The 56,720-nt window shown below is 66.1% G+C and carries 52 protein-coding genes and 1 tRNA gene (2 of these 53 cut by a window edge); 22 read left to right on the forward strand and 31 right to left on the reverse strand.

Features of this window, described 5'->3' with window-relative positions:
• Nucleotides 1-1,186: the 5' portion of an MFS transporter gene (locus U5914_RS04720; RefSeq protein ID WP_336134547.1), read on the reverse strand. The gene continues 32 nt to the left of window position 1, outside the view; 1,186 of the gene's 1,218 nt are visible here — the first part of the coding sequence; its start codon is at nt 1,184-1,186; its stop codon lies off the left edge, out of view.
• A 161-nt stretch (nt 1,187-1,347) separates the two neighbouring features.
• Here U5914_RS04720 and U5914_RS04725 point away from each other — a divergent pair, with 161 nt between their 5' ends.
• Both U5914_RS04725 and U5914_RS04730 read left to right on the forward strand, forming a co-directional pair.
• On the forward strand, nt 1,348-2,916 hold the full coding sequence (locus tag U5914_RS04725) for a class I adenylate-forming enzyme family protein (RefSeq protein WP_336134549.1): 1,569 nt from the start codon (nt 1,348-1,350) through the stop codon (nt 2,914-2,916).
• 84 nt (nt 2,917-3,000) lie between these two features.
• Nucleotides 3,001-3,294, forward strand: coding sequence for a translation initiation factor eIF-1A (locus U5914_RS04730; protein ID WP_332323589.1), 294 nt, complete (start codon nt 3,001-3,003; stop codon nt 3,292-3,294).
• Between the two features lie 72 nt (nt 3,295-3,366).
• On the opposite strand, the gene U5914_RS04735 is transcribed toward U5914_RS04730, so the two are convergent.
• The 18 genes from U5914_RS04735 to U5914_RS04820 form a co-directional block, all read right to left on the reverse strand.
• Nucleotides 3,367-4,599: a cation:proton antiporter gene (locus tag U5914_RS04735; protein ID WP_336134552.1), complete on the reverse strand. Its 1,233-nt coding sequence runs from the start codon at nt 4,597-4,599 to the stop codon at nt 3,367-3,369.
• Nucleotides 4,600-4,602: 3 nt separating this feature from the next.
• Nucleotides 4,603-5,151: a cation:proton antiporter regulatory subunit gene (locus tag U5914_RS04740; protein WP_336134554.1), complete on the reverse strand. Its 549-nt coding sequence runs from the start codon at nt 5,149-5,151 to the stop codon at nt 4,603-4,605.
• Nucleotides 5,152-5,194: 43 nt separating this feature from the next.
• Complete coding sequence (gene glyS, locus U5914_RS04745; protein ID WP_336134555.1) at nt 5,195-6,931, reverse strand: glycine--tRNA ligase; 1,737 nt, start codon at nt 6,929-6,931, stop codon at nt 5,195-5,197.
• Nucleotides 6,928-7,779, reverse strand: coding sequence for a CBS domain-containing protein (locus U5914_RS04750; protein WP_336134556.1), 852 nt, complete (start codon nt 7,777-7,779; stop codon nt 6,928-6,930). The genes glyS and U5914_RS04750 overlap by 4 nt, the downstream gene beginning before the upstream one ends.
• A 315-nt stretch (nt 7,780-8,094) precedes the next feature.
• The gene (locus tag U5914_RS04755) at nt 8,095-8,463 is read right to left on the reverse strand and encodes a DCC1-like thiol-disulfide oxidoreductase family protein (protein WP_336134557.1); all 369 of its coding nucleotides are present in this window, start codon (nt 8,461-8,463) and stop codon (nt 8,095-8,097) included.
• Between the two features lie 51 nt (nt 8,464-8,514).
• A complete protein-coding gene (locus tag U5914_RS04760) occupies nt 8,515-8,982 on the reverse strand; it encodes a cupin domain-containing protein (RefSeq protein WP_336134558.1) in 468 nt (155 codons plus the stop codon).
• 328 nt (nt 8,983-9,310) lie between these two features.
• A complete protein-coding gene (gene thsB / locus U5914_RS04765) occupies nt 9,311-10,993 on the reverse strand; it encodes a thermosome subunit beta (RefSeq protein ID WP_418766741.1) in 1,683 nt (560 codons plus the stop codon).
• A gap of 276 nt (nt 10,994-11,269) precedes the next feature.
• Complete coding sequence (locus U5914_RS04770) at nt 11,270-11,656, reverse strand: DUF7383 domain-containing protein (RefSeq protein WP_336134559.1); 387 nt, start codon at nt 11,654-11,656, stop codon at nt 11,270-11,272.
• Between the two features lie 245 nt (nt 11,657-11,901).
• Nucleotides 11,902-11,983 (reverse strand) — tRNA-Ser (locus U5914_RS04775).
• 56 nt (nt 11,984-12,039) lie between these two features.
• Nucleotides 12,040-12,267 (reverse strand): DUF7981 family protein, encoded by a 228-nt coding sequence (locus U5914_RS04780; RefSeq protein ID WP_336134560.1) that lies wholly within the window; start codon nt 12,265-12,267, stop codon nt 12,040-12,042.
• Nucleotides 12,264-12,644 (reverse strand): Rid family detoxifying hydrolase, encoded by a 381-nt coding sequence (locus tag U5914_RS04785; RefSeq protein ID WP_336134561.1) that lies wholly within the window; start codon nt 12,642-12,644, stop codon nt 12,264-12,266. The genes U5914_RS04780 and U5914_RS04785 overlap by 4 nt, the downstream gene beginning before the upstream one ends.
• Nucleotides 12,645-12,682: 38 nt before the next feature.
• Nucleotides 12,683-15,055, reverse strand: coding sequence for a DEAD/DEAH box helicase (locus U5914_RS04790; protein ID WP_336134562.1), 2,373 nt, complete (start codon nt 15,053-15,055; stop codon nt 12,683-12,685).
• A gap of 689 nt (nt 15,056-15,744) precedes the next feature.
• The gene (locus U5914_RS04795; protein WP_336134564.1) at nt 15,745-17,610 is read right to left on the reverse strand and encodes a tRNA ligase subunit PheS family protein; all 1,866 of its coding nucleotides are present in this window, start codon (nt 17,608-17,610) and stop codon (nt 15,745-15,747) included.
• On the reverse strand, nt 17,610-19,130 hold the full coding sequence (gene pheS, locus U5914_RS04800; RefSeq protein WP_336134566.1) for a phenylalanine--tRNA ligase subunit alpha: 1,521 nt from the start codon (nt 19,128-19,130) through the stop codon (nt 17,610-17,612). Before pheS ends, U5914_RS04795 begins: the two co-directional genes overlap by 1 nt.
• 239 nt (nt 19,131-19,369) lie before the next feature.
• Entirely contained in the window at nt 19,370-19,564 is a 195-nt protein-coding gene (locus U5914_RS04805) for a DUF7511 domain-containing protein (RefSeq protein ID WP_336134568.1), read from the reverse strand.
• A 107-nt stretch (nt 19,565-19,671) separates the two neighbouring features.
• On the reverse strand, nt 19,672-20,952 hold the full coding sequence (locus U5914_RS04810; protein ID WP_336134570.1) for an adenosylhomocysteinase: 1,281 nt from the start codon (nt 20,950-20,952) through the stop codon (nt 19,672-19,674).
• Between the two features lie 126 nt (nt 20,953-21,078).
• Nucleotides 21,079-21,888, reverse strand: coding sequence for a hypothetical protein (locus U5914_RS04815; protein ID WP_336134572.1), 810 nt, complete (start codon nt 21,886-21,888; stop codon nt 21,079-21,081).
• A gap of 134 nt (nt 21,889-22,022) precedes the next feature.
• Nucleotides 22,023-23,321, reverse strand: coding sequence for an amidohydrolase (locus U5914_RS04820; protein WP_336134573.1), 1,299 nt, complete (start codon nt 23,319-23,321; stop codon nt 22,023-22,025).
• Nucleotides 23,322-23,429: 108 nt separating this feature from the next.
• Between U5914_RS04820 and U5914_RS04825 the strand changes: the two genes are divergently transcribed.
• Nucleotides 23,430-23,813 carry a hypothetical protein gene (locus tag U5914_RS04825; RefSeq protein WP_336134574.1) on the forward strand — a complete coding sequence of 128 codons (384 nt, stop codon included), beginning with the start codon at nt 23,430-23,432 and terminating at the stop codon, nt 23,811-23,813.
• A gap of 60 nt (nt 23,814-23,873) precedes the next feature.
• A complete protein-coding gene (gene hisG, locus U5914_RS04830) occupies nt 23,874-24,731 on the forward strand; it encodes an ATP phosphoribosyltransferase (protein WP_336134575.1) in 858 nt (285 codons plus the stop codon).
• 181 nt (nt 24,732-24,912) lie between these two features.
• On the opposite strand, the gene U5914_RS04835 is transcribed toward hisG, so the two are convergent.
• Together U5914_RS04835 and U5914_RS04840 are read right to left on the reverse strand one after the other, a co-directional pair.
• On the reverse strand, nt 24,913-25,263 hold the full coding sequence (locus U5914_RS04835) for a DUF7473 family protein (RefSeq protein WP_336134577.1): 351 nt from the start codon (nt 25,261-25,263) through the stop codon (nt 24,913-24,915).
• Nucleotides 25,264-25,299: 36 nt separating this feature from the next.
• A complete protein-coding gene (locus U5914_RS04840; RefSeq protein WP_336134579.1) occupies nt 25,300-25,863 on the reverse strand; it encodes a TATA-box-binding protein in 564 nt (187 codons plus the stop codon).
• 124 nt (nt 25,864-25,987) lie between these two features.
• Here U5914_RS04840 and U5914_RS04845 point away from each other — a divergent pair, with 124 nt between their 5' ends.
• Nucleotides 25,988-26,932, forward strand: coding sequence for a methyltransferase domain-containing protein (locus tag U5914_RS04845; protein WP_418766743.1), 945 nt, complete (start codon nt 25,988-25,990; stop codon nt 26,930-26,932).
• Nucleotides 26,933-26,936: 4 nt separating this feature from the next.
• Here the strand turns inward: U5914_RS04845 and U5914_RS04850 are convergent, their stop codons facing one another.
• Together U5914_RS04850 and U5914_RS04855 are read right to left on the reverse strand one after the other, a co-directional pair.
• On the reverse strand, nt 26,937-27,434 hold the full coding sequence (locus tag U5914_RS04850) for a protein-tyrosine phosphatase family protein (RefSeq protein ID WP_336134583.1): 498 nt from the start codon (nt 27,432-27,434) through the stop codon (nt 26,937-26,939).
• A gap of 2 nt (nt 27,435-27,436) precedes the next feature.
• The gene (locus U5914_RS04855; protein WP_336134585.1) at nt 27,437-28,435 is read right to left on the reverse strand and encodes an AAA family ATPase; all 999 of its coding nucleotides are present in this window, start codon (nt 28,433-28,435) and stop codon (nt 27,437-27,439) included.
• Between the two features lie 93 nt (nt 28,436-28,528).
• On the opposite strand from U5914_RS04855, the gene U5914_RS04860 reads away from it, so the two are divergent.
• Entirely contained in the window at nt 28,529-29,905 is a 1,377-nt protein-coding gene (locus U5914_RS04860; RefSeq protein WP_336134586.1) for a phosphoglucomutase/phosphomannomutase family protein, read from the forward strand.
• 22 nt (nt 29,906-29,927) lie between these two features.
• On the opposite strand, the gene U5914_RS04865 is transcribed toward U5914_RS04860, so the two are convergent.
• Nucleotides 29,928-30,275, reverse strand: coding sequence for a GNAT family N-acetyltransferase (locus U5914_RS04865; RefSeq protein WP_336134587.1), 348 nt, complete (start codon nt 30,273-30,275; stop codon nt 29,928-29,930).
• Nucleotides 30,272-30,472, reverse strand: coding sequence for a ubiquitin-like small modifier protein SAMP2 (gene samp2, locus U5914_RS04870; RefSeq protein ID WP_336134589.1), 201 nt, complete (start codon nt 30,470-30,472; stop codon nt 30,272-30,274). Before samp2 ends, U5914_RS04865 begins: the two co-directional genes overlap by 4 nt.
• 114 nt (nt 30,473-30,586) lie before the next feature.
• On the opposite strand from samp2, the gene U5914_RS04875 reads away from it, so the two are divergent.
• The 6 genes from U5914_RS04875 to U5914_RS04900 all read left to right on the forward strand — a co-directional run bounded on the left by U5914_RS04875 (nt 30,587) and on the right by U5914_RS04900 (nt 39,041).
• Nucleotides 30,587-31,564 carry a replication factor C small subunit gene (locus U5914_RS04875; RefSeq protein WP_336134591.1) on the forward strand — a complete coding sequence of 326 codons (978 nt, stop codon included), beginning with the start codon at nt 30,587-30,589 and terminating at the stop codon, nt 31,562-31,564.
• A gap of 1,033 nt (nt 31,565-32,597) precedes the next feature.
• The gene (gene alaS, locus U5914_RS04880; RefSeq protein ID WP_336134592.1) at nt 32,598-35,393 is read left to right on the forward strand and encodes an alanine--tRNA ligase; all 2,796 of its coding nucleotides are present in this window, start codon (nt 32,598-32,600) and stop codon (nt 35,391-35,393) included.
• 111 nt (nt 35,394-35,504) lie between these two features.
• Nucleotides 35,505-35,858 carry a hypothetical protein gene (locus tag U5914_RS04885; protein ID WP_336134594.1) on the forward strand — a complete coding sequence of 118 codons (354 nt, stop codon included), beginning with the start codon at nt 35,505-35,507 and terminating at the stop codon, nt 35,856-35,858.
• A 197-nt stretch (nt 35,859-36,055) separates the two neighbouring features.
• Nucleotides 36,056-37,354, forward strand: a complete 1,299-nt coding sequence (locus tag U5914_RS04890; RefSeq protein WP_336134595.1) for a DUF445 domain-containing protein — start codon at nt 36,056-36,058, stop codon at nt 37,352-37,354.
• Nucleotides 37,351-38,763 (forward strand): Abi-alpha family protein, encoded by a 1,413-nt coding sequence (locus U5914_RS04895; RefSeq protein WP_336134596.1) that lies wholly within the window; start codon nt 37,351-37,353, stop codon nt 38,761-38,763. The genes U5914_RS04890 and U5914_RS04895 overlap by 4 nt, the downstream gene beginning before the upstream one ends.
• A gap of 110 nt (nt 38,764-38,873) precedes the next feature.
• Nucleotides 38,874-39,041, forward strand: a complete 168-nt coding sequence (locus U5914_RS04900; RefSeq protein ID WP_336134598.1) for a hypothetical protein — start codon at nt 38,874-38,876, stop codon at nt 39,039-39,041.
• Nucleotides 39,042-39,586: 545 nt separating this feature from the next.
• On the opposite strand, the gene U5914_RS04905 is transcribed toward U5914_RS04900, so the two are convergent.
• Entirely contained in the window at nt 39,587-39,874 is a 288-nt protein-coding gene (locus tag U5914_RS04905; protein WP_336134600.1) for a DUF5789 family protein, read from the reverse strand.
• A 134-nt stretch (nt 39,875-40,008) separates the two neighbouring features.
• On the opposite strand from U5914_RS04905, the gene U5914_RS04910 reads away from it, so the two are divergent.
• The 3 genes from U5914_RS04910 (at nt 40,009) to U5914_RS04920 (ending at nt 41,539) form a co-directional block, all read left to right on the forward strand.
• Nucleotides 40,009-40,779 carry a PHP domain-containing protein gene (locus U5914_RS04910; RefSeq protein ID WP_336134602.1) on the forward strand — a complete coding sequence of 257 codons (771 nt, stop codon included), beginning with the start codon at nt 40,009-40,011 and terminating at the stop codon, nt 40,777-40,779.
• Between the two features lie 67 nt (nt 40,780-40,846).
• Nucleotides 40,847-41,011: a DUF6757 family protein gene (locus tag U5914_RS04915; protein WP_336134604.1), complete on the forward strand. Its 165-nt coding sequence runs from the start codon at nt 40,847-40,849 to the stop codon at nt 41,009-41,011.
• Nucleotides 41,012-41,092: 81 nt separating this feature from the next.
• Nucleotides 41,093-41,539, forward strand: coding sequence for a TIGR00725 family protein (locus tag U5914_RS04920; RefSeq protein WP_336134605.1), 447 nt, complete (start codon nt 41,093-41,095; stop codon nt 41,537-41,539).
• A 67-nt stretch (nt 41,540-41,606) separates the two neighbouring features.
• On the opposite strand, the gene U5914_RS04925 is transcribed toward U5914_RS04920, so the two are convergent.
• Complete coding sequence (locus U5914_RS04925; protein ID WP_336134606.1) at nt 41,607-42,350, reverse strand: DNA polymerase sliding clamp; 744 nt, start codon at nt 42,348-42,350, stop codon at nt 41,607-41,609.
• Nucleotides 42,351-42,519: 169 nt separating this feature from the next.
• Here U5914_RS04925 and U5914_RS04930 point away from each other — a divergent pair, with 169 nt between their 5' ends.
• Nucleotides 42,520-43,866, forward strand: coding sequence for an FAD-dependent oxidoreductase (locus tag U5914_RS04930; RefSeq protein WP_336134608.1), 1,347 nt, complete (start codon nt 42,520-42,522; stop codon nt 43,864-43,866).
• A 140-nt stretch (nt 43,867-44,006) separates the two neighbouring features.
• Nucleotides 44,007-45,164 carry an MBL fold metallo-hydrolase gene (locus tag U5914_RS04935; protein ID WP_336134609.1) on the forward strand — a complete coding sequence of 386 codons (1,158 nt, stop codon included), beginning with the start codon at nt 44,007-44,009 and terminating at the stop codon, nt 45,162-45,164.
• A gap of 66 nt (nt 45,165-45,230) precedes the next feature.
• On the opposite strand, the gene U5914_RS04940 is transcribed toward U5914_RS04935, so the two are convergent.
• The 4 genes from U5914_RS04940 to lipA all read right to left on the reverse strand — a co-directional run bounded on the left by U5914_RS04940 (nt 45,231) and on the right by lipA (nt 50,346).
• Complete coding sequence (locus U5914_RS04940) at nt 45,231-46,850, reverse strand: dihydrolipoamide acetyltransferase family protein (protein ID WP_336134610.1); 1,620 nt, start codon at nt 46,848-46,850, stop codon at nt 45,231-45,233.
• Nucleotide 46,851: 1 nt separating this feature from the next.
• Nucleotides 46,852-47,835, reverse strand: coding sequence for an alpha-ketoacid dehydrogenase subunit beta (locus U5914_RS04945; RefSeq protein WP_336134612.1), 984 nt, complete (start codon nt 47,833-47,835; stop codon nt 46,852-46,854).
• Nucleotides 47,832-48,959, reverse strand: coding sequence for a pyruvate dehydrogenase (acetyl-transferring) E1 component subunit alpha (pdhA, locus tag U5914_RS04950; RefSeq protein WP_336134613.1), 1,128 nt, complete (start codon nt 48,957-48,959; stop codon nt 47,832-47,834). Before pdhA ends, U5914_RS04945 begins: the two co-directional genes overlap by 4 nt.
• Nucleotides 48,960-49,410: 451 nt before the next feature.
• Nucleotides 49,411-50,346, reverse strand: a complete 936-nt coding sequence (gene lipA, locus U5914_RS04955; RefSeq protein WP_336134614.1) for a lipoyl synthase — start codon at nt 50,344-50,346, stop codon at nt 49,411-49,413.
• 105 nt (nt 50,347-50,451) lie between these two features.
• Between lipA and thiD the strand changes: the two genes are divergently transcribed.
• The 5 genes from thiD to U5914_RS04980 all read left to right on the forward strand — a co-directional run.
• A complete protein-coding gene (gene thiD / locus U5914_RS04960; RefSeq protein WP_336134616.1) occupies nt 50,452-51,822 on the forward strand; it encodes a bifunctional hydroxymethylpyrimidine kinase/phosphomethylpyrimidine kinase in 1,371 nt (456 codons plus the stop codon).
• Nucleotides 51,823-51,958: 136 nt separating this feature from the next.
• Nucleotides 51,959-52,987: a TAXI family TRAP transporter solute-binding subunit gene (locus tag U5914_RS04965; protein ID WP_336134617.1), complete on the forward strand. Its 1,029-nt coding sequence runs from the start codon at nt 51,959-51,961 to the stop codon at nt 52,985-52,987.
• 4 nt (nt 52,988-52,991) lie between these two features.
• On the forward strand, nt 52,992-53,471 hold the full coding sequence (locus tag U5914_RS04970; protein WP_418766744.1) for a DUF1850 domain-containing protein: 480 nt from the start codon (nt 52,992-52,994) through the stop codon (nt 53,469-53,471).
• Between the two features lie 3 nt (nt 53,472-53,474).
• Nucleotides 53,475-56,279, forward strand: coding sequence for a TRAP transporter permease (locus U5914_RS04975; RefSeq protein WP_336134621.1), 2,805 nt, complete (start codon nt 53,475-53,477; stop codon nt 56,277-56,279).
• Between the two features lie 116 nt (nt 56,280-56,395).
• Nucleotides 56,396-56,720, forward strand: the 5' end (the start) of a protein-coding gene (locus U5914_RS04980) for a DUF7388 family protein (RefSeq protein WP_336134622.1). Its footprint extends 455 nt past the window's final position; 325 of the gene's 780 nt are visible here — the first part of the coding sequence; its start codon is at nt 56,396-56,398; its stop codon lies off the right edge, out of view.

A 56,720-nucleotide genomic window follows, 5' to 3' on the forward strand; every position in this document is an offset into this window, starting at 1 on the left:
CGGCGGCGGCGACGAGTGTCGCGGTCGCACACAGCAGCAGGCCGGGGGTAAACGAGCCCGTGACGTCCCGCAGGGTGCCGATGACGACGGGGCCGAGGAAGCCACCGATCTCGCCGACGGCGAAGACGATGCCGACGGCGGTGCCGGTCAACTCGGGGCCGATGCCCTCCAGTTCGACCGGGATGGCCCGGATAAGCGGTGAGAGCCCACCCATACCGAAGCCGATGAGCATGACGGGGGCGACGAGCAGGAGGACGACGTTCGGCTCGGCGAGAAGACCGAGGACGCCGGCACCGGCGAGGCCGCCGCAGACGGCCAGCGCTTCGCGGGTGCGGTCGAGGCGTTCGGCGACGGCGGGGACGAGAAGAACGCCGGTCACCTGCCCGACGACGAGCAGGCTGGTGACGGTGCCGGCCAGTCCGGCGTCGAGACCCCGCGTTTCGAGAACCGTGACGAGCCAGCCCTGAACCCCGTGGAGGACGAGCAGGTACATCGTCCCGAGGACGACCAGCAGGCGGAGGTCACGGTGGCCGAGCACGGCGCGCATGTCGGCGGCAAGCGAGGGAAGCGAGAAATCGCCGTCGTCGTCGGTCTCGTGGCGGCCGGCGGGGACGTACCACGCGGCGGCCGTCCAGACGGCGGCGACGCCGATGGTGCCGAGGCCGCTGGCGACGAACAGCGGTCGCCAGCCGCCGAGAGCGGGCCCGAGTACCGACCGGCCGAAGGCGAAGACCGTGGCGCTGCCGGTATACGAGCCGACCAGATAGACGGAGGCGGCCCGGCCGACGCGGTCGGCGGGGTAGAGTTCGGAGGCGAGTTTGGGCAGGCCGAAGGTGATGCCCGTCGCGCCGACGCCCAACAGGAGCGTGCAGGCGAGCATCGTCGGGAAGTCGGCGGTGAAGGCGCGGCCGATCTGTCCGAGACCGGCCAACGCGATGCCGGCGCCGATGCCGACCCGCGCGCCGAGGCGGTCGATGACGAGGCCGCTGGCGAGACCGATGGGGATGTAGGTAAGCGGCACGGCACCGGCGAGAACGCCGGCCTGCGTGCCGGTCAGGCCGAGTTCCTCGATGATGGGGTTGAGATACGCCGGCAGCGAGAACCAGACGAAAAGCAGGGAGCCGTACCCGAGGCCGCCCAGCGTCAGCAGCGCCGCGTTCTCGACGGATGTCGGGCGGCCGTCCATCGAGCGGGGGTTCGGCGACGGGCCAATAGAACCCATCGAATCCGGTCGCTGACGGGCGGGATGAGTTGTAGTCCATTACCAATTGAAAGAAAGTGTGGGTATAAACTTAACGCTGTGTGGCGAAGATAACCTTTACGCCCAACGAACGCTACGGTCCGTTGATGACGAATCTCGTCACGGACATCGAGGAGACGGTCGCGGCGTCGCCCGAGGCGACGGCCATCGGCTTCCAAGGACAGGAGTTCACCTACGAGGAGTTCTGGGCCCAGACCGGCCAGTTCGCACAGGCGCTGGCCGATGCGGGCGTCGAACCCGGCGACCGGGTCGGCATCTACCTGCCCAACCTCCCGCAGTACGTCGTCGCGTTCCACGGCATCCTCCGGGCCGGCGGCATCGTCGTCCCGATGAACCCGCAGTACAAGTCCCGCGAGATCGAGCACCTGCTCGGCGACAGCGGCGCGGTCGCCGTCGTCGCGCTGGCGGACCTCGTCCCGCAGGTCCAGGAGATTCAGGACGACACCGACGTCCACACGGTTGTCAGCGTCGGCGGTGCGGCCGACGGTGCCACCGAATACGACGAGTTCCTCGCCGACGACATGTTGGAGACGGTCGACCGCGAGGACGACGACGTCGCCTGCCAGCCCTACACCTCGGGGACGACGGGCACGCCGAAAGGGGTGCTTTTGACCCACCGTAACCTCTCCTTCGAGGCGCGTGCTTCGCCGAAGATTCACGACGGTATCCACGCCGACGACAAGACGCTCGGCGTGCTCCCACTCTTCCACATCTACGGCATGACCGTCACAATGTTGGCGACCCTCTACGAGGGCGGTAGCTTCTGGCCGATGCCCGAGTGGGACGCCGGCGAGGCCCTCGACCTCATCGAATCCGAGGAACTCACCATCGTCCACGGCGTGCCGGCGATGTTCAACGACATGGTCAACCACCCCGACGCCGACGACTACGACCTCGCGTCGGTCCGCTTTGCCAACGCCGGTGGCTCCAGCCTCCCGATGGAGGTCATGCGGCAGTTCGAAGCGACGTTCGAGCCCGAACTGTTCGAGGGCTACGGTCTCACCGAGACGGCGCCGGTCACTCACGCCAACCGGCCCGACGACCGTCGTCCCGGCTCCATCGGCAAGCCGCTGCCGGGCGTCGAGGCGAAGGTCGTCGATCACGACTTCGAGGAGGTCGACCCGGTCCCCGAGGGTCCCGTCGACGACGAGACCGAACTCGACGACGTAGTCGGCGAGATCGTCATCTCCGGCCCCAACGTGATGAAGCAGTACTACAACCGGCCCGAGGCAAACGAGGAGGCCTTCTCCTATGATGATGACGGCAAGCGCTGGTTCCACACCGAGGACCTCGGCTACTACGACGAGGACGGCTTCTTCTTCATCGTCGACCGCGAAAAGCACATGATCGTCACCGGCGGCTACAACGTCTACCCCCGCGAGGTCGAGGAGTTGCTCTTCGAGCACCCCGACGTCGCCGACGCCGCCGTCGTCGGCGTCCCCGACGAGCGCCGTGGCGAGACGGTCACCGCCTTCGTCGTCCGCGACGCGGGCGCCGACGTAACCGAAGAGGAGATTCAGGACTACTGTCTGAACAACCTCGCCGAGTACAAGCACCCCCGCGAGGTCCACTTCGTCGACGAACTGCCGCGGACGACCACCGGCAAGGTCCAGAAGTTCGAACTCGAGGATTTCGAGGACGTCACCGAGGAGTAGCGCCGATTCCTCGAAATCGGGGGACTGCTACTCGGTGACACGGAAAATCCGACGGTTTATCCGTCCACGGGCTCTATTTATATTGTGACAGAAGAGACACAGCGGAAGAACCTCCGGATGCCGGGGGATGACGAGATGTTCGCCGTCGTAACCGAGATGCTCGGAGGCCAGCGCGTTCGCCTCCGCTGCATCGACGGAGAGGAACGTATGGGCCGGATTCCGGGCCGGATGCGGTTCCGTACGTGGATCAACAAGGACGACCTCGTCCTCATCGAGCCGTGGTCGTGGCAGGACGAGAAGGCGGACATCGAATGGCGCTACGACGAGCAGGACGCGGCCCAGCTGCGCGACGAAGGCCACATCGAAGCGCTCGCCTGATTCTTTAACGATTTCCGACGCTCGCGCCGAGCGGCGCGTCAGTAACCGGATTTCGGACCTATATTCGATGGGTCAGTCAGCCGTGGCCGTCGACGGCGTCCCGACGACGAACCGCTCCAGATAGCCGGCATACTGCATGAGCATCGTCCCGAGGATGCTCATGACGAGGACGTAGCCGACCGCGACCGCGGGGACGACCTCGGTGAGGATGGGCCCGCGGCCGACCGCGCTGGAGGCGATGGCGGCGATGATAAGCGAGAACTCGCCTCTGGTGACCATCCCACAGCCGACGCGGACGTTCCGTCGGTCGTCGAGACCGTAGATACGCCCGCTGAAGAAGCCGGTGAACAGTTTCGTCGGCGTCGTCACGACGACGAGTACGGCGATGATGCCTGCAACCGCCGGGAACACGGCGGGGTCGGTGTTGAGGCCGATCCAGAAGAAGAAGACCGCGGCGAAGACGTCCCGCAGCGGGATGAGCCGACTCTCGAGGTCGTGGAGGTGGTCGGTGCTCGAAAAGCCCATTCCGATGAAGAAGGCGGCGACGGCCTCGCTGACGCCGATAGCGAGCGCGAAGCCGGCGACGAAGACCGTCACGGCGACCGCCCGGAGGACGAACAGTTCCTGTGAGTCCACGCTGAGGAAGCGCTGAAACTGCTCGGTGCCCAGATACACCGCCCCGACGAGGACGAGCAGGAAGACCATCGCCGTTCCCACGTCGACGGCGATGTCGACGAACTCCCCGCCGCCCAGCAGGATTGCGGAAACGACCGCGAGGTAGAAGGCGATAAAGAGGTCCTCGAAGACCAGCGTGCCGAGCATCGGTTCGGCCTCGGCGTTGGCGATCCAGCCGAGGTCGATGAGCGATTTCGTGATGACCGCCGACGAGGAGATGTAGACGATGCCGCCGAGGACGAACGCCTCCAGCAGGCTCCACCCCAACGCGAGGCCGACGACGACCCCGACCGGGAGGTTCACCAGCAAATCCAGCGTCCCGGCTTTGCCGATCTTCTCTTTGGCCTCCAGCAGGCGGTCGAGGCTGAACTCCAGACCGAGAAAGAAGAGCAGGAAGACGATGCCCAACTCCGCCAGCAGCGTGATGTGTTCCTCGGCGGCCAGCGCGTAATCGGTAATGGTGATGCCGGCAATCGGGCCGATATCGAGCGTGCCGAGAACGTGCGGGCTCATGAGGATGCCCGTGATGACATAAAAGGGGATGACCGACTGGCCCAGTCGGTGGGCGAGCGTGCCCGCAAGCGCGAGGACGGCGAACATCAGGCCGGCTTCGAGGAGGACTGCCGCCATGTGTCAGGCGTCGGTGTCGTCGGTCTCGGGACCGTCCTCGACCCCGGATTCGGCGGTCGATTCGGGTTCATCGACGGCCGCGGCGAGCGCCTCGACGTCTCGGCAGGCCTCCCGACTCCCGAGGATGATGAGCGTATCGCCGGCCTGAATGACGGTGTCCGGTCCGGGGTTGGATTCGGTCTCGTCGTCGCGTTGAATCGAGACGACGGAAGCGCCGGTCTCGTTGCGGAAATCCAGCTCTTCGAGCGTTTTCCCGACGATATCCGACCCCTCGGCCACCTTCACCCACTCCAGTAGCGAGTCGTCGCCCAGCATCGTCTCGGTCGTATCCGACTTGACCGGCTGGAAGTGTGCCCCTTCCAGAATCGAGCCGACCTGTCTGGCCAGCCGGTCCGAGAGGTCGAACAGTTTCTCCGAGTCCTCCTCGCCCTTTCGGAGGAACACCTCCCGTTTACCCGTGTTGTGGATGACGATGACCAGTCGCTGGTCGTCGTCGATCTCGATTTCGAACTTCTTGCCGACGCCCGGCAAGTCCGACTCGTAGACTGTCATGCTTCGGCGTTCGTACGCCGGAGAATAAAACCCAAGCTCCCGACTACAGGTCCGACAGCGACTCGCCGGCGACGAGCCGACGCAACGCGGCGGGCAACTCGTCGAGCGCCACGCGCTCTTGGTCGGTCGAATCCCGCTCGCGGACGGTCACGGTGTCGTCTTCCTGCGTCTCGTAGTCGACCGTCACGCAGTAGGGTGTGCCGACCTCGTCCTGTCGGCGGTAGCGACGGCCGATGTTGCCCGTGTCATCGTAGGCGACTTCGAAGCCCTCGGCGCGGAGCTGTCGGGCGACCGCTTCGGCCCGGTCGTCGAGGCCGTCCTTGGTCATCAGCGGGAAGACGGCGACCGTCGTCGGCGCCATGTCGGCGGGCAACTCGAGGAACGAGCGTTCCTCGTCGTCGACGACGTCGCTGCCGTGCGAATGGATGAGGACGCTGTAGACGAGTCGGCCGACACCGAAGGAGGGTTCGACGACGTGCGGCGTGATGTGCTCGCCGGATTCGGTCTGTTCCTCGACGGTGAAGCCGGTCTTTTCGACGGGGACGGTGTAGGACTCGCCGTCGACATCGACGGTGACCTCCTCGCCCTCGAACGCCGAGCGGTCACGGCCCGCAAGCGCCTCCAACGCGTCGGCGATGTCGCCGGCCTTGCCGCCGAACTCGGGGCCCAGATAGCTCATGTCGGGGTCGACGGTCGCCCGTTCGACCGTCTTCTTTTCGTCGTACTGCCGGAAGAGGGTGAAGTCCTCCTCGGAGTACTCGCCGTGCTTCTTGAGGTCGTAATCCGAGCGGTAGGCGAAGCCGGTGACCTCGATCCAGTTGCCGCCGAGTTCGGTTTCGGCGTCCCAGCAGTCCGCCGCGTAGTGGGCGAGTTCGCCGGGCAGGTGCTGGCGGTAGCGGAATCGCTCCATGTCGATGCCGATGCGCTCGTAGAACTCCATCGAGCGGCCGAGATAGTAGGCGACCCAGTCGCTGGCGATGACGCCCTTGTCGACGGCCTCCCGAATCGTGTAGGTCTCCATCTCGCCGTCGTCGGCCTGCTGGGCTTCCGCGGAGTAGAGGGGCACCTCGACGTCCGCGACGCGCTCCAGCGGCGGTTCGTCGTGTTCGGGGTCGATGAAGTGCTCCAGTTCGGCCTGCGTGAACTCCCGGACCCGAACGAGCGCGCGGCGCGGCGATATCTCGTTGCGGTAGGCCCGGCCGATTTGGGCGACGCCGAACGGCAACTGGTTGCGCGCGTACTCCTTGAGTCGCGGGAACTCCACGAAGATGCCCTGTGCCGTCTCGGGCCGCAGGTAGCCCGGAGACGACGAACCGGGGCCGATGTTCGTGCCGAACATGAGGTTGAACTCCTCGACGGGTTCGTCGGCCAGCGGGGCGCCGCAGGAGGGACACTCGATTTCATGGTCGGCGATGAGTTGGCCGACCTCCTCGGGGTCGTAGGCCTCGGCGTCCTCGATGCCCTCGATTTCGTCCTCGACGAGGTGGTCCGCACGATGGGTCGCGCCACACTCGGCGCACTCGATTATCATGTCGTCGAAGCCGTCGAGGTGGCCCGACGCCTCGAAGACGGCCTCGGGCATCACCGTCGGCGCCTCCAGTTCCATGTGGCCCTCCTCGCGGACGAAGATGTCCCGCCAGGTGTCCTCAAGGTTCCGCTTCAGCGCGGCGCCCTCCGGGCCGTAGGTGTAGAAGCCGGCCGTACCGCCGTAGGCCTCGTTCGACTGGAAGAAGAAGCCGCGGCGTTTGGCCAGCTCTGCGAGCTCGTCCAGCTCCGTCATACCAGCGCCTCCAGCAGGTCGACGTCCCGGACGATGCCCGTCAGTTCGCCGCCGGAGACGAGCGGAATCTGCTCGATGTCGTGGGAGAGCATCTCTTGGGCGGCCTCGCGGGCGGTCTTGTTCTTCGAGACGGTCACGAGGTCGGCGGTCATGAACTCCGCGACCGGCTCGGAGGGGATCTCGACGTTCAGCGTCGGCACCGCGCGGCTCCCGACGGCCTTGATGCCCTCCCACATCCACTCGTCGTCCTGATTGGCGACGGCGTCGCCCGGGTCCGATTCGCCCTGCACGACGCGGGCGACTTCGATGATGTCGACCTCCGTCAGCATGCCCGCGTGCTCGGCGTCGTCGTCCAGCACGATGGCGTAGGGGACGTTCGCATGGCCGAGTTCGCGCTCCGCCACGGGGAGCGGCGTGCCCTGATAGACCGTGTTGACCTCCCGGGTCGCGAGGGTGCCGACCTCGGTGTCGCCGTCCTCCTCGCCCTCGGCGATGGCCCGGACGATGTCGGTCACGGTGATGATGCCGAGCAACTCGTCGCCGTCGACGACGGGGACGCGCCGCTCGCCCGATTCGAGGACGAGTTCGGCCACGTCGGTAACCGAGGCCGTCGACTCGACCGACGGTACCTCCCGAATCAGCATCGCCAACTGGTCTTCGTCCGGTTGTTCGATGAGCGATTCACGCGTCACGAGGCCGCGGAACACCTCGCCGTCGTCGGTTTCCTTGACGATGGGAACCGACGAAAAGCCCCGGTCCTGCAGGTACTCGAGGACGTCCTCCCGGGTACCCGGGATTTCGACCGTAACAACCTCGTCCCGCGGCGTCATCGCGTCTGCAACGTTCATACCCGCGAGGTATCCGCGCCTGCGTACTAAGTCCACCGAACGAACTTTTTGCACGGGCAGGCGGCAGAGCCGCCTGCCCGGCAAAAACTTCGATGAAAAAGACACTTCGGGCCTCCCGATGGTCGGCCCTCGGTCCCGTGCGTGGCGGCCGTAGGCCGCCACGACCATTCGGTTGCGGGCGGAGCCCGCAACCCGCGCCTCCCTGCGGTCGGCGCGGGGAACCGCTCGGCGCGCTTCACGCGCCTCGCGGATGCTCCTTACGGACTTCTGGCTAAGAGCACGAAGCAGGCGGGGAGGACGAATTACTGCTGTGTCTCAGCCCTCGACTTCCTCTTTCGAGAGGAACTGCCCGAGCGTGCCGCGTCGCTCGGCGATGGCTTCGTAGGCCTCCTCGCGGAGGTCCTCGTAGTCCTCGAACTGCCGGAGGAACGAGACGATGTCCCGCGACCCCGGCGGCACGTCCGCGACGGCGAATGCCTCCTCGATGGCCGCTCCACAGGAGTAGACGGTATCGCCGGTCAGGAAGTGGGCGCACTCCTCGTAGTCTTCGGGGAGTCGGTCGCGCTGTTCGTTCGAGAGGTCCGAGAAGCCGACCGTCTCGATGTCGGAGCGCTGTGCGAAGTAGTTGACCCACCACTTGCAGAACCCGCACTCGTCGTCGTACACGAGCGTTCCTTCGGTCATGGACGGAGCTACGACCCCCGGCCGTTTAGAAGCCCCGTTTGCGGTCGGCTCTCAGGTGTACCGGGCGGTTTCGGCCCCGCAGTCCTCGCAGACGGTCACTAGCCCGTCGCCGTCCTCGGCCCGCTCGATGACGTGGTCGGTTCGCTCGCCGCAATCATCACACTCACACAGCAGCGTCAACTCGCCGGCCTCGGCGGGCGCGCCGATGGCGAGGGCCTTGACGTGTTCGTCGCTGCGGTTCCACCCGCGCTGGAAGTCGCCGGCGTCGAAGTGGATGACCTCGTCCGCGCCGACCTCGATTTCGCCGTCCTCGGTCTCGAAGGTCACCGTCCCCTCCAGAACGTAGAAGACCTCCTCTTGGTTGCCGTGGGCGTGATAGCCGAACGCGAAGCTATCGCCGGGCGCGAGTTCGTAGTAGTTCATCGCCACGTTCTCCGCGCCGAGTGCCTTCCCGACCGGTCGCTTGACCGTCGCCGGCCCCATCCAATCGTCGAGTTCCTCGATGTCGACTTTCTCCATACGCGGCTATGTGACACCACCCCGCAAAAAGGAATGGGCCTCGGCAGTCGTCGAATCGAGGAGAAACGCAGGAGCGTCTACGGCCTGCTTATAAATAATACCGTGAGTGGAAAGCGGGAGTCAATCGAGAGCGGTGCAGCGAGCGGCAGTCAGCGGGTAGCATCCGCGCGCCGAAGGCGCGCGGTTCCCGGCGACGAGACGGCGAAGCCGTCGAGTCGCCGTAGCGCGTGCGGACCGGAGCGGCCGAAGGCCGCGGAGGGAGCACGCGCGCATATTTTCCCCATGTTTTTGCCGGGCCGGCCGCAGGCCGGCCCGTGCAAAAAGTGGCTTACATCATACCGCCCATGCCGCCGCCCATGCCGCCCATGCCGCCCATGCCGCCGGGCGCGCCGCCGGGGCCACCTTCGTCGTCGCCCTTGTCGGTCGAGAGGTCGCCGGCGGAGATGATGTCGTCGATTTTCAGGACGAGGTTGGCGGCTTCGGTAGCCGACGAAAGGGCCTGGGACTTGGCGTGGGCCGACTCGACGACGCCGGCGTCGTAGGTGTCGACGATGTCGCCGGTGAAGACGTTGAGACCGGCGGTCTCGTCGCCCTCGTCGTGGGCCGCACGCAGGTCGACGAGCGTGTCGATGGAGTCGAGGCCGGCGTTCTCCGCGAGGACGCGGGGCACGAGTTCCAGCGCGTCGGCGAAGGCCTCGACGGCCAGCTGTTCGCGGCCGGAGACGGAGTCGGCGTAGTCGCGGACGCGGCGGGCGACCTCGACCTCGACGGCGCCGCCGCCGGCCAGCACGCGGCCGTCGGAGACGGTCTGGGAGACGACGTCGAGGGCGTCACCGATGCCGCGTTCGAGCTCGTCGACGACGTGGTCGGTCGAGCCGCGGAGCAGCAGCGTCACGCCGTGGCTCTCGCCGAGGCCTTCGACGTAGAACAGTTCGTCCTCGTCGTCGAAGGTGACGTCGGCGGTACCGAGGTGGTCGGCGTCGAGGGTCTCGAGCTCGGAGACGATGGTCGCGCCGGTGACCTCCTTCAGGAAGCCGAGGTCGGTCTTCTTGACGCGGGAGGCGGCGAGGATGCCCTCCTGTGCGAGGAAGTGCTCGGCGAGGTCGTCGATGCCCTTCTGGCAGAAGACGACGTCGGCGCCGGTCTCGGCGATGGCGTCGACCTTCTCGCGGAGCTCCTCCTCTTCCTTGTCGAGGAACTGCTGGAGCTGGTCGGGGCTGTCGAGCTGGATGGAGGCGTCGGCCTCGGTCTCCTCAACCTCGATGGGCTCGTCGATGAGGAGCACGTCGGCGTCGTCGACGGAGGTCGGCATGTCGGCGTGGGCCGGCTCCTTGTCGATGACGGCGCCGTTGAGGAGTTCGGATTCGCTGGCCGAGCGACCGGTCTGCGTCTCGATGTTGACGTATTCGAGGTCGACGATGGTCTCGCCGTCGTCGGCCTCGACGGTGACGGCCTGCACGGCGTCGACGACCAGTTGGGCGAGGACGTCCTTGTTGAGCTCGGCGCCCTTGCCGGTCATCGACGTCTCGGCGACGTTGCGGAGGAGGTCCGTATCGGAGGGGTCGACGTCGCGGGCGACGTTGTCGATCTCCGCGCGGGCCTGCTCGCTGGCCTGATGGAAGCCCTTGATGATGGCCGTCGGATGGATGTCCTGTTCGAGGAGGTCCTCGGCGTTCTTCAGGAGTTCCCCGGCGATGGAGACGGCGGTCGTGGTGCCGTCGCCGGCCTCGTCTTCCTGCGTCTCGGCGACCTCGACGATCATCTCGGCGGTCGGGTTGTCGATGTCCATCTCCTGCAGGATGGTGACGCCGTCGTTCGTGACGGTGACGTCGCCCATCGAGGAGACGAGCATCTTGTCCATACCCTTAGGGCCGAGCGTCGAGCGTACGGCCTCAGCGACCGCCTGCGCCGCAGAGATGTTGTGACTCTGGGCGTCCTTGTCCTTCATCCGCTGGGAGTCCTCGCCGAGAACGATCATCGGCTGGCCACCCATTCGCTGCTGTTGACTCATAATCGTCCGAATGATTGTCCGTGGTTCTATATAAATGCTTCTGAACGACGATGCGACGATGACTCACTCAGCTAACGTCGGCTGACGAGAAAAACAGGAGATGGCGGCGCTGTGGTAGTCGTTATCTCGGTGGTTTTCCCGTTCGGTGAGGCTCGCCGAGGACCTTCCTCGAACCGGGGTTTATTAAGGAACGGTACTCGTGACGCCGAGAGCCTCGACGCCGCGGCGCTCGGTGGCGGCTCCGCCGGCTCTCGGCTACTCGTCCGACCCCGATGCCTACTCGACTGGTTCCTTCCAGTTGACGACGACGTTGCCGATAGCGAAGTTGTCGTGGACGCTCCCGTCCCGAACCACGCGAATCGTATTTTCGCCGACCGTCAACTCCGCGCCCGTCACCGTATCCATCCAGTACTGCCAGCCGCTTGCCGGCGGGATATCGAAGCCCGTCACCGGCTCGTCGTTGATGTATATCTCGTGGCCGAACCCGCCCACCTCGTAGGCCTGCAGTTCGAGGTAGGGCTCGGTCGGTTCGGCCGGCACCTCGAAGGTGTGTTCGGCCGTCTCGTCGCCAGCGTACGCCGCCCACGGGACGTCGAGTGCCGCCTCGTTGGGGCCGAGCTGTTCGCTGAAACCGACGAGTGCGTAGTTGGCGCGGTGGCTCATACGTTCGTCTGCGTCCGGACAACGTAAATAGCATAGCACGGCAGCGACGCGACGACCGAAACGAAACCGCAGGAAAGCGCCAGGACAGGGATCGAACCGGAGGAAGACGTTCCTGCTCGCTCATAACTTCGCTCGCAGGCTGCGACTTCCAGGGTTCAAACCCCATCTCCGTTCGCGACTCACGAAGTAGTTCCCGACGCCTCACTACCGTTCGGCGTCGCTCACGATATTGTTCGTCACAAAAGCGCCAGGACAGGGATTTGAACCCTGAATCCCGTAAGGGAACACGCTTTCCAGGCGTGCGCCTTACCGTTCGGCCATCCTGGCTCACTCCAACCTACCGTAGTCTGCCGTTTAAAGGCTTCGCGTTCCTCGTCCGTACGTTACTCGGTGCCGCCCTCCGGGGAGTCCTGTCCCAGCGCCGGCCCGAACCGACCTTCCACGTAATACGCCGAGGCGGCCGTCCCGGTGAAGACGATGACGGCGACGGCGGCGACGGGCCCGACGCCGAGGAAGGCGCCGTCGGCCAGCAGATACGCCTGATGGAGGACGAGGAAGGCGAGGGCGCCGACGGCCCCCCACAGGAGCGCGGATTTCTGCCGCGGCTTCATTTCGTGGCGACGGCCTCGATTTCGACGGCCATCCCCTTCGGGAGGCTGCCGGCTTCGACCGCCGAGCGGGCCGGCGGTTCGTCGTCGAAGAAGGAGGCGTAGGTGTCGTTCATCTCCTCGAAGTCCTCGATGTCGTCCAGATAGACGGTCGTCTTGAGGACGTTGTCGAGGCTCGTGCCCGCCGCTTCGAGGACGGCTTCGAGGTTCGACAGCGCCTGCTCGGCCTGTACGTCGACGGGTTCGTCCGCGAGGCTCTCGCCGTTGGGTGTCAGCGCGATCTGGCCGGCCGTAAAGACGAGGTCGCCGTCGGTCGTCGCCTGACTGTACGCGCCGACGGCGGCCGGTGCGTCGTCGGTGTGAATCGTCTCCTTGCTCATACCTGCGAATGCGGCGCGCGAGGATATAAAAGCGGGCGCTACCGCTCGACGCTGACGGTTCGACTGTCGGTAATCGGCACCAGCGGGAGTTCCGAGAAGGCGACTTCGACCTCGTAGGTCAACTCCTCAGCGTCGCCGCCGAAGACGCCGACCGGCAGCGTCGTCTCGCCGAGGTACCGCGTCTCCTCGGACATCTCGACGCCGTTGACGGTCACGCGAACTCCGGCCGGTTCGCCGTCGCCGGCGTTCCGTACCGTCAGTTCGGCCATCGCGTTCTCGCCTTCCGGAATCGAGTCTGGAACGCCGCTCCACTCGAAGGAGAGGGCCGGCAGCGACTCGGCCTGCTGGACGACGCGCTCGGCGAGCCCCTCCGAGAGGCCGGCCGACACGAGGCCGCCGACGCCCGCCGCCCGGACGTCCGCCGGCGTTTCCAGCCCCTCGCTGGCGAGTTTCTGGGCGCGGCCCTTGCCGACGCCATCGATGGCGGTGAGGCCGACCGCGTCCTCGCTGATGCCGTGTTCGACGCGGGCCTCGACCTGCCGGACGAGGTTGGCGTCGCGCGGCGAGGCGAACCGCTCGCAGAACGCACGGAGGGCCGCCAGCATTCGGAGGGCGTTCTGTCGGATGACCCACGCGTCGCTCTGGAGTTCGCCGGGGGTCGTCCCGTCCATTCCGGCCCGGAGGATTGCGAGGACTTTCCGATTGCCTGCGTCGAGGTCGTCGCCCTCGTTGCCCAGCACGGCGCCGAAGGTCTCCCGTTCGTCGCGGCGGGCGGAGACGCTGTCGAACTCCCCGGCGTCGGCGACGGTGCGGAGGACGGCCGACTCGTCGAGTTCGGGAGTCTCATCGTCCGCCGCGCGCTCACACAGGCGGTAGAACCCCTCGGCGGTATCCAGTCGCAGGTAGAACTGCGAGGTGAGTTTCCCGAGGCCGGTCGGTTCGATTTCGAGGCCGGACTGGTCGACGAAGCCGCCGTCGACGAGTTGTTCGAGCGTCGCCGACACCCGCTCTCGGAGCGCGTCGGCGGCGTCGTACTTGTCGGGCGCGCTCCCCGCTCGCGTGTAGTAAAAGGTGGTCTCCAGCCAGTCCATCACGTCCTCGATGTCGTCGACGACGCCCAGCGCGATTTCGGCGTTGAGATGCGAGTCCAACTCATCGGCCAGTCGCGACTCGATGGGCTTGCCGTCCCGGAGCAGTTGCCGGTACTTGTCGGCATCCGAGCCGTCACAGACGACGTAGGCGTAGCCCGCGTCGTCGTAGCCCGGCCGGCCCGCACGCCCGAGCATCTGGAGGATGTCGAGGGGACTCATGTCCACCTCGCCCTCCAGCGGGTCGTGGAGCTTCGTATCCCGGATGACGACACACCGGGCGGGGAGGTTGACGCCCCACGCGAGCGTCGACGTCGAGAAGAGCAACTGAATCTTGCCCTCCCGGAACCACTCTTCGACGCGGTTCTTGTCCTCCCGGGAGAGGCCGGCGTGGTGGAAGCCGACGCCGTCGACCACCGACTGCCGGAGCGTGTCGTTGTTCAACTCCTTGGCGTCGGTATGGAAGTCGTAGTCGCCCCGAGAACTGATGTCGATGTCCCGCTCGGCGATGACGTCGCGGGCCTTCTCGGCCGCGCGGACGGTGTCCTGTCGGGAGGCGACGAAGACCAGCGCCTGCCCGCCGTCCTCGATGTGCGGTTGGGCCAAATCGAGCGCCCGATAGAGCCGCCGGTACTTGTCGGCGAAGGCGTTGTCGCCGTGGGCGTAGGTCTCGACGCCCGCCGACAGCGGGACGGGCCGATAGTCGTCGCCGAACTCGAAGGTCGCTTCGGGCGGCGCGTCCAGCCAGTCGGCGACGTCCTCGACGTTCTGCATCGTCGCCGACAGCGCGACGACGCGGGTGTCACAGAGCCGCCGCAGGCGGGAGATGGTCACTTCGAGGACGGCCCCACGGCGGTCCGAATCCAGCAGGTGGACCTCGTCGATGACACAGCAGTCCACGTCGGTTATAAAAGAGTACCGCGGTGAGTCGTGCTTCCGCGTCGCGGAGTCGGCCTTCTCGGGCGTCATCACGAGGATGTCCGCCCGCTCGGCCTTCCGGGGATTCAGGTCGCGCTCCCCGGTGACGACGTAGACCGAATAGCCCAGTTCCTCGAAGCGGTCCCACTCGTCTTCCTTCTCGTTGGTCAGCGCGCGAAGCGGGGCGAGAAACAGCGCGGTGCCGTCGTTGCGGAGCGTCCGGCAGATCGCGAGTTCCGCTAGAGCGGTCTTGCCGCTGGCGGTCGGCGCGCTCACGACGACGTTGTCGTCGGTGTCGAGTATCGCCGGGAGCGCCTCCCGCTGCATCCGGTTGAACGACTCGAAGGGAAAGGCCTCGGCGAACTCGGGGACGAACTCCTCGACGGCGCCGGCGGAAGTAGCCACTACCGGAAGCGAGCGCTCGCGGAGTAAAAACGCATCCATTCCGGAAGCGTCGGGGGACTGGAATCGCCTATGGGGTTGGTTAGTATCTATGCGCGTATTTAAATGGAAGGAGCGTGGCGACTCCTTGACCGCAACTACCTGCGAAGCCCTCAGCCGGCTGGCGGTCGCTAATCAGGATATCCTCCCTCGCTTCGCTTGGTCGGATAGGGCCTGATTAGCGACTCCCCTTCGGCGCCACCCGGCATCGCCCTTCGAGTCCTCCAAGGACCGCACAGCACCGCAACCGCAGCCACTCACCTCCCCAACCGACTCCCTCCTTCGCTTCGCTCAGTCGGTCGTCCCTCGCGCGCTGGCTGACCCGACCCCGCTCGCTGTCGCTCGCGGCGGTCGGCCAGCGCGCGCCATTTATAAAAGTCAGTCGGCCGGAAGCGAGTGGTCGCCCTCGGCGACCCTCGCGACCCGGGGAAGGGCAGGTGCGGTGCTGTTCCTGGTGGACTGAAAGGGCGAGGCGGGTTCGCGTTTATATAGTCGCTGAGCGGCCGCTATCCGAGGCCGACCGCAGGGAGGCCGAGGATATGCCGCTCAGCGGCCGCGAACCCGCCGAGGGCTTTCCGGCTGGTTGCGGTCGGGATGTCGCCACGCTTTACTTATAAAACAACAGCGAATGAGAAATAATCCCAGAATCCAGCCTATCGTAGGGCGTCGAGTTCGAACTCGAAGCCGGAAACCGGCACTTCGAGGTCGTGTTCGACCAGCACCTTCGGATGCACCTCACCGATAACGCCGACCGACTCCCCGTCGAGAACCACTTCGGCGGTCCGGCCCGAGATGAAACTCGGATGGGCCGTCGGCGGCGTTTCGAGGTCCTTGTCGAACGCCCGCGCAATCGCCTGCAGGCGCGCCTTGGCGTCCTCGTAGGAGGCGTCGGTGCGCGCGACGACACCGGCGACGGTGCGGTGTTCGGCGACGTTGGTCGGTTCGTCGGTGTCGACGTGGGCCGCAAGGCCGATTTCCGCGAGGTCCTGCGGGTACGCGCGATGGGTGTTGTTCTCGAGGACCATCATCAGCGAGGGCAGCGCCCACGTCCGGACGACGGTATAATCCTCGCTGTACGGTTCGGTGATGGTCACCGCGTCCTCGGCACCCAGCGCGTCCTCGCCGGACGAGAGACCCATCCGGTCGAACAGTTCGTCCTCGTTGGTCAGATGGAAGTTCAGCAGGTCCTCGAAGCCGAGGCCGACCAGGGCGTCGCGGGCGGCATCCTCCAGCCGCGAGCGCTCGTGGCGGCCGCCGACCGTCGAGATGTCCGGGTAGCGGGGTTCGAGGTCGTTGAAGCCGTAGGCGCGGCCGATGTCGTCGACGATATCCAGCGGGTGGAGCACGTCGACGCGGTAGGGCGGAATCTCGACCTCGTAGAGGAGTTCGTCGGATGGGTCGGGACCGCTCGACTCGTCGTCCTCGCCGGCGGTGCCGGCCACCGATTCGGCTTCGAGTTCGCGCGTGGGCACGGTCTCGATTTCGGTCGTCTCCTCGACGCCGCCGGTGTTGGCGGTGTCGGGTGTGCGCGCGTCGGAACCACCGAGTTCGTCGTCGTTCGTCTCGGCGTCGAGACCGGCCCGTTCCAGCAGGTCGATGACGTCCTCGCCCGGGATATCGATGCCCAGCAGGCTCTCGATGCGGTCGTGGGAGACCGTCTTGGTGGCCGTGCTGAGGTCGGGCCGAACGACGGTTTCGTCGGCGTATTCGACCTCGACGTCCTCGATTTGTCCGCCACGGGCTTCCAGCGCGTAGCAGACGATGTTGAGCATCTTGTCGATGGTCCACTGGTCGGTGCCCGTCATCTCGATGAGGAGGTCACGGGACCCGGCCTCGACCTCGGTCCGCTGGCCGTTGATGACCGGCGGGAACGAGAAGAGGCCGATGGCGTCGTAGATGGCCGGATAGCGGTCCAAATCCTCGACCAGCGGCGCGTAGTCGTCGCCGATGGGGTGTTCGTCGAGGACTTCGGCGGGCGTCCGCTCGGCATCGTCGTCCAGCGGGACGAACCTGTCGCCGTCGGGGTCGATTCCCCGGTAGACGATGCGCTTGTTCTCGTCGCCCTCGCCGAGGGGCTTGAGCATCGTCAGGTCGTGGACACCGATGGCGCCCTTCGCGCGCTTGCGGCCCATCGTCGCGTGGAGTTTCTCCTGCAACTGGATGAGCGACTCCAGTTCCTCCTCGTCGAGTTCCGCGCCGCGGACGATGGCGCCCGTCACGTAGGGGCGTTCCTCGGGGACCGAGTCCTCGACTTCGATGGTCCACTCGGCGTCGTTCGTGTTCGGGACGTAGACGCCCCGGTCGTCGCCGTACTGATACCGGAGCGAGCGGGCGATGCCCTCCACGGAGAGGCGGTCCAGTCGGTCCGGCGCGAACTCCAGTTCGAAGTCGCCGTCCTCGGTTTCGTCCTCGAACTCGAGGCCGAGCGCGAAGAGGTCGTCCTTCAGTTCCTCGTCGCTTTTGTCCTCGTGGCCGGTCAGTCGGCGGAGTTCGTCGGGGTCGACATCGACGACGGGCATTACTGCACCACCTCCACGTTCCGCAGCAACTCAAGGTCACACAGCGTCCCGTGGACGTCGCGGATGTCCTCGAAGCCGTACATCAGCATGAGCAGACGCTCCAAGGCGAGGCCCCACGCCATCACGTCACACTCGACGCCCAGCGGCGTCACGACCTCCTCGCGGAAGATGCCGGAGTTGCCGATCTCGATGAGTTCGCCGGTTTCGGGGTGCTTGCCGAACAGTTCGAAACTCGGCTCCGTGTAGGGGTTGTAGTGGGGCTTGAACTCGATGTCCGTGATACCGAACTGCTCGTAGAACTCGGTGAAGGTCCCCATCAGGTCGCGCACCGAGAGGTCCTCGGCCATGACCCACCCTTCTATCTGGAAGAACTCCAGCAGGTGGGTCGGGTCGAGGGTGTCGTTGCGGTAGACCTTCTCGACGCTGAAATATCGCTGGGGCGGTTCGAGGTCGCCTTGCGCGAACCCGGAGAGGTACCGCATCGACAGCGAGGTAGTGTGACCCCGCAAATCGACCTGCTTGGCGACCTCGGGCGTCCACGGCGAGTGGTAGCCGTCGCCGTCGTCGCCGACGCCGTTGCGGTGGGCGTCCTCGACGCGTTCCAGCAGGTCCTCGGGGATGGACTCCATCGGCGGGACGTCTAAGGCGAACTGGTCCCAGTGGGTCCGGGCGGGGTGGTCCTGCGGCATGAACAGGCAGTCGTTGATCCAGAACTCCGCGTCGGCGTGGGGGCCTTCCATCTCCTGGAAGCCCATCCCGACCAGCACGTCCTTGACGCGGTTGGCGGTCTGCCGGAGGATGTGTTCCTTGCCGCCATGGACCGTTTCGGCGTCGGCCTCGACGTTGTACTCGGTGAACTCCACATCTTCCCACTCGCCGGAGGTGAGCAGTTCGGGCGTGACCGCGCCGACCGTCTCGGCGACCTCGACGCCTTCCATCATCGCCGTGACGCCCTCGTCGGTCAGCGTCACCGACCGGACGGTCGTCTCGGTGCGCTCGATGAGGCCGCGGGATTCCAGCCTATCGAGGACGCCGGCGTCGATGTAGCCGGCGTTGTCCTCGGCGATGGCCTCCAGCGCCTGCTCCTCGTGGTCCTCCTCAGGGTCGACGTCGGGGCCGCCCTCGGTGTCGGCGACGACCTCGCCGCTCTCGATGTTTCCGAGGCCCTTCCGGGCGAAGTTCGACAGCGCGATGTCGACTTCCGGACCCTCCAGCCCCGAGGCGCCGATGAGTCGGCCCATTTCGACGGCCGCCTCGTCGGCGCCAGCCTCGATGGCCGCCTCGTAGAGGCGGAGTTCCGGCAGGCCTGCCTCGCGGTACTGGGCTCCTTCGTCGGTGAGGCTGACGTCCTCGGCGACGTGTTCGTCGACCGCCACCAGCCCGTCGTCTTCGAGTTCGAAGGCGGCACGGGTGACGGCGGCGGGGTCCTCGCCGAGCTCCTCGGCGAGCTGTGCGACCGTTTTCGTCTCGGTCGCGCTGGCGGCTTCCAGCAGCGCGACCTGCGTTTCGGGTAGTCTCATTGATGCGGTATGCGTGGGTCTGTCTGTTAGCGGTTCCGACTCGAAGACGGGGTTTCACCGGGGGCCGCGCGCGGCCGGCCGGCTCCACCCGCGTCTACGCCGCGAAGAAAAAGCCGAACCCGGGGGTACGAGTGCGGTCGGAAACGGTGCCGACGGCGGCGGGTTCGGATGCCATATTCGGCCGGAGGGCAGCCGCCGGCAAAAACGTTGTCCTCGGCGCAAGCGACGGTACTCGCCCGCTATCGGGTATCGCGGAGGTCGACGAACCAGCCTTCGTCGGCGGCGATCCAGCGGTCGATGCGTCCGTCCTCGTCGGGCACGCGGTCGAAGATGATACACCGCTTTTCGCCCGAGGCGGTCTCCTCGATGCGGGCATCGACCAGCGGACTGGGCATCCGTCCGTCGGCGTCGATGTCGGGATAGGGAGTCGGCATCGTGTCTGCCAGCCTATCCGAGGGAGCCACTTCAACGGGGGATAGCGTTCAAACAAAACGGCGGATATCGGGCGATACAAACGGTTTAAACGGTATGAACGGAGCCGCTATGTCCCGTGTTGCCAGCTTTCCATGTACTCGACCTGCTCGTCGGTCGGCTCGTCGATGTCGATGCCCTCGGCGGCGAGTTTGATTTCGGCGACCTCCCGGTCGAGGTCATCGGGCACCTCGTGGACGCCGGGGCCGTACTCGTCGCCGTTCTCGACCAACTCGCGAACGCTGACGGCCTGGACGCCGAAGCTCTGGTCCATCACCTCGACGGGATGGCCCATCGCGACGGGCGAGGCGAGGTTGACGAGGCGGCCGTCGGCCAAGACGTTGATGCGGCGGCCGTCGGACAGGCGGAACTCCTCGATGCCGTCCCGTACTTCCTGTCGCGTCTCGGCCAGCGAATCGAGGTCTTCGAGGTTTATCTCGACGTTGAAGTGCCCGGCGTTGGCGAGGACGACGCCGTCCTGCATCTGCTCGAAGTGCTCCTTGGTGATGACGTCGCGGTTGCCCGTCGTCGTCACGAAGATGTCGCCCTTCGCGGCGGCCTCGTCCATCGAACAGACCTCGTAGCCCTCCATGTGGGCCTCCAGGGCCCGCCGGGGCTCGATTTCGGTGACGATGACGTTGGCGTTCTGGCCGGCGGCCTTCTTGGCGACGCCGCGGCCACAGTAGCCGTAGCCGGCGACGACGATGTTCTTGCTCGCAAAGGAGAGGTTCGTCGTCATGGCGATGTTCGACAGCGTGGCCTCGCCCGTGCCGTGGACGTTGTCGAACAGTCGTTTCATCGGCGTGTCGTTGACGGCGAACATCGGGTACTTCAACTCGCCGTCGTCGTCCATCGAGCGCAGGCGGTGGACGCCCGTGGTCGTCTCCTCGCAGCCGCCGACGATGGAGTCGATGAGTTCGGGGTAGTCCTCGTGGATGGCCATCACGAGGTCGCCGCCGTCGTCGACCGTAATCGTCGGGTCGTGGCCGATGGTCGCCTCGATGGCGCTGTAATACTCGTCGTCGTCGACGTCGTGTTTCGCATACGAGGTGATGCCGTCCGTGGCGTCCAGCGCGGCGCTGACGTCGTCGTGTGTCGACAGCGGGTTACAGCCGGTGATGGCGACGTCCGCGCCGCCCTCCGCCAGCACCTCGGTCAGGACGGCGGTCTTGGCCTCGACGTGCATCGCCATCGCGACCGTCTCGCCGGCCAGCGGTTGCTCGGCGGCGAACTCCTCGGCCAGCGAGGTCATGATGGGCATGTGCTGGCGGGCCCACTCGATCTTCTTGCGGCCCGACGCCCGGGATTCGTCCGGGTCGTTGAGCTGTTCGGTTATCGTCGGGTGACTCATACCTCCCACGAGGGGTGTGGCCGGGAAAACGCTACCGAACGATACCTCTCGGTGCTCTCGAACGAAGCCTGTGAAAAAGAAACCCGCGCGAAAAGAGAGGGGAGCGTGGGGAACGGCTACGGGTCGTCAGTTGTTGGGGCCGTTACCGTTGCTGGGGCCAGCGTTGTCCGGTCCGCCGCGTTCTTTCTCGTCGTCCTCGTCGCTGTCGGGGCCGGCGTCAGCGGGCGGACCCTGCGTCTTGTTGTCGGCGGGGCCGTGCTCGCCGTCAGGACCGGCGTCCGCAGGCGGGCCTTGGGTCTTGTTCTCGGGCGGGCCCTGGGTCTTGTTGTCGGACGGGCCAGCGTGCTCGGGCGGGCCGGCGCTTTCCGGTGCGTTACCGGGGTTGTGCTCGCGGACGAACTCGGAGACGGACTGGCCGATGTTCGTCGTGTTGTCGTCCTGCACGAGCTGGTGGATGAACATCGAGACGCGCTGACCGAACGGCACGACGTTGTCCTCAGAGCCGGTCAACGTGACCGACACCGTCGTCGACTCGTTGCCGTCCTCGGCGGTAATGGTCAGTCGGACGCCCTGTTCAGGCGCGGGGAGCTCGACCGTTCCGTTGGAATCGGTCGTGTACGTGCCCGTGCCGTTGTAGGTGTAGTCCTCGTCTTCGGTCTCGTTGTCCAGATCGGAGTCCGTGTCGTTCTCAGTTTCGTTGTCCTCTTCCTCGCTATCGTCGACGGTATCCTCCTGCGTTACCGTCACGTTCGCACCCTCGACGGTACTGTTTTCGTCGGTGACCGTCACGACGGCGTTCTCGCCGTCCTGTGTCACGTCGACGCTCAGGTTGCCTGCGTCGTTCTGCGTCTGCGCCATCGCGACGCCGGGGCCCACGACCGACAGGACCATCAGCGCCGACAGGGCAATCGCGACGAGTCTTGTATTCGAGCTCATCTCACTCGGTTGGTGACGCGAGATACGGATAAAGGGGGTCTCCCGTTCAGTCGGTTCAGGGACGTCTGTAACTGGGAAGTAAATGGATCAAAAACCGTTATAACGTTTAGAAACGTCTCTGGTCGTTTAATCCGTCACTGGGATGCGCGGTCGATTGCTTCGGTCGCGTGCCGCTGGGCCTCCCGTCGGACGGGGTCGACTTCCAGCGTCCGGACCTCGCGGTCCGCCATCAGCACCTCGCCGCCGACGACGGTGTGGCGGACGTCGCTGCCGCGGACGGCGTAGGCGAGGTGAGAGACGAGGTCGTTTTCGGGGGTGAGATGTGGGGCGTCGAGGTCGATGACCGCGAAATCCGCGAGGGCGCCCTCCTCGATGCGGCCGGCATCGAAGCCCAGTACTTCGGCGCCGCCGGTGGTCGCCGCGTGGACGACGTCCGGGGCGGCGACGGCGCTGGCGTCCTCGGCGGCGAGTTTGCCGACCATCGCGGCGTCCCGAACCTCGTCGAAGACGTCGAGGTCGTTGTTCGAGGCGGGGCCGTCGGTGCCGATGCCGACGGTGACACCCGCATCCAGCATCGCTTGGACGGGCGCGATGCCGCTGGCGAGTTTCATGTTCGAGGCCGGACAGTGGGCGACGCCGGCCCCGCGGTCGGCCAGTAACTCGATTTCGGTCTCGTCGACGTGGACGCCGTGGGCGATGAAGTCGTCGGCGCCGAGCATCCCGAGGTCGTCGGCGAACTCGAGGGGGCGGACGCCGCGTTCCTCGACGATGGGGCTGACCTCGTCTTCGGTTTCGTTGGCGTGGTAATGCAGGGGAATTCCCTCATCGCGCGCGCGGTCGACGTATGTCTCCAGCAACTCGGCGTCGACCGTCGTCAGCGAGTGGGGCATCAGCGCCGTCTTGACGCGACCGTCGGCGGCGCCGTTGAGTTCGCGGGCGACCGCGAGGCCCTCCTCGAAGTCGGCGCGGGCGTCGGCCTCCTCTTTGCCGACGGTGACGATGCCGTGGCCGACGCGGGCCCGGAGGCCGGCCGCATCGAAGGCGGCGACGACCTCTGGAACGTGGAAGTACATGTCGCCGACGCTCGTGACGCCGTTGCGTATCATCTCGACGGCGCCGAGGCGTGCGCCCGCGCGGACGTCTTCGGGGTCGAAGGCGCCTTCGACGGGCCAGATGTCCTCCTGCAGCCACGCATCGAGCGGCTTGTCGTCGGCGTAGCCCCGCAACAGCGTCATCGCGGCGTGACAGTGCGTGTTGACCAGTCCCGGCACGACGAGCGAGCCGTCGGCATCGAGCGTCTCGTCGGCCTCACCGCCGGTGTCGTCGCCGATATCGGCGATGCGGCCGGTGTCGCGGTCGGCGAGCACGTCCGCCTCGCGAATCGAGCAATCGGGCAACAGGACGCGTCCGCCGGTGATTCCCAGCGTACTCATGGGCGGCCGTAGGCCCAGCGGGTGGTTGAAACTGCCGACACGCCGGCGCGTTTTCACGCTCGGTAAACGGGGTCTGGGCTTTTTGAATGCCTGACGGGAAACGGCTGTATGCGCCCGCTTTTAGTCGTGGTAGCCCTCCTCCTTTCGGGGTTCGCCGGGGTCTTCTTCCTCGGTAGCTTCCTGTGGTACCGACACGCACCTCGCCTCCACGCCGGGACGGTGTCCGCTGATGACGCCGTCGGCGTCGAGCTGTTGCACTACGGCGTCGCCGCCGGCTTCGCCTCCTTCGGCGGCTTCCTGTTCGTGTTCGTCTTCCATCTGCTGGTCGTGGGGATGGCCGGAACCGATGCCGGACTCACGGCCTCGCTGGCGGCGTTACCGCTCGAAGAAACCGCCGTCGGACTGTTCGTCCTGTCGCTGGCGACCTTCATCGTCGCGGGTGTCGGCTACGTCGCCGACGCCCTCCGCGGGCGGTTCGGCGGCGTCCGATAGGGTAAAGGCCCATCCGACAGCGTCCGATAGGGCAAAGGCCCGCCCGCCACAAGCGGGGGTATGCGCATCGCCGTGCCCAACAAGGGGCGCCTTCACGAGCCAGCACTCGATTTGCTCGAACGCGCCGGTCTGCACGTCAAGGACGGCGCCGACCGGAAACTCTACGCCGACACCGTCGACCCCGACGTGTCGCTGCTTTTCGCCCGCGCGGCCGACATCCCCGAGTACGTCGCCGACGGCGCCGCGGCGCTCGGTATCACCGGCCTCGACCAGGCCGAGGAATCCGACGTCGACCTCGTGGACCTGCTCGATCTGGAGTTCGGAAGCTGTCGGCTCGTCCTCGCCTCGCCGGAGGACGGCGGCGTCCAGAGCCCACAGGAACTCACCGGCGGCACCGTCGCCACCGAGTTTCCCAACATCACCGAGGCCTATTTCGAGGAGTTGGGCTTTCAGCCGGACATCGTCGAGGTCTCGGGGGCGACCGAACTGACGCCGCACGTCGACATCGCCGACGCCATCGTCGACATCACCTCGACGGGGACGACCCTCCGGATGAACCGCCTCGAAATCGTCGACGAGGTGCTGGAGTCGTCGGTTCGCCTCTTTGCCCACCCGGACGTCGCCGACGACCCGAAGGTCGAACAGGTCCGAACCGCCTTCCGGTCGGTGCTCGACGCCGAGGACAAACGCTACCTGATGATGAACGTCCCGACCGACGCCCTCGATGACGTCCGCGAGGTCATCCCGGGGATGGGCGGGCCGACGGTCATGGACGTGGCCGGCGACGCCGAGGACGAATCCGTCGTCGCGGTCCACGTCGTCGTCGACGAGCGGGAGGTCTTCGAGGTGGTTCCGGAGTTGAAACAGGCCGGCGCAAGCGACATCCTCGTCACCGAAATCGAGCGACTGGTCCCCTAAGCGGGGCTGCCGGGTGGTCGAAAACGGGGGTGGGGAGAGTGGGGGATACCCCGAGCGCTGGTAGGCCGTCGCGGCGGTGGGGTGGGGGACGCATGTCAATGGATGACGGACCCGACCAGCGTTTCACAGTAAACTCTCCTGAATAAAAGGAGTGTCGGCTAACATTTTAGGTATCATCGTGTTACCTGAACAGGAGGTTCCGGAGCGCGAGCCCGAGGATGACGGCGATGGCGAAGTGGAACGTCGTCAGCAGGGCCGCGCCCTTCGTCGTCAGCTTGTAGACGTAGCGGACGGCCACCAGCGTGGCGAGGAAGGCGAAGACCGCGACGACGAGCGGTTCGGCGGCTCCGAGGAGCATCGAGACGGCCGCGGGGACCGGGGAGACGGCGACGGCCCGCTGGTGTGGCTCGTCGCCGAGTACCCACAGCGCTGCGAGATGAAGCGTGACCGCATAGAAAAGCGCGGCCAGTACGAACGTGACGGCGAGCGCGAGCGGGCCGCCGCCGACGAGGTCGGCCTGCAACGGGAGCATATCTCGGCTACGATGCGGCGACGGGAGTAGGTGTCGCTATCCGTCCAGCAGACCGAGTTCTTCCAGCCGCGAGACGATTTTGTCGACGGCTTCCTCGGCGTCCTCGGGCTTCTTGCCGCCCGTGATGACGAGTTTCCCGGAGCCGAACAGCAGCGCGACGACGTCGGGGTCGTCGAGACGGTAGACGAGACCGGGGAACTGCTCGGGTTCGTACTCGATGTTCTCGAGACCGAGACCGATAGCGATAGCGTTGAGGTTGAGATTGCGGCCGAGGTCCGCGCTCGTGACGATGTTCTGGACGACGATTTCGGGGTCCTCGTCGACCTGAATCTCGAGGTCGCGGAGCTTGTCGAAGACGATACGGAGCGACTCGTGGACGTCGTCGGTGGACTTCGCGCCGGTACAGACGATCTTGCCGGAGCGGAAGATGAGTGCCGCCGATTTCGGCTCCTGCGTCCGGTAGACGAGGCCCGGGAACTGCTCGGGGTCGTAGTCGGCACCCTCGAGGTCCATCGCGACGCTCTGGAGGTCGAGTTCCTGACCGATCCCCGTCGACGCGACGACGTTCTCGATATTGATAGTCTCCTTGGGGTCCTGCATGATTCGACTTAAAGCACGTATTTAAGGTTTATAAATGTACGTGGTCGTTTCTGACAGGTCGCACAAGCGAGTGATGACCGCGCCGTTTATCTGCGGGCGACGGCCACGTTCGGCCGTGTATCTGCTGGAGCTAGCCGGCGACGACGACGCCTTCGCGCTTCGGGAGGCCGCCAGCCGCGGCTCCGACGTCGAGTTGCTGGCACCGGGCCTCGCGACCGCCCGCGGCGTCCGTCGGGCCGAGACGCTGGCCTACACGCGCCGCGTCTGTCGACTCGTCGGCACCTGCGAGCCCGCAATCGAGGATGCGGTCGCCCTATTGACGGCCGCCTCAACGGACCGTCAAGGCACGGTTGCCGTCCGCGCCCGCGACGTCCGCGGCCGCACCGACATCGACACACAGGCTGCCGAGCGCCGCCTCGGAAGCGTGCTGGTCGACCGGGGATTCGACGTCGACCTCGACGACCCCGACCACACGCTCGTCGTCCTCTTTTCGGAGACCGCTGCCCTCGGCTGGCTCGAGTGCGAGACGACGCGGGATTTCGGCGACCGACAGCCCACCGACAAGCCCTTCTTCCAGCCCGGCAGCATGGACCCGATGGACGCCCGCGCGCTGGCGAACATCGCCGGCGCCGGCCCCGACACCCGCCTGCTGGACCCGATGTGCGGAACCGGCGGCATCCTCGTGGAAGCCGGCCTCGCCGGCAGCGACGTGGTGGGCGTCGATGCACAGGAGAAGATGGTCCGCGGGGCCCGGCAAAACCTCGACCACTATCTGGACGGCGGCGAGGTCGTCCGTGCCGATGCGACGCGGTTGCCCTTCGCCGACGACCGTTTCGATGGAGTGGTCTTCGACGCACCCTACGGCCGGCAGTCGAAAATCGAGAGCGTTTCGCTGGAGGAGTTGGTCGGCGACGCCCTCGCGGAGGTCCGGCGGGTCGCCCCGCGGGCGGTGCTGGTCGCCGACCGGCCGTGGAACGACGCGGCCGAGGCCGCTGGCTGGACCGTCGAATCCCGGTTTGACCGGCGCGTCCACCGCTCGCTGGTCCGGTACGTCCACGTACTAATATAAACGGCTACTCCTCGTCGGCCTCGTCTTCGGTCCGCAACAGGTCACGCAACCGCTCGTCCGTCACGTCGTCGGGCAGCGTCGCCCGCGGCGCCCGCCCGGACGCCGCGACGACGTCGATGGCCTCCATCGGGCCGTAGCCGTGATACCGGGTCAGCCACGCCGCGGCGACAAGCCCCGTCCGACCGAGGCCGTCGTCGCAGTGAATCGCCACGCGCTTGCCGGCATAGTTGCCCATCCGGACCGCCTCGACGGCCGCATCGAGGGCCTCGTCGTCTGGCAATCCGTCGGCTGGAAGTGGGGTGTGTCGCGTCTCGAAACGGTCGGCGTAGGCCTCGGGGACGCCGTACTCGTTGGCTTCGGCCTCCGAGAGCAAACAGACGACCCGGCCGATACCCGCCTCGTCGAGGGCATCGAGCCACGAACCGAGGCCGCCGTCGGCGTATCGGGGGCGACAGACGCCGAAGACGGGCGCGTCGGGGGCGACGGGCGCGAGGTTCGTCATCGCTATCGCCCGAGTTCCGCGAGCAGGCGGCCGAGGTGGACCCTATCGGAGGTCCCCTCGGACATCTCGAGGTCGATTTCGCCCGCCAGTTCGTGAATCTCGGCGAGTTCGCGGCCATCGTAGCGGCTCCGGGCCGCCGCGAGCAACTCCCGCAGAATCTCGTTGCCGGCGAAGCCCTCGTCGTACAGCAGGTCGTCGAGGCCGCTCCGGGCGTCCTCGAAGTCGCCCGATTCGGCGTCGGCGAGGATGGATTCCAGTTCGTCCCGCATGCCCACGTCGCCCAGCGCGTCGTAGGCGGCCTGCATCGTCACCTCGCCGGCCTCCTCGTGGGCGGTCTGGGCGCCGAGGATGGCCTTTCGGAGGTCGCCGTCGCCGTAGCCAGCGACGTATTCGAGGCCGTCGGCGTCGTACTCGACGCCCTCGCGTTCGACGATGGTCTCCAGCACCTCGACGGTCTCGTCGTGGGTCGGTGCCCGCATCGGTACCGGGAAACAGCGGGATTCGATGGGCGGGATGAGCTTCGATGGCTGGCGCGTGGCGATGACGAACTGCGTCGCCTCGTAGTGCTGTTCCATCACCCGGCGCAGCGACTGCTGGAAGTCCTCGCGGATGGCCTCGGCGTTGTCCAGCAGGATCGTCCGGAAATCGCCTGAGACCGGCTGGTATGAGGCCTGTTCCTTGAGGACGTGGTTTATCATGTCCCGCTTGGAGAGTTGCGAGCGACCCTCCAGAAAGTGTGCGAATCGGGGGTCGTTCTTGATCTCCTTTTTCGTGCGGCCGAAGAAGTCGGCGACGTTGATGACGACGAAGTCGTTGTCGGGGTCGGCGTGGGTCGCCTCGGCGAGCGCGCCGACGGCGGCGGTCTTGCCGACGCCGCGGGGGCCGAAGACGACGAGGTTCATCGGCTCCTCGACGGCACGGCGGAGGTGGTCGCGGGCCTCGGCCTGCGGCAACTCCGAGATGTCGGGGGCGTATTCCTCCGTCCACAGCGGCGCGTCCATTGCCGTATCGTATCGCCCCGGAGTTCAAAAGCGTCCCCCTTCCCGCCGCCCGCGAGGACCGGTCTTTTTACTCGCGCCCGCCGATTTGTCTTCATGGACATCGAGTTCGGGACCGACGGCTGGCGGACGACCCGCGAGGAGTTCACGACCCCCCGCATCCGTGCGGTCGGTCAGGCCGTCGCCGACTACCTGCAGGAACGCGATATCCCGGGGCCGGTCGCGGTCGGCTACGACCCCCGCGAGGGCTCCCGCAATGCCGCCGAGGAACTCTGTCGCGTCCTCTGTGCCAACGGCTTCGACGCCCTCATCCCGGACCGCGACACGCCGACGCCCGTGGTCGCGTGGACGGTCACGGACCGCGACCTCGCCGGCGCCCTGCAGGTGACCGCGAGCCACAACCCCGCCAACTACAACGGTATCAAGTTCATCCCCGAGGACGGCGCGCCCGCCATGCCGGCCGTCACCGACCGACTGGCCGACAACCTCCGGGAACCCGACCCGCTTCCCGAATCAGAGTGGGGAACCGTCACCGAGACGGACTTCATCGACGCGTATCTCGACCACGCCCTCGACTTCGTCGAGGCGGACCTCTCGGGGCTGACCGTCGCCCACGACGCCATGCACGGCAGCGGCCGCGGCGTCACCGACGAACTCATCGCACGCGCGGGCGCAGACGTGACACGCCTCCGTTCGGAGCGCGACCCCGAGTTCGGCGGTGGGTCGCCGGAGCCCTCCGCCGCCCGCCTGCGGGACCTCGAAGAACGGGTCGCCGACGGCGAGGCCGGCCTCGGAATCGCCAACGACGGCGACTCGGACCGAATCGGCGTCGTCACGCCCGAACGCGGCTTCGTCGACCCGAACTGGGTCTACGTCGCGCTGTACGACAGCCTCCTCGACGCGGACGTCCTCGACGGCGACGCCGTCCGCACCGTCTCGACGACCTACCTCGTCGACCGCGTCGCGTCGGCCCACGGCCACGACGTCCACGAGACGCCGGTCGGCTTCAAGTGGGTCGCCGAGGCGATGGCCGACCACGACGCCCTTATGGGTGGTGAGGAGTCGGGCGGGTTCGGCGTCAGCGACCACCTCCGAAACAAGGACGGCGTTCTCGTCGCGCTGCTGGTGGCCGCGGCCCACAGCGAAGAACCGCTGGACGACCGCCTCGACCGACTCCGCGAGACCTACGGCGACATCGCACAGGACCGCATCAGCGTCGACTGCCCCGACGAGCGGAAGGCGGCCGTCATCGACAGCCTCGACGGGAGCCTTCCGGACCGCGTCGCTGGCGTCGAAATCGAGTCGGTGAACGATACTGACGGCTTCAAGATGGTACTCGACGACGGGTCGTGGTTGCTCGTCCGGCCAAGCGGCACCGAACCGAAACTCCGGGTCTACGCCGAAGCCGAGAGTCGCGAGCGGGTCGAGGAACTGCTGGAGGCGGGTCGGGAGCTGGTTCAGCCTTTAATATAAACCCGCTCCGCCGGCTGACTATTTAAACGACCCCCCGACACCGCCCGTCCTCACACTCCACCTCGAACCCCAGTTTCTCGTAGAACGGCCGAACGCCGGGGTCGAACCCGGCAGTCAGTTCGTCTCGCCGCTCCGCGGCGGCCTCGACGAGCGCGGTGCCGATACCCTGTCCGCGACGTCCCGGTCGAACGGCGACGGCCTCGATTTCCTGACCGTCGAGTACCAGCGCGCCGAGGATTCGGTCATCGTCGACGGCGACCTGTGTGGTCCCCTCACGGACGGCCGCCTCGGGGACTTCCAGCATCGCGGCGTTGCAGATGCTCCGGACGGTCGATTCATCGTCCGCTGTTGCGACGCGAACGTCGGTCATCCGCCCTTTATAAGCCGCAGGACGCGCACCGACTCGGCGTCGACCATCCGGTCCTCGGGGACGGGGCTGCCGTCGACGAGCACGGAGGCCTCGTGGCTGGAGAGGCCGACCGCATCGAGGACGTCGCCGTAGGTCGCCCCGGACTCCAGTTCGAGGTCGTGGGTCTCCTCGCCGACGACCTCACAGGTGACGTGCATACGCGAGGAAAGCGGGTGGAGGGATTTCAGCGTGCCGTTCCGGGCGGGTCGAGCGCGGCCCGCCGGTGTGGGCGTCTCGGGAGGTTTATGGCCGGCGGTCCACTCCGTTCGGGCATGAGCGAGGCTGCCGCCGAAACCGACCACGGGCGGGAAATCTGGATCGAAAAGTACCGTCCGCAGACGCTCGACGAGGTCGTCGGCCACGAGTCGATCACCCAGCGCCTGAAGGAGTACATAAAACAGCAAGATTTGCCGCATCTTCTATTTGCGGGCCCGGCCGGCGTCGGGAAGACGACCTCCGCGGTCGCCATCGCCAAGGAGGTCTACGGCGACGACTGGCGGGAGAACTTCCTCGAGTTGAACGCCTCCGACCAGCGCGGTATCGACGTGGTCCGGGACCGCATCAAGAGCTTCGCCCGCGCCTCGTTCGGCGGCTACGACCACCGCATCATCTTCCTCGACGAGGCCGACGCCCTCACCTCCGACGCCCAGTCGGCCTTGCGCCGGACGATGGAGCAGTTCTCCGACAACACTCGCTTTATCCTCTCGTGTAACTACTCCAGTCAGATTATCGACCCCATCCAGTCGCGGTGTGCCGTCTTTCGTTTCTCGCCGCTCGGCGACGACGCCGTCGAGGAGCAGATTCGCATCATCGCCGACGAGGAGGGCATCGAAATGACCGACGACGCCGTCGACGCACTCGTCTACGCCGCCGACGGCGACATGCGGAAGGCCATCAACGGCCTGCAGGCCGCCGCCGTCATGGGCGGGGTCGTCGACGAGGAGTCGGTGTATACCATCACCTCCACCGCGCGCCCCGAGGAAATCGAGGAGATGGTCTCGAAGGCGATGGACGGCGATTTCACCGCCGCCCGCTCCCAACTCGATACGCTCCTGCGCGACGTCGGAATCGCCGGCGGCGACATCATCGACCAGATGCACCGCTCGGTCTGGGAGTTCGACCTCTCGGAACGGGAGGCCGTCCGCCTGATGGAACGTGTCGGCGAGGCCGACTACCGGATTACGGCCGGTGCGAACGAGCAGGTGCAACTGGAGGCGCTGTTGGCGTCGCTGGCGTTGGACGACGAATAGCGACAACTGCTGGGATTCTCGTTTCGATCAATACCGGTTGACGAACGTGTAAATCGGGAGATGGTATGGCGAAAAATTTGGACTGCTCATAGGTGTGCTGAGGCGATATTATTCACGACCTATATTCTGTAATCTGGCGGGCGCGTCCTGTACTATTATAATCGTAGAGGAATAATCCTCACTAAATGACCCGTCAGGCGGTCTCAGTCAACATGGTTCTCTCCCGTGTCGAGAGTGACGGGACTCGGCACGGGCGTCCCTGAAGCGAGGCGGCTCGCTTAATCTTGGGAATAATATCTGTATAAAATCCTTCCTTCCCTTCACGCTTCCCTTCTTTTTGTATATTGTCGAAATTGCTATTTTCATACTTTTCAAGGCCTCTCTCGACCATCCAGAAATATTCGCTATCTTCTTATTATATATAAATCTTATTGCTGCTTCTGTAGTTTATATACTAATGTCCCTGATCTATCAATTATCCAACTCTATCGGAGAGATTCTCAAAACGGCAATTGGCTCTGCTCTGGGGCTTCAGTTATACAATCTGTGGGGAAGAAAAGGCGAATAAAAACCAAATATCGCGTCTTATAATATGGGGTATATATAAGAGAAAACAATGTGCCGTCTTACAGTCTCGTACGGTAAAATTCAGACGAAGGGGGTCATAGAACAATTCACATAGTATTTATTTCGCCCCACTCGGGCCGAACCATCTGTTCGCTACATCTGCGAGTGACTTAGATAGACTCGTCGGCCACTCGGTTCGTTTTCGAGGAAGATTCGATTGCAAAGATACATCGAGCTGAAAGAGTTCTATGACACCCAGCGTTTGCTGGTTTTGAACGACGAGCAGCATACGCCGAGCGTAGCGAGGCGTTTCGCCGCGCCGACCGCAGGGAGGCGCGGGACCGAGACCCGACCGTAGGGAGGGTCGACGTGTCTTTTTCATCGAAGTTTTTGCCGGCGCGCGAAGCGCGCCGTGCAAAAAGTTCGCTCGAAAACCCTTTAGCCGCCGACGGGCGAAAGGAGGGTAATGAGTGACCTCGACGAGGAATATCAACTAGAGTATTTCCACGACGAGGGGTTCGTACGGAAGGAGTGTCCGTCGTGTGGGGCGCACTTCTGGACCCGTGACGAGGACCGAGAACTGTGTGGGGAACCGCCGTGTGCCGACTACGAGTTCATCGGCGAACCGGGCTTCGACGAGGAGTTCTCGCTGGAGGAGATGCGTGAGCAGTTCCTCTCCTTTTTCGAGGAGCACGGCCACGAGCGCATCGACCCCTACCCGGTTGCCGCCAACCGCTGGCGTGACGACGTCCTGCTGACGCAGGCGTCGATTTACGACTTCCAGCCGCTGGTCACGTCGGGGCAGACCCCGCCGCCAGCGAACCCCCTGACCGTCAGCCAGCCCTGCATCCGGATGCAGGACATCGACAACGTGGGCAAGACGGGCCGGCACACGATGGCCTTCGAGATGATGGCCCACCACGCCTTCAACGCCCGCGAGGACCTCGAGGACCCCGACCAGTACGCCTATCAGGGCGAGGTATACTGGAAGAACGAGACCGTCGAATACTGCGACACCCTGTTGGACGAGTTGGGGGCGGACATCGAGGACGTCACCTACATCGAGGACCCGTGGGTCGGCGGCGGCAACGCCGGGCCCGCAATCGAGGTCATCTACCGCGGCCTCGAACTCGCCACGCTGGTCTTCATGTGCATGGAGCAGGACCCCGAGGGCGACTACGAACTCAAGGACGGGAACACCTACTCCTACATGGACACGTACATCGTCGACACCGGCTACGGGCTGGAGCGATGGACGTGGATGTCCCAGGGGACACCGACCGTCTACGAGGCGGTCTACCCCGAGATGATAGAGTTCCTGAAGGACAACGCCGGCCTCGAATACACCGACGACGAACTCGCTCTCGTCAATCGCGCGGCGCGGCTCTCGGGCCAACTCGACATCGACGACGTCGACGACGTGGAGGCCGCTCGCGACAACATCGCCGAGAAACTCGACGTCTCGACGAACCGGCTCCGCGAGTTGGTCGAACCGCTCGAGGACATCTACGCAATTGCGGACCACAGTCGGACGCTCGCGTACATGTTCGGCGACGGCATCGTCCCCTCGAACGTCGGAACGGGCTACCTCGCGCGGATGGTCCTCCGGCGGACCAAGCGGCTCTGTGACAACGTCGGCGTCGACGCGCCGCTGGACGAACTCGTCGACATGCAGGCCGACCGCCTCGATTACGAGAACCGCGACACCATCCGCGATATCGTCCGTACCGAGGTCGAGAAGTACCGCGAGACGCTCGAACGCGGCGGTCGGCAGGTCGAACGGCTCGCCAGCGAGTACGCCGAGAAGGGCGAGCCGATTCCCCTCGACGAGGTGCTGGAACTCTACGACTCGCAGGGTATCCAGCCTGACATGGTCGAGGAAATCGCCGACGACCACGGCGCCGACGTCGAGATTCCGGACGACTTCTACTCGCTCGTGGCTGCCCGTCACGGCGGCGAGGAGGCCTTCGAGGAAGAGGAATCCATCGCCGAACAGGAAGACCGCATCGCCGAACTCCCCGATACGGAGAAACTGTTCTACGAGGGCCCCGAGCGCACCGAGTTCGAAGCGGTCGTCCTCGACGTCGTGGAGTGTGAGGACGGCGAGGGCTACGATGTCGTCCTCGACCAGACGATGTTCTACCCCGAGGGCGGTGGCCAACCGGCCGACGTCGGCACTCTCTCGACGGACGACGTCACCGTGGAGGTCACCGACGTACAGGAAATCGACGGGGTCGTCCTCCACCGCACCGACGAGGACCCGGGCAAGGGCGAGTTCGTCCGCGGCCAGATCGACGGCACCCGCCGCAAGCGCCTGATGCAGCACCACACCGCGACCCACATCATCGGCCACGCGGCCCGTGAGGTGCTCGGCGACCACGTCCGGCAGGCCGGCGCCCAGAAGGGCACCGAGTCCTCCCGGTTCGACATCCGCCACTACGAGCGCATCTCCCGCGAGGAGGTCAAGCGCATCGAGCGGGTGGCCAACGAAATCGTCACCGACAACCTCGCGGTCAAACAGGAGTGGCCCCACCGACAGGAGGCCGAGGAGGAACACGGCTTCGACCTCTATCAGGGCGGCATCCCGCCGGGCGAAGAACTGCGGCTCATCCACGTCGCCGAGGACGTACAGGCCTGCGCCGGCACGCACGTCACCCGAACCGGCGATATCGGCACCATCAAAGTCCTCTCGACGGAGCGCGTTCAGGACGGCGTCGAACGGCTGGTCTTCGCGGCCGGCGACGCCGCCATCGAGGCCACCCAGCGCACCGAGGACGCCCTCTACGAGGCCGCCGACACCCTCGACGTCTCGCCGCAGGAAGTACCGGAGACCGCCGAGCGCTTCTTCACCGAGTGGAAGGAACGCGGCAAGCAGATCGAGGACCTCAAAGAACAACTCGCCGAGGTGCGGGCGCAGGGCGGCGCCAGCGAGGGCGAGGAAGTCGACCTCGGCGATGCGACGGCGGTCATCCAGCGCGTCGACGCCGACATGGACGAACTCCGGGCGACCGCCAACGCCCTCGTCGAGGAGGGCAAGGTCGCCGTGCTCGGCAGCGGCCGCGACGGCGCGACGTTCGTCGTCGCGGTGCCCGACGGCGTCGACCTCAACGCGGGTGCGGTCGTCAGCGAACTCGCCGCCAAGGTCGGCGGTGGCGGTGGCGGGCCGCCGGACTTCGCACAGGGCGGCGGTCCCGAGACCGACAAACTCGACGACGCGCTGGAGGAGGCGCCCGACGTCCTGCGGCAGTTGCGGGAAGCCTGACTCGGTAGGCACCTCCTTCGATAGCGGCACTCGTCACCATTGCGGCCGCGGGAATCGCCCAAACGCGAACTACCCCCTGGTTATATCCGTTTTTCCGGCAAATATTGGGTCATGGCAGTCCCATTCGTCGGTTCGATAGTCGCGTTCCTCGTCGCATTGCTCGTCGGCGGCCTGGCGATTTATATCAGCGCCAGGGTCGTCGCCGACGTCGACGACTACAGCCACGCGGTCATCACGGCCCTGCTGGGTGCCATCGCGTGGGCGCTGACGTCGTGGATTCCGCTCATCGGGCTCATAATCGCCCTCGTCGCATGGGTCTGGGTCATCAAATGGCGGTACCCCGGTGGCTGGGTCGACGCGGCTATCATCGGCGTCGTGGCGTGGGTGTCGGCGCTGGTCATCCTCTACGTGCTCAACACGGTGCTCGACCTCGGCGTCGGCGCCTTCGGCGTGCCCGGCGTCTGAACGGCGCTCGGTCTCGCGGGCGTCCGCGGTCCCGTGGCAGACGGCCACATACTTGAAAGGCTTAAAGTTACGGACCCGAGATACCGAACTGTGAGACCGAGCGTGGTGCCGGTAGCCGGCTTCAGTCGGCGATATTCGCGGGAAGATGCGTCTCCCGCGGCACCGGGTGCCGTGGCCGACCGTTCGGGAGCCAACGCATGACCGGAGTACTCCCCACGTTGCCCTACGGCCTCGAGTGGCGACTCGTCCTCATTCCGCTCATCACGGGGATTATCGGCTACGGCACCAACTGGGTCGCCATCCGGTTGCTGTTCTACCCGACCGAGTTCGTCGGGGTTCGAATTCCCGGACTGAAACAGTTCACCCCTGCGCTGCCGCGCAAACTCAAGCAGATTCCCGGCGTCATCGAGGGGCGAATCGGCTGGCAGGGCATCATCCCCTCCCGGTCGGCGCGGATGGGCACCATCGCCGCCGAGAAAGGTATCGCCAAGATAGCGACCGAGCGGGAGTTCTATCAGGCGTTCGACCCCGAACGCATCGCCCGCCACATCGTCACCGACTCCGAAGACGAGATTCGGGAACTCACCGAGGAGGTCCTCGAGGAGGAACACCCCGAACTGTGGAACAGTACGCCGGAGGCGGTCCAAGAGGTGATTCACGCGCGCGTGCAGTCGAAATTGCCGGCCATCGCCGAGACGATAACCGAGCGCATCGGCGACAACATCGACGAACTGCTGGACATCAACCAGATGGTCACCAACCACCTCGACGACAACCCCGAACTCCTCAATCGCCTCTTCCTCGAGGTGGGCGAACACGAACTCAGGTTCATCATCAACTCCGGCTTCCTGCTGGGGACGGTACTCGGCGCGTTCTCGGTGCCCCTCTTCCTCTATATCGACCGCTGGTGGGTGCTGCCCGTCTGTGGCGTCGCCGTCGGCTATCTGACCAACTGGATCGCCCTCAAGATAATCTTCCTGCCCATCGAAGAGCGGAATATCGGCCCCTTCAGCCTGCAGGGGCTCTTCATCAAGCGACAGGACGAGGTCGCCGAGGAGTACGCGGACCTCGTCTCCAGGGAGGTCATCACCATCGCCAACGTCGCCGACAACCTCATGTACGGCACCCAGTCGGACCGCACCCGAAAGATGATCCGTGAGGCCATCCGGCCGGAGGTCGACCGCGCCGTCGGCGTGGCCGGACCGTTTATCCGTATCACGACCGGAAGCGACGGGTACGAACGCATCCGCGAGTCCTTCGCCACCGAGAGCGTCGAACGGACCATCGAACCGCTTCAGGACCCCGCGTTCAACGAGGAACGAAGCGAGGCCATCGAGGAACTCATGACCTACCGCATCCGAACCCTCTCTTCGCCGGACTTCGTCGGCCTGCTGCGGCCGGCCTTCGTCGAGGACGAATGGATGCTCGTCCTGCTGGGGGCCGTCCTCGGCTTCATCGCCGGGTGGCTCCAGTTACTGGTGGTGACCGCCGTATGAGCGACGGCCGCCGCGAGGACCGCGAGAACAGCGAGGACGATGGTGGGGCTGCCGACACCCCGCCTGACGACGTCGAGCGAGATGAGGAATCCCCCGGCTACGGTGCCGACGACGCGCCGGTCGACGTCCCTGACGAGGCCCCGGCCGACCTGCCGCCCGCCGAGGTCGACCGGACCTTCGAACTCCTCGAGGAGGCGGTCGTCGACGAGGAACTCGAGGGGCGCCAACTCGAGCGCCTGCTGTCCGTCCTCGAATCGGCGGTCGCCGTCCCGTCGAGGGCCGACCCCGAGGCCATCGCCGAGTTGCTGTCGCTTCTGGAGGCCGCCATCGTCGACCCCGACGACATCGACCGTGGAGACCTCGAGGGGCTGTTGTCGGTGATTGAAGGCGCCATCGCGAGCACGACGACCGCCTCCGAGGAGACCCTCGGCGACCTCTTCGACGTGGTCGGCGCGTCCGTTGCCGACCCCAGCAGCATCGACGCCGAGGACGTCGAGCGGTTCCGGACGGGCCTCGAGGACGCCATCGTCGAGGTCAGCGACCCCGGCGCCTCCGGTATCGACCGACTGTTCCCCGTTCCGGGAATGACGGGCGTCGACCCCGAGGCCATCGAGGACGACGCCACGCTCGATATGTTCCGGATGGCCCGTATCGGCGCGGCGATGACCCAGCGAGCGACCGGCTATTCGGTCGAATCGGGCGTCCGAACGGGCACGCGGATGGCGTATGCGGCCTCGACCTCGGAGTCGCCCGCCGAACTGCTCACCGAGATGCGCGCCATCGCGCTGGACGAACTCCAGCGGGCCGGCATCGACGTCGGCGAGGAGCGCGTCGACTGGCTGGAGGCCCATCAGGACCGGACCGCCGACCGGCGGCCGGTCACCCGCGAGTCGCTGCGGAAACGGGGCTCGGAGTTGCTGTCGAAATCCGCGGAAATCGGCCGCGACGAGACGCTCCATCCCGCCTTCCCGTCGATTCTCGACCAGTTGGCGGCCGACGAGGCGCGCATCCTCCGGCTGTTCGGCACCGAGGGCCGACAGCCCTCGATAGATATCCGCGATAAGGGGTACATCCCGTTCAAGTCGACGCTGGTCGCCGAGAACCTCACGCGAGTCGGCAGCGACGCGGGTTGCCGCCACCCCGACCGGACGCCCATCTACCTCCAGAACCTCGAACGGCTGGGCCTCATCTCGTTCTCGGATGAACCGGTCGAGAACCTCAAGCAGTATCAGGTGCTCGAAGCCCAGCCACACATCGAGGACGCCCGCGAGAAGGCCAAACGACCGAAGCCCGTCTACGGGAGCATCCATCTCACCGACTTCGGCATCGATTTCTGCGAGGTGTGTCTCCCCTTCGAGGTCGGCGTCGAGTATCGGGAGACGAAGTTGCGGAAGGACGTGGATAACTGATTCCAGAGCGGTGTTGGTTTCATCCGTCGTGCGCAATCGAGGGTGCTGAGAACCCATCTCTTTAGTTCAGAGTGAGCAACTTTTTGCCCGCCAGTTGCTCACCGGCAAGTATGCCGCTGACGACATTCGTCGCACAGGTCGGCTATGGTGGCGCCGCAGTACTGGTCGGCTTTGCGGTGATGGCCGGCGCGTCTGGAGACACGATTACTGGTGTCGTCCTTGCTATCATCGCGATTATTGCGGCGCTGTTTGGCGTGTTTAGTGAACGTACATTCTAGGTTCTCTATACCGACCGAATCGAGGAAAAAAGAACAGGCTGAGAACCGTCGTATGAATCGTTCTCCATTTATTAACCAATCCACAGACGAGCATCCGCCGAGCGGGGCCTTCGAAGAAGGCCCCCGAGGCGGTTTGCTCAAAAGAGCGCGCCGCGCTCTTTTGGCATGACGAAAGGCGCTCCGCGCCTTTCGAACCACCCCGGACGCGAGCGAAGCGAGCGTCCGGTAGCGCCGACTGACTAACGCTCAGCCGACCGCAGGGAGGCTGAGCGGCTGGAAGGAGGCGCGCATATTTTCCCCACGTTTTTGCCGTCATCAGACCGCGAAGCGGTCTGATTGCCCATCAGATTCCGACGGAATCTGATGACCGCGGAGGCGGGTTCGGCGTCTTGCGCGCCGTCGTTCGAAAGGCGCGAAGCGCCTTTCGTGATGTCGTCAGAATCCAAAGGATTCTGACTGCAAGCGGGAAATCTTTGATTTCCCGCAATGACGAGAGACGCCTTTGGTGTCTCTCGAACCAAACCGCCGGAGCGTGCAAAAAGTGGCTAGAAGGAAACCTGCTCGCGGCCGCTCTCGCCGATGGAGGGCGCATCGCGGTCCGAGTAGTTCTGTCGGCCAACGGCGTCGCTGGAGACGGCCGAGTAGGCGCCGAGACGGGCCTCCTCGGCGTCGGCGAAGGTGGTGTCGCCGAGACATTCGAGGGCGTCGCCGAACGTCTCGGTTCCGTTGGGCGTTTCGAGTTCGAGGTCGCCGTACTCGGCGACCAGTTCCTCGGCCGTAGCGGGATACGAGTGGGCATCGATGGCGTCCTCGACGTTGGTGAGCAGTCGCATGTCTCTACCCAGCCAGTAGTCCTTCATGAATGTTTGCTATAAATGGCCTACCCCAATATGGGGACCTCTAGGCTCCTTATACTCGACCCGGCGCGAAACGCCGGGGCTTTGGCGGTGCGGCGGCGAGTACGGGCATGGTCGTTGCGGACCTCCACGTACATACGACGAACTCCGACGGCGAGCTCACGCTGTCGACGCTGCCGGCGGCCGCCGAGCGGGCCGGCGTCTCGGCGGTTGCGGTGACCGACCACGACCGCATCCATCCCGAGTTGCCGACGCCGGTGGCGACCCTCGACGGCGTGACCGTCATCCACGGCATCGAGTTGCGGGTCGAAACCGAGGCCGAACGGGTCGACCTGCTCGGTTACGGCGTCACGCCGACCGACGAACTCGAAGCGCTGGTCGAGGGACTCCAGCGGAATCGCATCGAACGCGGCCGGCAAATCATCGAGAACGTCGAGGAACGGCTCGGTGTCGACTTACCGGTCGAACCGCGCGAGGGTCTCGGTCGGCCCCACATCGCCCGCGCCATCGACGAGGCCTCCGAGTACAGCTACACCGAGGCCTTCGACGAACTCATCGGCGACGACGGCCCCTGTTTCGTCGCCCGCGACATCCCGTCTTTCGAGGAGGGACTCTCGATCCTTCACGACGCCTGCGGCCTCGTTTCGCTGGCTCATCCCTTCCGCTACGAGGACCCCGAGGCCGCCCTCGAACTCTGTGCGGACCTCGATGCCGTCGAAGCCCACTACGCCTACGGCCGGGAGGTCGACCGTCGGCCCATCGAACGGGCCATCGAGGCCTACGACCTGCTCGTGACCGGCGGTAGCGACGCCCACGACGACGAACTCGGGAAGGCCGGGCTGGACCGCTCGGAGTACCGCCGGTTCCGCGCCGCGCTGTAGCCGGCCGCCGCCTCGCGCCGTCGCCGGGAACGCTGGGTTGAAACCCATCGACGCCGTACCCTCCCCTATGCAGTGTCACTACTGCGACGACGAGGCCGCCGTCGCCGTCGAGAAGGACCACCTCAAGGTCGGCCTCTGTGAACGACACCTCCGCGAGCGGATGGAGGAGCTTTCGGATTCGGAGGTCCTCGAGGACTTCGAGTCGCAGATCGACGACGCGCTCGGCGAATAGTCCTCGACCTTCTGTCGGTCGTTGTCCCACCAGCGGCCGCGCTGCCGGAAGCCACTTTTTCCCCGCCTGCCACCACCCGCTATGCGCGTCTCCGTCATCGGCGGGTCCAGTATCGACGACGAAACCTACCGGCAGGCCCGCGAGGTCGGCCGCCTCCTCGGCGCTCGCGGCCATACCGTCGTCTGCGGCGGTCTGGGTGGAACGATGGAGGCCGTCTGTAAGGGCGCACGGGACGAAGGGGCGGAAACCATCGGCATCGTTCCGACCGAGCGCCGCGACGACGCCAACGAGTGGGTCACGACGCCCATCGCGACGGGGGTAGGCAACGCTCGCAACGTCATGGTCGTGTTGAACGGCGACGCCGTCATCGCCATCGACGGCGCCGCCGGCACGCTCTCGGAGTTGGGCCACGCGCTGGATTTCCATCGGCCGGTCGCGGGACTGGACACCCACGATATCGCCCTCGACGGGTTCGAGGCGGTCGAAACGCCGGAAGACGCAGTCGAGTACGTCGAACGCGAAGCCTGACCTCGCGGAAGCCGACGGCTATCCGGTAAGCGAGCGTTAGAGGAGGGAATCGAAACCGGCGACGTCGCTAGTCGCTCTGGATGCGCGGCGCGAGCATGTAGGTGACGTGGCCGTCGCCCTCGGCGAAGTCGAAGTGCATCTTGACGGGGAACTCCTCGCCGAGTTCCATCGTCACTTCGGCGTCCTTCGGAATCGCCTTGTTCATGTCCTTGAGGTAGTCAAGCGAGAACAGCGAGCGGGCCTCGCCGGCGGTGAGGTCGATGAGGTCCTCCCGTCCGAGTTCGAGGTGGACGTCGTCGGTGTCGCCCTCGGCCTCGACGTAGAACTCCTCGTCGTCGGGGTTGACGCCCAGAGCGATGTGGTCCGAGACCATGTCGGCGGCGGTGACCGCGCGGTCGATGTCCTTGCCCTCGATGACGATTTCCGAGGAGAGGTCGAGGTCCGGGAGGTCCGGTTCCTGGCGGATGGAGTCGGGGTCGATGAGCGCCAGCGTGTATTCGAGCCCGTCGATCTGGATGTGGAGCTTGCGGGTCTCCTCGTCCAGTTCGAGATGGACCAACTGGTCGGAGTCGGCCATCCCGACGATGTCTTCGAGTCGGTCGAGGTTGACGCCGATGACGCCGCCGTCGGTCTCGTAGGATTCGAACGCCGCTTCGGAGAGTTCGAGGTCGACCATGCCCACGTTGGCGGGGTCGACCGCGCGAATCGTGAGGCCCTCCTCGTCGAGGCGGATCTTACACTCGTCTACGAGCACGCTCACGGAGTCCAGCGCCGCCCCGAGCGTGTCCGCGCTCACGATAGCCTTGAACATATACGCCCACCTTCTGCGCGCCCCCTAAAAAACGTGCGTGATTCGCGCGCGCGAGTGAAAACTACTATCGCAGAAACGCACCAGCGATTCCCCGCCACCGGTGGCACCTCCGTTGTAGTATTGTGGGTTTTGGGAAATACTTTTGCGGGTCGTGGCCGAACCATTAGGTATGGACGATACGTTCGTCGTAATCGGGGGAGACGCAGCCGGAATGAGCGCCGCGAGCAAGGCGAAACGGGAGAACCCGGAGATGGACGTCGTCGTCTTCGAGAAGGGCGAGTGGGTGTCCTATGCCGCCTGTGGGATGCCCTACTACGTGAAAGGCGAGGTCGAGGACATCGACGATTTGGTCACCGTCACGCCCGAGGCGTTCCGCGAGGAGCGGGACATCGACCTGCGGACGGGCCACGAGGTCGTGGATATCGACCCGGAGGGCGAAACCGTCACCGTCGACGACGGAAGCGAGACGTTCGAACAGCCCTACGACCACCTGCTGGTGGCGACCGGGGCCTCCGCCATCGAACCGCCGTTCGACGGGATGGACCTCGACGGCGTGTTCACCATCCACGACATGGACGAGGCCGACGCCATCGAGACCTACGTCGACGAGCAGACTCCCGAGACGGCGGCCATCGTCGGCGGCGGCTACGTCGGCATCGAGATGGCCGAGGCGCTGTCCGAACACGGCATCGACGTCCGAATCTACGAGATGCTGCCGCACGTCCTCCAGCCGTTCGGGGAGACGGTCGCCGAGACCGTCGAGGACCACCTGCGCGAGCAGGGCATCGGACTCCACCTCGAGACGGCCGTCTCGGGCTTCGCCGGCGATGGCACCGTCGAGCGCGTCCACCTCGAGGACGACTCCCAGCCCGCCGACATCGCCATCGTCGGCGTCGGCGTCGCCCCGAACGCCGACCTCGCGAGCGAGGCCGGCATCGAACGCGGGCCGACCGACGCCATCGCGACCGACGAGTACGGCCGCACGAACTACGAGAACGTCTACGCCGCGGGCGACTGTGCCGAAGCGCGGCACGTCGTGACCGGCGACCCGGACCACGTCCCGCTGGCGCTGACGGCCAACCGCGCCGGCCGTGCCATCGGGGAGACGGTCACCGGGTCGCCGACGCCCGTGGGCGATATCGCGGGGACGGCCATCGTGAAGGCCTTCGACCTCGGTGCCGCCCGAACCGGCATTATCGACGAGGACCGCGCCCGCGAAGCCGGCTTCGACCCCGTCTCGGTCACGATATCGGCCTCCTCGCGGGCCCACTACTACCCCGGCGGGTCGGAGTTGACCGTCACGCTCGTGGCCGACCGGGAATCCGAGCGCGTACTCGGGGCGAGTCTCGTCGGCGAGGAGGGCGTCAAGCGCATCGACACGGTCGCGACAGCGCTCAACGCGGAGATGACCGTCACCGAACTCCAGAACACCGACCTCGCGTACGCGCCGCCGTTCAGCCCGGTCTGGGACCCGATTCTCACCGCGGCGAAGGTCCTCGGCGGGAAACTCGACTGACGGCGGTCGACCCACCTTCTCACGGAGCGACCGGCGCCGAACCGCTAGCACGACGTCGCTGGATGCTGTTCTGGTATTGTTCAATATTCACAATATTATGAATGCTTATGTTCGTTCGGCGGGTCGATACTGGTAGAGCAATGGCAACCGTTCCCGAAACCACGCCCGAGGAACTGCACGAACACATCGAGGCGGGTGAGTCAGTCACGGTCGTCGACGTGCGTCAACCCCACGAGTACGAGAAGTGGCACATCGACGGGCCGAACGTCGAGACCGTCAACGTTCCCGACCGGAAACTGGCCCAGTCGGCCCCCGAGGACGTGCTGGCGGACGTCCCGACGGAGACGGTCGTGACCGTCTGTGGGACGGGCAAAATCAGTCGCGAATCGGCGCGTCACCTCCGGAAAGCCGACGTCGACGTACGGAACCTCGCCGGCGGGATGGAGGCGTGGGCGGACCTCTCGGTATACACCGAAATCGAGACGGACGCCGAGGCGACGGTCCTGCAGTTCCGCCGTCCGTCGAGCGGCTGTCTGTCCTATCTGGTCGTTTCGGGCGACGAGGCGGCGGTCATCGACCCGCTCTTGGCCTTCGCCCGGGAGTACGTCGACGTCGCGGCCGACTACGGGAGCGACCTGACCTACGCCATCGACACGCACGTCCACGCCGACCACGTCAGCGGCGTCCGAGCGCTCGGCGAACACACCGACGCGACCGCGGTCGTCCCCGCAGCGGCCGTCGACCGTGGCATCGACTACGACATCGCCTACGAGACGATTGCGGACGGCGAGACGCTTTCGGTCGGCGACAGCACTATCGAAGCGATTCACACGCCGGGCCACACCTCCGGTATGACCGCTTACTACCTCGACGAAGCGGTTCTGTTCACCGGCGACGGCCTCTTCGTCGAGAGTGTGGCCCGACCCGATTTGGAGGCCGGCGACGAGGGCGCACCGGCGGCCGCACGCCGACTGTACCGGTCGCTACGGGAGCGGGTACTCCCCCTGTCCGATGCCACGCTGGTCGCGCCGGGTCATCGAAGCGAGGGCACCGAACCGGCGGCCGACGGGAGCCACACGGCCACGCTGGGTGCCATCGCCGAGGGAATGGACGTTCTGTCGCTGTCCGCCGACGAGTTCGTCGATGCCGTCTTCGCCGATATGCCGCCGCGTCCGGCGAACCACGGCCAAATCATCGCGACGAACCTCGGGCAGCGTGATATGCCGCGAGCGCGCGCGCTCACACTGGAGCGTGGGCCGAACAACTGTGCGGCGACGGCCGATGCCATGACGGACTGAGGCTCACGTTTCGCCGGGTGCGGTCCAGTAGACGACGTGAGTCGAGACGACGCGCGACGCGGTTTGCTACTCCAGCAGCAACAACTCGGGGTTCTCCAGATACTCCTTGACGGTGTTGACGAACTGGGCGGCCTCGGCGCCGTCGATGACGCGGTGGTCGATGGACAGCGACAGCGTCATGACCTTCCGCGGGACGACCTCTTTGCTCACGGCTTCGCCGTTCGCGCCGTCCGAGGCGCCTTGCGCCTCGCGCTCGACCACACGAGGCCGGTCCTTGATGGCGCCCAACCCGAGAATCGCCGTCTCGGGGTAGTTGATGATTGGCGTGGCGTACTCGCCGCCGATGGCCCCGAAGTTCGTGATGGAGAAGGTCCCGCCCTGCATCTCCTCGCGGGCGATAGAGCGGTCCCGGGCCTTCTCGATGAGGTCGCGCATCTCGTCGGCGATATCGAGCATGCCCTTCCGGTCGGCGCCCTTGATGACGGGGACCATCAGGCCGGCGTCGGTCGCCGTGGCGACGCCGATGTTGTACTCGCCCTTGAGGACTATCTCCTCGTTGTCCTCGTCGAGTTGGGAGTTGAGGACGGGGTACTCCTTGAGCGCCGCGACGATGGCCTTCACGACGAAGGGCATGTAGGTGAGTTTCGTATCGCGGGCCTCGGCTTTCTCCTTGAGGCGGCCGCGGGTCTCGACGAGTCGCGTCACGTCCACGTCGTCGTGGTGGGTGACGTGCGGCGCGGTGTATTTCGACCGCTCCATCTGCTTGCCGATGGTCTTGCGGATGCCGCGATAGGGGATGCGCTCGTCTTCGCCGCCGGCCTCGATGTCGGGGCCGCCAGCGGGGGCTTCGGCCCCACCAGAGACGGCCTCGGCGTCGGCCGCCTGTGCCTGCTGTTGGGCCTCGGCGTACTCGCGGACCTGGTCGTCGGTGACGAACGGTTCGCCGTCCTGCGTTTGCTCGGTGGGGACGGCATCGAGGTCGACGCCCTTCTCCTCGGCGAGTTTGCGGGTCGACGGCGCGGCGAGCGTCCGCTCGCGGTCGGCGCTCTCGACGGTTTCGGATGCGGCACCCGCCGCCTCCGCCCCGTCGGTGTCGGTCGAGGGTTCGTCCTCGTCCGCGTCGTCTGTGACCTTCCGCGTCGCGGATTTGAGTCCGGAGTCGGCGTCGGCGGCCGCCTCCTCGGTAGCTTCTTCGCCGGCGCTCGTTTCGGCCGCTTCGCGGACGTCGGCCTCGGTCACGCGGCCGCCGGGGCCGGAGCCGTCGACGGCCTCGATGCTGACGCCCAACTCGCGAGCGAGGCGTCGTGCGGAGGGTGCGGCGAAGACGCGGCCGCTGGTCGCTTCGACGTCCTTCGGTTCGGCGGGTTCGCCGTCGGCCGCCTCCTTCCCGTCGGGTTCGGCCGGTTCCGCTTCCGGTTCGGCTTCCGCCTCGGGTTCGGGCACCTCGCCTTCCACGTCGAAGGTGATGATGACGGTGCCGACGGGGACCATCTCGCCTTCCTCGGCGAGAATCTCCTTGACGGTGCCGTTGACCGGGGCGGGAACTTCGACGACCGCCTTGTCCGTCTCGACCTCGGCGACCGGTTGGTCCTCGGCGACCGTATCGCCGGGTTCGACCAGCCAACTGACGATTTCCGCCTCGGTGAGTCCTTCGCCGACGTCGGGGAGTTTGAATTCGCGTACCATGTTAGGCGTCGTAGGTTTCTCGAATCGCGTCTTCGATGCGGGTGTTCTCCGGCATGTAGTAGTCCTCCAGCGCGTACAGCGGGTACGGAACGTCGAAGCCCGTCACGCGCTTGATGGGCGCCTCCTGATAGTAGAGGGCGTCCTCCTGAATCGTCGCGGTGAGTTCGCCCGCGAGGCCGCCCGTCTTGGGCGCCTCGTGAACGATGACTGCGCGCCCCGTCTTCTTGAAGGATTCGAGAACCGTCGCCTCGTCGAGCGGCGACAGGGTTCGCAGGTCGACCACCTCGACGTCGATGCCATCCTCGGCGACGCTCTCGGCGGCCTCCAGCGAGGGTTGGGTCATTGCGCCCCACGTAAAGAGGGAGACGTCGGCGCCTTCCGTCCGGACCGCGGCCTCGCCCAACTCGACGGTGTAGGGGTCGTCCGGCACCTCCTCGCGGAAGGCCCGGTAGATGAGTTTGGGTTCGAGGAAGACGACCGGGTCGGGGTCGCGAATCGACGCCGCGAGCAGGCCCTTCGCGTCGTAGGGCGTCGAGGGGATGGCGACCTTCAGGCCCGCCTCGTGGGCGTAGAAGGCCTCCTTGGATTCGGAGTGGTGTTCCGGCGCGCGGATGCCGCCGCCGTAGGGTGCCCGAAGCACCATCGGCAGGGTGAACCGCCCGCGAGAGCGGTTACGGAACCGCGCCATGTGACTGACTATCTGGTCGAAGCCGGGGTACATGAACCCGGAGAACTGGATTTCCGGAACCGGCTTCATGCCGTAGGCGGCCATGCCGACGGCGGTGCCGATGATACCGGATTCCGCAAGCGGCGTGTCGATGACGCGCTGCTCGCCGAACTCGTCGTGGAGGCCTTCGGTGGCCCGGAAGACGCCGCCGTTCTTGCCGACGTCCTCTCCCATGACGACGACGTCGCCGTCCCGTTCCATCTCGCCTTTCATGCCGTCCCGTACCGCCTGGACGAGTGTGAGGTTCTGCGTGCTCATTCTAACAGCTCCTCGTCGCCGTGTCGTTCGCGAAGTTGTTCGAGATACTCGCGCTGTTCTTCGAGCCGTGGCGTCGACTCCTCGTAGACGTGTTCGAACATCTCCGAGGGCTTCGGTCGTTCGGTCGCCTCGGCGGTGTCGATGGCCTCGGCCACCTCGTCTTCGACCTGCTGGCCGATGGTCTCGACGCGCTCGTCGTCGAGGACGCCCTGATTCCGGAGGTACGCCTCCAGCCGCGGAATCGGGTCCTTGGCCTTCCAGCGTTCGACCTCCTCGTCGTCCCGATACACCGAGGGGTCGTCGGCGGTCGTGTGCGCGCCGAAGCGGTACTGGACCGCCTCGATGAGCGTCGGCCGGGTCGCGTGGCCGGCCGCGTCGTCGCCCGCCTGCTCGGGGTTTCTGGCCTTCTCGAGGGCCTCCTTCGTCACCTTGTAGACGGCCAGCGGGTCCATCCCGTCGACCTGTACGCCCTCGAAACCGTAGGCGTGGGCCTTCTGGGCTAGCGTCGCCGAGGCGGACTGTCGTTCGCGGGGCACCGAGATCGCCCACTGGTTGTTGTTACAGAAGAAGACCGTCGGCGTATCGAAGACGCCGGCGAAGTTGAGCCCCTCGTGGAAGTCGCCCTCGCTGGTGGCGCCGTCGCCGAAATAGCAGATGAAGGCCTCGTCGTCGTTGCCCTTCATCTTCGAGGCCCACGCCGCGCCGGTGGCGTGGGGAATCTGCGAGGCGATGGGCACCGCCACGGGGAAGATGCGCAGGTCCTCGAGTTTGTTCCCGCGTTCGTCGCCCATCCAGTAGCGGAGCGTCTCGTCGAGGTCGAGGCCGCGGACGTAGGCGGCCCCGTGCTCGCGATAACTCGGCACCATCCAGTCCTGCGATTCGAGGGCGGCCGCGCTACCAACCTGCGCGCCCTCCTGACCGGACAGCGGCGGGTAGGTCCCCATCCGCCCCTGCCGTTGCAGGCTGACCGCCCGCTGGTCAAAGTGCCGCGCCAGTCGCATCTGCCGATACATCTCGATAAGGGCGTCGTCGTCGAGGTCCGGCACCTCGGCGCCGTCGACGACGTGACCGTCCTCGTCGAGTACCCGCACGCGGTCCTGCGGGTCACGCTGCAGTATACTCATAGGTCCCTCCGTCGCATAGCATGAATGTCCGAGGCCGACGGCATAGTGTTTACGTAAATTTTGCCCCGTTTAGATGTGGGGGATAATAATGACTGTATGGTCTATTCGGTAGATATATCTGGACAAGTTATCAATATCTGGTGTTTTAAAAGGACGGTATTAGACGTATGAGTGTTCTGACGGTTCCACGGGGTACCGACTGCCGGCCGAACCGCGTTGGGTCGCCGTTCGGTCATTTGGCGGCGGCTGACGCCGCCGCCCGGCTCGCGTGTCGTCGCTCCCACTGGTCGCTCCTCCCGCTCGCCTGACTACGTGGCCTCGCGCTGCTTGGCCACGCTACACCTCACGGCTCCTCCCGTCGCCGTTCGGTCGCTCCTCCCGCTCGCCTGATTACCTGGCCTCGCGCTGCTCGGCCACGCTACGCCTCACGGCTCCTCCCGTCGCCGTTCGGTCATTCGGCGGCGGCTGACGCCGCCGCCCGCGCCTCCTCGACACTCTTCCCATCCCGAAGCAGCGCCTCCACGAAGAACTCGCCGGCCTTGAACGACGACCGGACCATCGGCCCGGAGGCACAGTAGAGGAAGCCGAACTCCTCCTCGGCGACCTGCTTCCAGACGTCGAAGGCGTCGGGGTGGACGTACTCGAAGACCTCCAGATGCGACCGCGAGGGCTGGAGGTACTGCCCGAACGTGACGATGTCCACGTCGATTTCCCGGAGGTCCGAGAGCGTCTGATATATCTCGTGGTCGTACTCGCCGACGCCGAGCATGAGGCTCGTCTTCGTGTAGATGTCCGACTCCTCGTCGACCTGCTTCAGCACCGACAGCGACTGCTCGTAGTCGGCCCGGCGGTCCCGGACCGGCCACTGCAGGCGCTCGACGGTTTCGACGTTGTGGGCGATGACGTCCGGCCCGGCGTCGATAATCTTCCGGACGGCCTCGGGGTCGCCCTGGAAGTCGGGAATCAGCGTCTCGACGAGAATCGACGAATCGAGGCGCTTGATTTCCCGAATCGTCTCGGCGAAGTGGGCCGCGCCGCCGTCCGCGAGGTCGTCGCGGTCGACGCTCGTGAGGACGACGTAATCGAGGCCGATTTCGGCGACGGCCTCGGCGACGTTCTTGGGTTCGTCGGGGTCCAGCGGCTCCATGCCGCCGGTTTCGACGTCACAGAAGTTACAGCCGCGGGAACAGCGGTCGCCCATCAGCATGAACGTCGCCGTCCCGGGGCCGTTGCGTCCGCTCCAGCAGTCGCCGAGGTTCGGACAGTTAGCCTCCTCACAGACCGTATGGAGGTCCCGCTCCCGGAGGCTCTCCTTTATCTCGGCGAACCGCTCGCCGCTGGGGGGCCGCGTCTTGAGCCACTCTGGCTTGCGGCGCCGGCTGCTCATACCCTACGATTCGCCTCCGCCGCCAAAAGCATGCGGTGTCTCCTGGCCCCACGCGCCGCTGTCGGCATCACCACCGATTTATATTCAACTGTTATAGTGTTCCGTATGACGAACACGCGCAGGCCGGCCCCCACCGAGAAGCCGGTCGTACTCACCATTGCGGGCAGCGACTCGGGCGGCGGCGCCGGCATCCAGGCCGACCTCAAGACCATCGAGGCGACCGGCGGGTTCGGCACCTCCGCGGTGACTGCCGTCACCGCCCAGAACACGACGGGCGTCGCATCCAGCCACGTCCTTCCCATCGAGGAACTGGAAGCCCAACTCGACGCCGTCCGCTCGGATTTCGACGTGCGGGCGGCCAAGACGGGTATGCTCGCGACGGCCGAAGTCGTCGAGACGGTCGCGGACTACGCCGCCGACTTCGAGTTCCCGCTGGTGGTCGACCCCGTGATGGTCGCGGCGACGGGCGACCGCCTGCTGACTGAGGCCGCCGAGGACGCCTACGCGGACCTCATCGCCGAGGCGACGCTGGTGACGCCGAACGCCGACGAGGCGGCCGTGCTGACCGACGTGAAACCGGAGGACGAAGCGGGCGCCCGCCTCGCCGGCCAGCGCGTGCTGGCGATGGGCGCGGACGCGGCCCTGATAAAGGGCGGCCACGTGCCCGGCGACGAGGTGCTGGACGTGCTGGTGACCCCCGAAACCATCCAGACGGCCCGCCATCCCCGCGTCGACACCGACGCGACCCACGGGTCGGGCTGTACGCTGTCGGCGGCCATCGCGACTCGATTGGCCCGCGGCGAGTCGCTGGTCGACGCCGTCGGCCGGAGCGTCGACTTCATGGAGCGGGCCGTCCGGTATCACCACGCCGTGGGGCGAGGCCCGGGTGCGGTCCACCATCTGGTCGACCTGCGGAACGACGCGGCCCGCGACGAAACCGCCGAGCGCGTCGCCGACATCGTCGAGTGGTTCGTCGAGGAGAACGTCCGCCCGCTGGTGCCGGAGGTGGGGATGAACGTCGTCGGCGCGACCCCCTACGCCGAGGCGCCGGAAGACGCGGCCGCCGTGGAGGGCCGCATCACGAAGACCATCGACGGCATCGCGCCGAACCGCGGCGTCCGGTTCGGGGCCTCCAGCCACGTCGCCCGCTTCCTGCTCGGCGCGCGTGAGTCCCACCCCGAATTCCGGTTTGCGGTCAACTGCCGGTTCGACGAGGACGTCGAGGCCGCCCTCTCGTCGCTCGGGTGGTCGATAGCCGAATACGACCGGGGCGAGGAACCGGCCGACGCCGACGCGACGATGGACTGGGCCGCCCGCGAGGTCTTCGCGGCCGACGCTGACCCGCCGGTCGCAGTTGTCGACCGCGGGGCGGTCGGGAAAGAACCCGTGACGAAACTCCTCGCCGGGGACGGTCGAACGGTCGCCGAACGCGTCGTCGAACTCCGAAACGAACTCGCGAACGGACGCGAAAAGTAGCCACCAAAATCGCCGGAAACGATAGTCGGTACCAAGCAGCACGAAACGGCAATCGGGGCGCACTCTTGCGATTTGTGACACTCGAATGCCACGTCTAGATATAAGTATTTATGTCGAGTCAACGTAAGTATTGCCTATGGTAAACCCATCAGACGATAACAGCCTCGACCGCCGTACCGTACTCAAGGGAACCGGTGCGCTGGGCATCGCGTCGCTCGCCGGCTGTCTCGGCGACGGCAACGGTAACGGAAATGGAAACGGAAATGGAAACGGCAACGGCGACGGTAACGGCAACGGTGACGGCGGCAGCGTCATCGAGTGGCACGCCGGCGGCGAGGGTGGCACCTACTTCCCGCTCTCGAACCAGTTCAAGAGCATCGTCGACGAGGAAACGGAGTTCTCGCTGCAGGTCCAGTCGACGGGTGCGAGCGTCGAGAACGTCGGGAGCCTCGACACCGAGGCCGCCGACTTCGCGCTCATCCAGAACGACATCGCCTACTTCGCCCGCAACGGCGAATCGCTGGACGCCTTCGAGGGCGCTCCCGTCGAGGGCCTCCGTGGCGTCGCGACGCTCTACCCCGAGACCATCCACATCGTCATCCGTGCCGACGCCGACATCAGTTCGCTGTCGGACCTCGAAGGCCGCACGGTCAACACCGGCGACCTCGGTAGCGGGACCCAGATCAACGCCCTCCAGATCCTCGAATCCGTCGCCGGCCTGACGACCGACGACTTCCAACAGCAGAACAGCGGCTTCTCTGATGCCTCCGACCAGCTCCAGAACGGCGACATCGACGCCGCCTTCGTCGTCGGCGGCTGGCCGGTCGGCGCCATCGAGAACCTCGCGACCAACACCGACATCACCATCCTCAACCTCTCGGATAGCGAGCGACAGGCCGCAAAGGACGATGCATCGTGGTTCGCCGACGACACCATCCCCGCCGGCACCTACGCGGGTATCGACGAGGACGTCAACACGGTCTCCGTTCAGGCGATGATCGCGACCCACACCGGCATCGAGGCCGACACCGTCGAGACCATCGGCAACGCCATCTTCGACAACGTCGACCAGTTGAGCATCAAGACGGACTTCATCAGCCGCGAGTCCGGACAGGACGGGATGTCCATCGAACTCCACGAAGGCGCCGCCCGCCTCTACGAGTAACGTGATTCGACCCGACGGGCGGTGGCTCCTCGCGGCCGCTGTGGTCGGTCTGGTCGTCGTCGGCGCCGTCGTGGCCGCCGACGCCGGAACCAGTCACACGCTCGTCGTCGAAGATTACGAAACCGGCGAGGAACTCTTCACCGTTCCCGTCGAGAACGATACGACTGTCACGCTCGCGTACACCCACAGCGTCGAGAAAACACCCGTTCGCGACATCTACGCCGTCCGCGACGGCGAACTCGTGATGACGCGGATGGAGTATCACTCCTTCGGCGCCGGGTTACCATCGACGGTCGACGTCGAGCGTGCCGAGGACGGAAGCTACGTGTATCGCCCACCCAACCGCCGAACCGAAACTCTCGTCGTCGCGACCGGCTACGTCGCCGACCACGAACTGGTCGTCGACGGCAAGCGGTACGCGCTCGCCGAACGCGCCGACGGGGGGTCGGTTCGTATCTACGTCCGCGAGCGATTCGATATCTAATCCATGTCACAGAACGACCCACCTGACGATTCCCGGACGCCGTCGGCCGACGGCGGCGAACGCGATGGCTCGGAACTGGACGACGGCGTCGCCACCGACGCCTCAGGCGAGGACGCCGACGAACTCCTCGAAGAAATCGAGAAGAAACGCTCGTTGCGCGGGCGCGCGGCGATTCTCGTCGCGGCCGTCGCCATCACCTTCTCGGCCTTCCAGATGTGGATCGCCGCCCGGTCGTTCGTCTATCCCCGCCCGATGCTCGACTTCGCGCTGACGGGCGGGTTCCCGCCGGTGAGTATCGATTTCGCGCTCGAACAGGGGACGCTCCAGCGCTTGCAGGTCAACGTCATCCACGTCACCTTCGCGCTGGTGTTGTCCTTCCTCGTCTATCCGACCTCGACCGGCGACGGCTTCGTCTCGCGCCGCCTCGGCCGCGCGTGTGATGGCGTCCGCGACCGATTCGAGGACGCCAGCCCCGTCGCCCGGGCGACCGAACGGGTTCGGGGAGCCGTTCGCTGGGCCGCCCTCGACCACGACCGGCGGCGGATTACGCCGGTCGACGCTGCCCTCGTTCTGGTCGCGTTGCTGCCGGCGACCCACATGGTCACGCAGTTCACCGACATCCGCATCGCACGCCAGCGGGCGACCTTCGAGGTCGGCGCGTCGCTTCCGGAACTGTACCCCGTCCTCGAACCCATCGCTATCGGCCCGCTGGCCGACACCTCGTGGGCGTTCATCGTCGGCGTCATCGGCATCCTGCTCGTTCTGGAGGCGACCCGTCGGGCCCTCGGCATGCTGCTTATGGGCCTCATCATCGCGTTCCTGCTCTACGCGCGGTTCGGCTTTCTCATCCCCCGGGGCGTTCCCGGCGTCGGCGTCTTCGCCATCACCGACCTCGGATGGGCCCGCATCGTCCGCAACCTCTGGTACAACACCGAATCCGGCATCAACGGCACCATCGTCTCGGTCAGCGTCAGGTTCATCTACATCTTCATCCTGTTCGGGGCGTTCCTGGAGATGTCCGGTGCCGGCCGCTGGTTCATCGACCTCGCCTACTCGCTGACGGGCACGCGGCGCGGCGGCCCCGCGAAGGCAAGCGTCGTCTCCTCGGGCTTTATGGGGATGATTTCGGGGTCGTCGGTCGCCAACACCGTCACGACCGGTGCCTTCACCATCCCGCTGATGAAGGAATCCGGCTACACGCCGGAGTTCTCCGGGGCCGTCGAATCCTCCGTGTCCTCCGGCGGACAGATACTCCCGCCGGTGATGGGGGCGGCGGCCTTCCTCATCGTCGAGTTCACGGGGACGCCCTTCCGGCAGGTCATCGTCGCGGCGGCGCTGCCGGCGCTGGCGTTCTTCTTCGGCATGTGGGTGATGGTGCACTTCGAGGCCGTCCGCCGCGGCGTCGGCGGCCTCGACCGCTCGGACCTGCTCGATATCCGGCCGCACTTCAAGCGCGGCTGGTTCTACCTCGTGCCCATCGGCCTCCTGCTGTACTTCCTCATCATCGCCCGCCTGACCATCAACCGCTCGGGCTGGTACACCATCATCGCCACCATCGTCCTCGTGGCCGTCGTCGCGGCCTACGACCGGCGCATCCGGGGCCCGTTCGTCGGCGCCCTGCTCGCGCTGTTCGCCGGGACCGCGCTCACCCAGTATCTCGCGGGGACGACGCTCACCGGCTACCTGTTCGGTGACGGCGGTGCCGGCCTCGGCCTCTCTGCGGCCCTGTCGGCGGCCGTGGGCGCCATCGCGGTGCCGTTCCTCGTCTTCGCGGTGGCCGTCATGCTGGCCCGACCCGATTCCGAATCGGGGCTGCTCGATTTGGACCCCGCCGTCGACGAGACCGCCGAGAATATCGACGAGACGCTCGGGCGGGACCTCGCCACGACTCGCTTCGGCCGGTTCGGAACGTTCCTGCTGAAGTCGATGGACTCGGGGGCCCGCACCGCGACGCTCGTCGTCGTCGCCGTCGCCGCCGCGGGCGTCATCCCGGGGGTCATCAGCGTCAGCGGCCTCGGACCGAACCTGACGCGACTCATCATCCTCGCCAGCGGCGAGTCGTTCCTGCTACTGCTGGTGTTGGCGGGCATCTCCGCCATCATCCTCGGGATGGGGATGCCGACGACCGTCATGTACATCATCCTGATTTCGGTGCTCGGCAACGCGCTGGGTACCTTCGGCGTCGCGCTGCTCGCGGCCCACCTGTTCGTGCTGTATCTCGGCCTGATGGCCGACGTGACGCCGCCGGTGATGGTCGCGGCCTACGCCGCGGCCGGCGTCGCCAACTCCGACCCCTTCGAGACGGGGAAATTGGCGTTCATGCTCTCGTTGAACAAGATACTGGTGCCGTTCGCGTTCGTCTTCGCGCCCGGCATCCTGCTCATCAAGGACTGGGATACCGAGGCCGGCGAACTGACCCTCGTGGGGCCGGCCGACATCCTCGACCTCGGCTTCTTCGTCCCCGAGGTGCTCATCCCGGTCGTCGGTCTCTTCGCCGGCGTCTACGCGATGGGCGTCACCATCATCGGCTACCGCTCGACGAAGGTTTCGCAACTCGAACGCGTGCTGTACGCCGTCGCGGGCGTCCTGCTGATGGTGCCGGCGCTGTTCCTCTCGCCGGTCGGCTTCACCGCCGGCCTCGCGGGCCTCGGCGTCGACGTCCTGACCTCTACCAGCGAACTGGTGGCCCGCGGACTGGGCGCCGCGCTGCTTGCGGCCCTCGTCGTCGCTGACCGCCGGCGCCGCGCCGAGCAGGCCGGCACCGAAACCGGCCCGGAAACCGACGCCCCGGCCGCTCCGGACGCCTGATACGGCCTGCCGTCGGCTTCTCCGGCGACCCTCGCTCGGAACGACACGCATATCCGTCACAGCGACGAGTTTCGGATAATGAGTGCCGCGACACGTCGTTTCCCGCGGCTGGTAGCATGTTGACGGAGGCCTCCCTCGGCGCGACCGGCATCGACGCCATCGCGCTGAAACCCGCCGAGGTCGACCTTTCAGACGCCCTCGGACTCGACGCCGAGGCCGCCGTCATCGACTACGAGGGCCGCGACCACCTCCCCGACGCCGAGACGCTTTCCGCGCTGGCCGACGCCTACGACCTCTACGTCACCACGCCGGTCCGCGTGGACGGCTTCGACCCGCTGGGCGACGATTCGCTGTTCGACCGCCTCCCAGATGGGGCCACGCGCGTCCTCGTCGCCGGCAACGGCGCCTACCTGACCGAAAGCGAGAGTCGTCGGGCCATCG

Source organism: Natronomonas amylolytica, assembly GCF_037031205.1.
GTDB classification, from domain to species: domain Archaea; phylum Halobacteriota; class Halobacteria; order Halobacteriales; family Haloarculaceae; genus Natronomonas; species Natronomonas amylolytica.

What these genes read in the sequence shown, in the direction of transcription:
- U5914_RS04725 (WP_336134549.1), top strand. Translation starts at nt 1,348, where the DNA reads ATGACGAATCTCGTCACGGACATCGAGGAGACGGTCGCGGCGTCGCCC.
- U5914_RS04735 (WP_336134552.1), bottom strand. Translation starts at nt 4,599, where the DNA reads ATGGCGGCAGTCCTCCTCGAAGCCGGCCTGATGTTCGCCGTCCTCGCG.
- U5914_RS04740 (WP_336134554.1), bottom strand. Translation starts at nt 5,151, where the DNA reads ATGACAGTCTACGAGTCGGACTTGCCGGGCGTCGGCAAGAAGTTCGAA.
- glyS (WP_336134555.1), bottom strand. Translation starts at nt 6,931, where the DNA reads ATGACGGAGCTGGACGAGCTCGCAGAGCTGGCCAAACGCCGCGGCTTC.
- U5914_RS04750 (WP_336134556.1), bottom strand. Translation starts at nt 7,779, where the DNA reads ATGAACGTTGCAGACGCGATGACGCCGCGGGACGAGGTTGTTACGGTC.
- U5914_RS04755 (WP_336134557.1), bottom strand. Translation starts at nt 8,463, where the DNA reads ATGACCGAAGGAACGCTCGTGTACGACGACGAGTGCGGGTTCTGCAAG.
- U5914_RS04760 (WP_336134558.1), bottom strand. Translation starts at nt 8,982, where the DNA reads ATGGAGAAAGTCGACATCGAGGAACTCGACGATTGGATGGGGCCGGCG.
- thsB (WP_418766741.1), bottom strand. Translation starts at nt 10,993, where the DNA reads ATGAGTCAACAGCAGCGAATGGGTGGCCAGCCGATGATCGTTCTCGGC.
- U5914_RS04770 (WP_336134559.1), bottom strand. Translation starts at nt 11,656, where the DNA reads ATGAGCCACCGCGCCAACTACGCACTCGTCGGTTTCAGCGAACAGCTC.
- U5914_RS04780 (WP_336134560.1), bottom strand. Translation starts at nt 12,267, where the DNA reads ATGAAGCCGCGGCAGAAATCCGCGCTCCTGTGGGGGGCCGTCGGCGCC.
- U5914_RS04785 (WP_336134561.1), bottom strand. Translation starts at nt 12,644, where the DNA reads ATGAGCAAGGAGACGATTCACACCGACGACGCACCGGCCGCCGTCGGC.
- U5914_RS04795 (WP_336134564.1), bottom strand. Translation starts at nt 17,610, where the DNA reads ATGCCCGTCGTCGATGTCGACCCCGACGAACTCCGCCGACTGACCGGC.
- pheS (WP_336134566.1), bottom strand. Translation starts at nt 19,130, where the DNA reads ATGAGACTACCCGAAACGCAGGTCGCGCTGCTGGAAGCCGCCAGCGCG.
- U5914_RS04805 (WP_336134568.1), bottom strand. Translation starts at nt 19,564, where the DNA reads ATGCCGACTCCCTATCCCGACATCGACGCCGACGGACGGATGCCCAGT.
- U5914_RS04810 (WP_336134570.1), bottom strand. Translation starts at nt 20,952, where the DNA reads ATGAGTCACCCGACGATAACCGAACAGCTCAACGACCCGGACGAATCC.
- U5914_RS04815 (WP_336134572.1), bottom strand. Translation starts at nt 21,888, where the DNA reads ATGAGCTCGAATACAAGACTCGTCGCGATTGCCCTGTCGGCGCTGATG.
- U5914_RS04820 (WP_336134573.1), bottom strand. Translation starts at nt 23,321, where the DNA reads ATGAGTACGCTGGGAATCACCGGCGGACGCGTCCTGTTGCCCGATTGC.
- U5914_RS04825 (WP_336134574.1), top strand. Translation starts at nt 23,430, where the DNA reads ATGCGCCCGCTTTTAGTCGTGGTAGCCCTCCTCCTTTCGGGGTTCGCC.
- hisG (WP_336134575.1), top strand. Translation starts at nt 23,874, where the DNA reads ATGCGCATCGCCGTGCCCAACAAGGGGCGCCTTCACGAGCCAGCACTC.
- U5914_RS04835 (WP_336134577.1), bottom strand. Translation starts at nt 25,263, where the DNA reads ATGCTCCCGTTGCAGGCCGACCTCGTCGGCGGCGGCCCGCTCGCGCTC.
- U5914_RS04840 (WP_336134579.1), bottom strand. Translation starts at nt 25,863, where the DNA reads ATGCAGGACCCCAAGGAGACTATCAATATCGAGAACGTCGTCGCGTCG.
- U5914_RS04850 (WP_336134583.1), bottom strand. Translation starts at nt 27,434, where the DNA reads ATGACGAACCTCGCGCCCGTCGCCCCCGACGCGCCCGTCTTCGGCGTC.
- U5914_RS04855 (WP_336134585.1), bottom strand. Translation starts at nt 28,435, where the DNA reads ATGGACGCGCCGCTGTGGACGGAGGAATACGCCCCCGACATCTCGGAG.
- U5914_RS04860 (WP_336134586.1), top strand. Translation starts at nt 28,529, where the DNA reads ATGGACATCGAGTTCGGGACCGACGGCTGGCGGACGACCCGCGAGGAG.
- U5914_RS04865 (WP_336134587.1), bottom strand. Translation starts at nt 30,275, where the DNA reads ATGACCGACGTTCGCGTCGCAACAGCGGACGATGAATCGACCGTCCGG.
- samp2 (WP_336134589.1), bottom strand. Translation starts at nt 30,472, where the DNA reads ATGCACGTCACCTGTGAGGTCGTCGGCGAGGAGACCCACGACCTCGAA.
- U5914_RS04875 (WP_336134591.1), top strand. Translation starts at nt 30,587, where the DNA reads ATGAGCGAGGCTGCCGCCGAAACCGACCACGGGCGGGAAATCTGGATC.
- alaS (WP_336134592.1), top strand. Translation starts at nt 32,598, where the DNA reads ATGAGTGACCTCGACGAGGAATATCAACTAGAGTATTTCCACGACGAG.
- U5914_RS04885 (WP_336134594.1), top strand. Translation starts at nt 35,505, where the DNA reads ATGGCAGTCCCATTCGTCGGTTCGATAGTCGCGTTCCTCGTCGCATTG.
- U5914_RS04890 (WP_336134595.1), top strand. Translation starts at nt 36,056, where the DNA reads ATGACCGGAGTACTCCCCACGTTGCCCTACGGCCTCGAGTGGCGACTC.
- U5914_RS04895 (WP_336134596.1), top strand. Translation starts at nt 37,351, where the DNA reads ATGAGCGACGGCCGCCGCGAGGACCGCGAGAACAGCGAGGACGATGGT.
- U5914_RS04900 (WP_336134598.1), top strand. Translation starts at nt 38,874, where the DNA reads ATGCCGCTGACGACATTCGTCGCACAGGTCGGCTATGGTGGCGCCGCA.
- U5914_RS04905 (WP_336134600.1), bottom strand. Translation starts at nt 39,874, where the DNA reads ATGCGACTGCTCACCAACGTCGAGGACGCCATCGATGCCCACTCGTAT.
- U5914_RS04910 (WP_336134602.1), top strand. Translation starts at nt 40,009, where the DNA reads ATGGTCGTTGCGGACCTCCACGTACATACGACGAACTCCGACGGCGAG.
- U5914_RS04915 (WP_336134604.1), top strand. Translation starts at nt 40,847, where the DNA reads ATGCAGTGTCACTACTGCGACGACGAGGCCGCCGTCGCCGTCGAGAAG.
- U5914_RS04920 (WP_336134605.1), top strand. Translation starts at nt 41,093, where the DNA reads ATGCGCGTCTCCGTCATCGGCGGGTCCAGTATCGACGACGAAACCTAC.
- U5914_RS04925 (WP_336134606.1), bottom strand. Translation starts at nt 42,350, where the DNA reads ATGTTCAAGGCTATCGTGAGCGCGGACACGCTCGGGGCGGCGCTGGAC.
- U5914_RS04930 (WP_336134608.1), top strand. Translation starts at nt 42,520, where the DNA reads ATGGACGATACGTTCGTCGTAATCGGGGGAGACGCAGCCGGAATGAGC.
- U5914_RS04935 (WP_336134609.1), top strand. Translation starts at nt 44,007, where the DNA reads ATGGCAACCGTTCCCGAAACCACGCCCGAGGAACTGCACGAACACATC.
- U5914_RS04940 (WP_336134610.1), bottom strand. Translation starts at nt 46,850, where the DNA reads ATGGTACGCGAATTCAAACTCCCCGACGTCGGCGAAGGACTCACCGAG.
- U5914_RS04945 (WP_336134612.1), bottom strand. Translation starts at nt 47,835, where the DNA reads ATGAGCACGCAGAACCTCACACTCGTCCAGGCGGTACGGGACGGCATG.
- pdhA (WP_336134613.1), bottom strand. Translation starts at nt 48,959, where the DNA reads ATGAGTATACTGCAGCGTGACCCGCAGGACCGCGTGCGGGTACTCGAC.
- lipA (WP_336134614.1), bottom strand. Translation starts at nt 50,346, where the DNA reads ATGAGCAGCCGGCGCCGCAAGCCAGAGTGGCTCAAGACGCGGCCCCCC.
- thiD (WP_336134616.1), top strand. Translation starts at nt 50,452, where the DNA reads ATGACGAACACGCGCAGGCCGGCCCCCACCGAGAAGCCGGTCGTACTC.
- U5914_RS04965 (WP_336134617.1), top strand. Translation starts at nt 51,959, where the DNA reads ATGGTAAACCCATCAGACGATAACAGCCTCGACCGCCGTACCGTACTC.
- U5914_RS04975 (WP_336134621.1), top strand. Translation starts at nt 53,475, where the DNA reads ATGTCACAGAACGACCCACCTGACGATTCCCGGACGCCGTCGGCCGAC.